Annotated in this window: 54 protein-coding genes and 3 tRNA genes (1 of these 57 running past the window's edge); 16 read left to right on the top strand and 41 right to left on the bottom strand. The window is 36.4% G+C overall.

Annotation, left to right across the window (positions count from 1 at the left end; all coding sequences use genetic code 11):
* Positions 1-158: 158 nt before the first annotated feature.
* The 12 genes from E2R67_RS10080 to E2R67_RS10130 form a co-directional block, all read right to left on the bottom strand.
* Complete coding sequence (locus E2R67_RS10080) at positions 159-1,124, bottom strand: PstS family phosphate ABC transporter substrate-binding protein (protein WP_134290831.1); 966 nt, start codon at positions 1,122-1,124, stop codon at positions 159-161.
* A 291-nt stretch (positions 1,125-1,415) separates the two neighbouring features.
* Positions 1,416-3,338 (bottom strand): ATP-binding cassette ATPase Uup, encoded by a 1,923-nt coding sequence (gene uup / locus E2R67_RS10085; RefSeq protein ID WP_134290832.1) that lies wholly within the window; start codon positions 3,336-3,338, stop codon positions 1,416-1,418.
* Positions 3,339-3,340: 2 nt separating this feature from the next.
* Positions 3,341-3,592: a glutaredoxin family protein gene (locus tag E2R67_RS10090; RefSeq protein WP_134290833.1), complete on the bottom strand. Its 252-nt coding sequence runs from the start codon at positions 3,590-3,592 to the stop codon at positions 3,341-3,343.
* A 45-nt stretch (positions 3,593-3,637) separates the two neighbouring features.
* Positions 3,638-5,899 (bottom strand): bifunctional 23S rRNA (guanine(2069)-N(7))-methyltransferase RlmK/23S rRNA (guanine(2445)-N(2))-methyltransferase RlmL, encoded by a 2,262-nt coding sequence (gene rlmKL, locus E2R67_RS10095; RefSeq protein WP_134290834.1) that lies wholly within the window; start codon positions 5,897-5,899, stop codon positions 3,638-3,640.
* Positions 5,900-6,048: 149 nt separating this feature from the next.
* Positions 6,049-6,687 (bottom strand): uridine kinase, encoded by a 639-nt coding sequence (udk, locus tag E2R67_RS10100; RefSeq protein WP_134290835.1) that lies wholly within the window; start codon positions 6,685-6,687, stop codon positions 6,049-6,051.
* Between the two features lie 85 nt (positions 6,688-6,772).
* Positions 6,773-7,123, bottom strand: coding sequence for a VanZ family protein (locus tag E2R67_RS10105; protein ID WP_134290836.1), 351 nt, complete (start codon positions 7,121-7,123; stop codon positions 6,773-6,775).
* 28 nt (positions 7,124-7,151) lie between these two features.
* Positions 7,152-8,015, bottom strand: a complete 864-nt coding sequence (locus tag E2R67_RS10110; protein WP_134290837.1) for a DnaJ C-terminal domain-containing protein — start codon at positions 8,013-8,015, stop codon at positions 7,152-7,154.
* Positions 8,016-8,309: 294 nt separating this feature from the next.
* Complete coding sequence (locus tag E2R67_RS10115; protein ID WP_134290838.1) at positions 8,310-9,626, bottom strand: dicarboxylate/amino acid:cation symporter; 1,317 nt, start codon at positions 9,624-9,626, stop codon at positions 8,310-8,312.
* 362 nt (positions 9,627-9,988) lie between these two features.
* Positions 9,989-10,147, bottom strand: coding sequence for a hypothetical protein (locus tag E2R67_RS16635; protein ID WP_166739364.1), 159 nt, complete (start codon positions 10,145-10,147; stop codon positions 9,989-9,991).
* 685 nt (positions 10,148-10,832) lie between these two features.
* On the bottom strand, positions 10,833-11,426 hold the full coding sequence (locus E2R67_RS10120) for a hypothetical protein (RefSeq protein ID WP_134290839.1): 594 nt from the start codon (positions 11,424-11,426) through the stop codon (positions 10,833-10,835).
* Positions 11,427-11,924: 498 nt separating this feature from the next.
* Entirely contained in the window at positions 11,925-12,164 is a 240-nt protein-coding gene (locus E2R67_RS10125) for a hypothetical protein (RefSeq protein WP_134290840.1), read from the bottom strand.
* A gap of 43 nt (positions 12,165-12,207) precedes the next feature.
* Positions 12,208-12,756: a hypothetical protein gene (locus tag E2R67_RS10130; protein WP_134290841.1), complete on the bottom strand. Its 549-nt coding sequence runs from the start codon at positions 12,754-12,756 to the stop codon at positions 12,208-12,210.
* 144 nt (positions 12,757-12,900) lie between these two features.
* Between E2R67_RS10130 and E2R67_RS10135 the strand changes: the two genes are divergently transcribed.
* Positions 12,901-13,542, top strand: coding sequence for a DsbA family protein (locus E2R67_RS10135; RefSeq protein WP_134290842.1), 642 nt, complete (start codon positions 12,901-12,903; stop codon positions 13,540-13,542).
* 75 nt (positions 13,543-13,617) lie between these two features.
* Here the strand turns inward: E2R67_RS10135 and E2R67_RS10140 are convergent, their stop codons facing one another.
* The gene (locus E2R67_RS10140; protein WP_134290843.1) at positions 13,618-13,971 is read right to left on the bottom strand and encodes a hypothetical protein; all 354 of its coding nucleotides are present in this window, start codon (positions 13,969-13,971) and stop codon (positions 13,618-13,620) included.
* A gap of 411 nt (positions 13,972-14,382) precedes the next feature.
* Here E2R67_RS10140 and E2R67_RS10145 point away from each other — a divergent pair, with 411 nt between their 5' ends.
* Together E2R67_RS10145 and E2R67_RS10150 are read left to right on the top strand one after the other, a co-directional pair.
* The gene (locus E2R67_RS10145; RefSeq protein ID WP_134290844.1) at positions 14,383-15,057 is read left to right on the top strand and encodes a glutathione S-transferase family protein; all 675 of its coding nucleotides are present in this window, start codon (positions 14,383-14,385) and stop codon (positions 15,055-15,057) included.
* A 29-nt stretch (positions 15,058-15,086) separates the two neighbouring features.
* Positions 15,087-16,214: a zinc-binding dehydrogenase gene (locus E2R67_RS10150; RefSeq protein ID WP_134290845.1), complete on the top strand. Its 1,128-nt coding sequence runs from the start codon at positions 15,087-15,089 to the stop codon at positions 16,212-16,214.
* Positions 16,215-16,361: 147 nt separating this feature from the next.
* Here the strand turns inward: E2R67_RS10150 and E2R67_RS10155 are convergent, their stop codons facing one another.
* Positions 16,362-18,335, bottom strand: a complete 1,974-nt coding sequence (locus tag E2R67_RS10155) for a RecQ family ATP-dependent DNA helicase (protein WP_134290846.1) — start codon at positions 18,333-18,335, stop codon at positions 16,362-16,364.
* A 59-nt stretch (positions 18,336-18,394) separates the two neighbouring features.
* A complete protein-coding gene (locus E2R67_RS10160; protein WP_243836997.1) occupies positions 18,395-18,892 on the bottom strand; it encodes a MarR family winged helix-turn-helix transcriptional regulator in 498 nt (165 codons plus the stop codon).
* A 142-nt stretch (positions 18,893-19,034) separates the two neighbouring features.
* Here E2R67_RS10160 and E2R67_RS10165 point away from each other — a divergent pair, with 142 nt between their 5' ends.
* Positions 19,035-20,348: a multidrug effflux MFS transporter gene (locus E2R67_RS10165; protein ID WP_134290847.1), complete on the top strand. Its 1,314-nt coding sequence runs from the start codon at positions 19,035-19,037 to the stop codon at positions 20,346-20,348.
* A gap of 155 nt (positions 20,349-20,503) precedes the next feature.
* Here the strand turns inward: E2R67_RS10165 and E2R67_RS10170 are convergent, their stop codons facing one another.
* The 4 genes from E2R67_RS10170 to E2R67_RS10185 form a co-directional block, all read right to left on the bottom strand.
* Positions 20,504-21,076 (bottom strand): NADPH-dependent FMN reductase, encoded by a 573-nt coding sequence (locus E2R67_RS10170; protein ID WP_134290848.1) that lies wholly within the window; start codon positions 21,074-21,076, stop codon positions 20,504-20,506.
* Positions 21,077-21,113: 37 nt separating this feature from the next.
* Positions 21,114-21,521, bottom strand: coding sequence for a GFA family protein (locus E2R67_RS10175; RefSeq protein ID WP_134290849.1), 408 nt, complete (start codon positions 21,519-21,521; stop codon positions 21,114-21,116).
* A 28-nt stretch (positions 21,522-21,549) separates the two neighbouring features.
* Entirely contained in the window at positions 21,550-22,026 is a 477-nt protein-coding gene (locus E2R67_RS10180) for an ABZJ_00895 family protein (protein ID WP_134290850.1), read from the bottom strand.
* Between the two features lie 142 nt (positions 22,027-22,168).
* On the bottom strand, positions 22,169-22,981 hold the full coding sequence (locus tag E2R67_RS10185) for a hypothetical protein (protein ID WP_134290851.1): 813 nt from the start codon (positions 22,979-22,981) through the stop codon (positions 22,169-22,171).
* A gap of 601 nt (positions 22,982-23,582) precedes the next feature.
* On the opposite strand from E2R67_RS10185, the gene E2R67_RS10190 reads away from it, so the two are divergent.
* Complete coding sequence (locus tag E2R67_RS10190) at positions 23,583-23,900, top strand: hypothetical protein (RefSeq protein ID WP_134290852.1); 318 nt, start codon at positions 23,583-23,585, stop codon at positions 23,898-23,900.
* Positions 23,901-24,196: 296 nt separating this feature from the next.
* Here E2R67_RS10190 and E2R67_RS10195 read toward each other — a convergent pair.
* Both E2R67_RS10195 and E2R67_RS10200 read right to left on the bottom strand, forming a co-directional pair.
* A tRNA-Ser gene (locus E2R67_RS10195) sits at positions 24,197-24,284 on the bottom strand.
* 111 nt (positions 24,285-24,395) lie between these two features.
* The gene (locus E2R67_RS10200; protein WP_279587494.1) at positions 24,396-25,403 is read right to left on the bottom strand and encodes a glucokinase; all 1,008 of its coding nucleotides are present in this window, start codon (positions 25,401-25,403) and stop codon (positions 24,396-24,398) included.
* Between the two features lie 185 nt (positions 25,404-25,588).
* Between E2R67_RS10200 and E2R67_RS10205 the strand changes: the two genes are divergently transcribed.
* Both E2R67_RS10205 and pyk read left to right on the top strand, forming a co-directional pair.
* Positions 25,589-26,440 (top strand): MurR/RpiR family transcriptional regulator, encoded by an 852-nt coding sequence (locus E2R67_RS10205; protein WP_134290854.1) that lies wholly within the window; start codon positions 25,589-25,591, stop codon positions 26,438-26,440.
* Between the two features lie 64 nt (positions 26,441-26,504).
* Positions 26,505-27,935 carry a pyruvate kinase gene (gene pyk / locus E2R67_RS10210; protein WP_134290855.1) on the top strand — a complete coding sequence of 477 codons (1,431 nt, stop codon included), beginning with the start codon at positions 26,505-26,507 and terminating at the stop codon, positions 27,933-27,935.
* 72 nt (positions 27,936-28,007) lie between these two features.
* On the opposite strand, the gene E2R67_RS10215 is transcribed toward pyk, so the two are convergent.
* Positions 28,008-29,027, bottom strand: coding sequence for a GGDEF domain-containing protein (locus E2R67_RS10215; RefSeq protein WP_134290856.1), 1,020 nt, complete (start codon positions 29,025-29,027; stop codon positions 28,008-28,010).
* 541 nt (positions 29,028-29,568) lie between these two features.
* Here E2R67_RS10215 and E2R67_RS10220 point away from each other — a divergent pair.
* Positions 29,569-30,165, top strand: a complete 597-nt coding sequence (locus E2R67_RS10220) for a MarC family protein (protein ID WP_134290857.1) — start codon at positions 29,569-29,571, stop codon at positions 30,163-30,165.
* Between the two features lie 21 nt (positions 30,166-30,186).
* Here the strand turns inward: E2R67_RS10220 and dinB are convergent, their stop codons facing one another.
* On the bottom strand, positions 30,187-31,296 hold the full coding sequence (gene dinB, locus E2R67_RS10225; RefSeq protein ID WP_134290858.1) for a DNA polymerase IV: 1,110 nt from the start codon (positions 31,294-31,296) through the stop codon (positions 30,187-30,189).
* 171 nt (positions 31,297-31,467) lie between these two features.
* On the opposite strand from dinB, the gene E2R67_RS10230 reads away from it, so the two are divergent.
* Together E2R67_RS10230 and E2R67_RS10235 are read left to right on the top strand one after the other, a co-directional pair.
* A complete protein-coding gene (locus E2R67_RS10230; protein WP_134290859.1) occupies positions 31,468-33,861 on the top strand; it encodes a heavy metal translocating P-type ATPase in 2,394 nt (797 codons plus the stop codon).
* Between the two features lie 213 nt (positions 33,862-34,074).
* Positions 34,075-34,467, top strand: a complete 393-nt coding sequence (locus E2R67_RS10235) for a MerR family DNA-binding protein (RefSeq protein WP_134290860.1) — start codon at positions 34,075-34,077, stop codon at positions 34,465-34,467.
* On the opposite strand, the gene E2R67_RS10240 is transcribed toward E2R67_RS10235, so the two are convergent.
* The 6 genes from E2R67_RS10240 to leuC form a co-directional block, all read right to left on the bottom strand.
* On the bottom strand, positions 34,464-34,691 hold the full coding sequence (locus E2R67_RS10240; RefSeq protein WP_134290861.1) for a cysteine-rich CWC family protein: 228 nt from the start codon (positions 34,689-34,691) through the stop codon (positions 34,464-34,466). The genes E2R67_RS10235 and E2R67_RS10240 overlap by 4 nt on opposite strands.
* A gap of 57 nt (positions 34,692-34,748) precedes the next feature.
* A complete protein-coding gene (locus E2R67_RS10245; RefSeq protein WP_134290862.1) occupies positions 34,749-35,288 on the bottom strand; it encodes a hypothetical protein in 540 nt (179 codons plus the stop codon).
* Between the two features lie 79 nt (positions 35,289-35,367).
* A complete protein-coding gene (locus E2R67_RS10250; protein WP_134290863.1) occupies positions 35,368-35,799 on the bottom strand; it encodes a DUF3010 family protein in 432 nt (143 codons plus the stop codon).
* A 198-nt stretch (positions 35,800-35,997) separates the two neighbouring features.
* Entirely contained in the window at positions 35,998-37,524 is a 1,527-nt protein-coding gene (locus E2R67_RS10255; RefSeq protein ID WP_134290864.1) for a hydroxymethylglutaryl-CoA lyase-like TIM-barrel protein, read from the bottom strand.
* Between the two features lie 138 nt (positions 37,525-37,662).
* On the bottom strand, positions 37,663-38,283 hold the full coding sequence (leuD, locus tag E2R67_RS10260) for a 3-isopropylmalate dehydratase small subunit (RefSeq protein WP_134290865.1): 621 nt from the start codon (positions 38,281-38,283) through the stop codon (positions 37,663-37,665).
* 10 nt (positions 38,284-38,293) lie between these two features.
* On the bottom strand, positions 38,294-39,691 hold the full coding sequence (gene leuC / locus E2R67_RS10265; RefSeq protein WP_134290866.1) for a 3-isopropylmalate dehydratase large subunit: 1,398 nt from the start codon (positions 39,689-39,691) through the stop codon (positions 38,294-38,296).
* A 302-nt stretch (positions 39,692-39,993) separates the two neighbouring features.
* Here leuC and rnd point away from each other — a divergent pair, with 302 nt between their 5' ends.
* Positions 39,994-41,103: a ribonuclease D gene (gene rnd, locus E2R67_RS10270; RefSeq protein WP_134290867.1), complete on the top strand. Its 1,110-nt coding sequence runs from the start codon at positions 39,994-39,996 to the stop codon at positions 41,101-41,103.
* Between the two features lie 67 nt (positions 41,104-41,170).
* Complete coding sequence (locus E2R67_RS10275) at positions 41,171-42,544, top strand: AmpG family muropeptide MFS transporter (protein WP_134290868.1); 1,374 nt, start codon at positions 41,171-41,173, stop codon at positions 42,542-42,544.
* Between the two features lie 387 nt (positions 42,545-42,931).
* Here E2R67_RS10275 and E2R67_RS10280 read toward each other — a convergent pair whose 3' ends face one another.
* Both E2R67_RS10280 and pomA read right to left on the bottom strand, forming a co-directional pair.
* Positions 42,932-43,957, bottom strand: coding sequence for a flagellar motor protein MotB (locus E2R67_RS10280; protein ID WP_208379510.1), 1,026 nt, complete (start codon positions 43,955-43,957; stop codon positions 42,932-42,934).
* A 5-nt stretch (positions 43,958-43,962) separates the two neighbouring features.
* Positions 43,963-44,736: a flagellar motor protein PomA gene (gene pomA, locus E2R67_RS10285; protein ID WP_134290870.1), complete on the bottom strand. Its 774-nt coding sequence runs from the start codon at positions 44,734-44,736 to the stop codon at positions 43,963-43,965.
* A gap of 215 nt (positions 44,737-44,951) precedes the next feature.
* Here pomA and xseB point away from each other — a divergent pair, with 215 nt between their 5' ends.
* From xseB to dxs, 3 genes are read left to right on the top strand one after another with little or no spacing between them, the layout of a single operon-like run.
* Positions 44,952-45,185 (top strand): exodeoxyribonuclease VII small subunit, encoded by a 234-nt coding sequence (xseB, locus tag E2R67_RS10290; protein ID WP_134290871.1) that lies wholly within the window; start codon positions 44,952-44,954, stop codon positions 45,183-45,185.
* Positions 45,186-45,218: 33 nt separating this feature from the next.
* The gene (gene ispA, locus E2R67_RS10295; RefSeq protein WP_134290872.1) at positions 45,219-46,109 is read left to right on the top strand and encodes a (2E,6E)-farnesyl diphosphate synthase; all 891 of its coding nucleotides are present in this window, start codon (positions 45,219-45,221) and stop codon (positions 46,107-46,109) included.
* Between the two features lie 2 nt (positions 46,110-46,111).
* Positions 46,112-47,977: a 1-deoxy-D-xylulose-5-phosphate synthase gene (dxs, locus tag E2R67_RS10300; RefSeq protein WP_134290873.1), complete on the top strand. Its 1,866-nt coding sequence runs from the start codon at positions 46,112-46,114 to the stop codon at positions 47,975-47,977.
* A gap of 247 nt (positions 47,978-48,224) precedes the next feature.
* Here dxs and E2R67_RS10305 read toward each other — a convergent pair whose 3' ends face one another.
* From E2R67_RS10305 to E2R67_RS10330, 6 genes are all read right to left on the bottom strand, one after another.
* Entirely contained in the window at positions 48,225-49,766 is a 1,542-nt protein-coding gene (locus tag E2R67_RS10305) for an ABC transporter substrate-binding protein (protein ID WP_134290874.1), read from the bottom strand.
* Positions 49,767-49,768: 2 nt separating this feature from the next.
* On the bottom strand, positions 49,769-50,287 hold the full coding sequence (locus E2R67_RS10310) for a phosphatidylglycerophosphatase A family protein (RefSeq protein WP_134290875.1): 519 nt from the start codon (positions 50,285-50,287) through the stop codon (positions 49,769-49,771).
* A gap of 10 nt (positions 50,288-50,297) precedes the next feature.
* Complete coding sequence (gene thiL, locus E2R67_RS10315) at positions 50,298-51,284, bottom strand: thiamine-phosphate kinase (RefSeq protein WP_134290876.1); 987 nt, start codon at positions 51,282-51,284, stop codon at positions 50,298-50,300.
* Entirely contained in the window at positions 51,281-52,279 is a 999-nt protein-coding gene (gene rluF, locus E2R67_RS10320) for a 23S rRNA pseudouridine(2604) synthase RluF (RefSeq protein ID WP_134290877.1), read from the bottom strand. Before rluF ends, thiL begins: the two co-directional genes overlap by 4 nt.
* Positions 52,280-52,368: 89 nt before the next feature.
* Positions 52,369-52,653 carry a hypothetical protein gene (locus E2R67_RS10325; protein ID WP_134290878.1) on the bottom strand — a complete coding sequence of 95 codons (285 nt, stop codon included), beginning with the start codon at positions 52,651-52,653 and terminating at the stop codon, positions 52,369-52,371.
* A 206-nt stretch (positions 52,654-52,859) separates the two neighbouring features.
* Positions 52,860-52,945 (bottom strand) — tRNA-Leu (locus tag E2R67_RS10330).
* Positions 52,946-53,212: 267 nt separating this feature from the next.
* Here E2R67_RS10330 and E2R67_RS10335 point away from each other — a divergent pair.
* Positions 53,213-53,288: transfer RNA gene (locus tag E2R67_RS10335), tRNA-Ala, on the top strand.
* A gap of 30 nt (positions 53,289-53,318) precedes the next feature.
* Here the strand turns inward: E2R67_RS10335 and tesB are convergent.
* The 4 genes from tesB to thrA form a co-directional block, all read right to left on the bottom strand.
* Positions 53,319-54,233, bottom strand: a complete 915-nt coding sequence (gene tesB / locus E2R67_RS10340; protein WP_134290879.1) for an acyl-CoA thioesterase II — start codon at positions 54,231-54,233, stop codon at positions 53,319-53,321.
* A gap of 64 nt (positions 54,234-54,297) precedes the next feature.
* Complete coding sequence (gene thrC, locus E2R67_RS10345) at positions 54,298-55,575, bottom strand: threonine synthase (protein WP_134290880.1); 1,278 nt, start codon at positions 55,573-55,575, stop codon at positions 54,298-54,300.
* Positions 55,572-56,528 (bottom strand): homoserine kinase, encoded by a 957-nt coding sequence (gene thrB / locus E2R67_RS10350; protein ID WP_134290881.1) that lies wholly within the window; start codon positions 56,526-56,528, stop codon positions 55,572-55,574. The genes thrC and thrB overlap by 4 nt, the downstream gene beginning before the upstream one ends.
* Before the next feature lie 2 nt (positions 56,529-56,530).
* Positions 56,531-57,671, bottom strand: partial view of a bifunctional aspartate kinase/homoserine dehydrogenase I gene (gene thrA / locus E2R67_RS10355; RefSeq protein ID WP_134290882.1) — the 3' end only. 1,322 nt of this gene lie beyond the right edge of the window; 1,141 of the gene's 2,463 nt are visible here — the last part of the coding sequence; the start codon falls outside the window, past its right edge; the stop codon is at positions 56,531-56,533.

The following is a 57,671-nucleotide window of genomic DNA, read 5'->3' on the forward strand; positions in this document are numbered from 1 at the left end:
ACAATTTAAGTTGGAGGGAAAACGTGAGCGAAGTTATCCGAGGTGTTTAAAAGCGTCTAAAAATCGATATCCAGTGGCGAAAAGTAAATATGCCGTTCACCTTAAGTGAACGGCATTACGCCTAAAGCGCTGTTTTTATTTGGGTTAATAAGGATTGATTACAAACCTAATTTAGCCATTTCTTTTTTAACTACTGCTACAGGTAGTGGAATGTAACCATCTTTTGCAACAATCGCTTGGCCTTCTTGAGATAACATTAATTTAATGAACTCAGCTTGTAATGGAGAAAGCGGCTTGTTTGGGTGCTTGTTTACGTAAACGTATAAGAAGCGAGATAATGGGTATTTACCGTTCACTGCATTATTCATTGTAGCTTCAACAAATGGACCACCTTTTTTAGATAGTGCAACTGCTTTAACACCAGCAACTTTGTAACCAATACCAGAGTAACCGATAGAGTTTAGAGAAGATGCTACAGATTGAACTACTGATGCAGAACCAGGCTGTTCATTTACAGAGTTTTTGTAATCGCCTTTACATAAAGCGTTTGATTTAAAGTAACCGTAAGTACCTGATACTGAGTTACGACCAAATAATTGGATATCTTTACCAGACCAGCTACCTGTTAAGCCAACATCAGCCCAACGTGTTGCATTTTTCTCGTAACCACATTTTTGAGTTGAAGAGAAAATCGCATCAACTTGTTTAATTGTTAAGCCTTTGATTGGGTTATCTTTATTTACAAATACCGCTAGTGCATCGATAGCAACACGAACTTCAGTTGGCTTGTAACCGTAATGTTTTTCAAATGCTTCGATTTCTTTAGACTTCATTTTACGGCTCATTGGACCGAACTGAGAAGTACCTTCAGTTAATGATGGTGGAGCAGTAGAAGATCCAGCCGCTTGAATTTGGATATTGATATTTGGGTATTGGCGTTTAAATTCTTCTGCCCAAAATGTCATCATATTCGCTAATGTATCAGAACCAACAGATGAAAGATTACCAGAGATACCACTTACTTTAGTGTAAGAAGGTAAAGCATTATCTGCTGCAAGAACAGGTGTCGAAATCAGTGATGCAGTACCTAAAGTAACCGCTGCTGCTAACATTTTAAGTTTCATTCAAAACTCCATTTTTCTACTAAGTTAATTTATATTATTTGTATTTTATTAATCATTTAACAAAATATTCATTACGCTCCGTAGCGATGTTGCTTAATATGAACCTTTAATGTGACACTTTAATTACATAAGAATTATTTTCTTCATAAAAACAAAAAAGCTTATCACACATAATGCAATAAGCTTTTTAAATCAATGCATTAGAAAAAACTTGTAATAGAAAATAATTAAAGACAATTTTAACCTCAGTTAAATAAAATATTAAAAATGCCGATAATCTATTTCATTTAGCTACTCTGCGTTTTGTAATTCTTCCAATTCTTCCCAACGCGCAAAGGCAACTTCTAGCTTTTCTTCAGTTTCAGCCAATAAAGCTAAAAACTCATCGGCTTCTTTTTTATCTTTGGTGAAAAATTCAGGCGTATTAATTGTTTCTTGTAATTCACCCACTTTTTCTTCTAATTGTTCCAACACTAAAGGTAAACCATCTAATTCAAGTTGTACTTTATATGACAGCTTCTTCTTTTTAGCTGGCTTAGCAACTTCTTTATCTACTTTAACCTCAGCTTTAGTTGTAGCTGGCTTTGTTTCCTTTGCTGTTGATACAGCAGGCTCACTTTGCGCTTTATGACGCAAAGCATCATTGTAACCGCCCACAAACTGCTGGATATTACCATTACCATCAAAGAACCAAGTATGCGTCACTGTGTTATCAACAAAGCTACGGTCATGACTTACTAATAATAAAGTACCTTGATAGTTAGCTAATAATTCTTCTAATAACTCCAATGTTTCAACATCAAGATCATTGGTAGGCTCATCCAGAATTAAAAAATTACTTGGTTTTAAAAATATTTTCGCTAATAACAGACGATTTTTTTCACCACCAGATAAAGCTTTAACTGGAGTACGAGCGCGATCAGGGTGGAATAAGAAATCTTGTAAATAACCTAAAACATGACGTTTATTACCATTAATTTCTACTTCTTGCTTACCTTCAGCAAGGTTGTCGAGTACCGTTTTTTCAGGATCTAACGCATCGCGGTATTGATCAAAATAAGCAACTTCTAATTTTGTTCCACACTTAACCGTTCCTTGATCTGGTTCGATATCACCTAGAAGTAGTTTAAGCAATGTACTTTTACCACAACCATTACGACCAATTAAGGCAATTTTATCGCCACGCATAATAGTACAAGAGAAATTTTGAACAATACGTAAATCATCGTAGCTATAGGCTAAATCTTCCGTTTCAAAAATAATTTTGCCAGAGCGAGCGGCTTCATCAACAACAATTTTAGCTTTGCCTTGCACATTAGTTCGCTCAGCACGTTCATTTCGTAATGATTTTAATGCTCGAACACGCCCTTCATTACGTGTTCTACGTGCTTTAATTCCTTGACGGATCCACTTTTCTTCAATGGCTAACTTACGATCAAATTCAGCGTTTTGTTCTTCTTCAACACGTAATGCTTCTTCTTTTGCGACTAAATATTCTTCGTAGCCACCAGGCCATGAGCTTAATTTACCACGGTCAATATCCACAATACGAGTTGCCAAACGACGAATAAATTCACGGTCATGACTGATAAAAACAATTGAACCTTGAAAAGACATTAAGAATTGCTCAAGCCATTCGATCGTACCAACATCTAAGTGGTTAGTCGGTTCATCAAGTAACAATAAATCTGGGTCATTAACTAGCGCTTTAGCGAGTGCAACTTTACGTAACCAACCACCGGATAACTGATCTAAAGTAATTTCAGGGTCAATTAACAAGCGCTCTAAAATTTGGTTAATTTTAGTATCTAACGTCCACGCATTTAAGGTATCAATCTGCTCTTGTAAACGTTGTAGTTTGTTTAACGCTTTTTCACTACAATCTTCAGCAACAACTTGTAATTGTTCATGGTATTGGCTTAATACTTTACCTGATTCGGCCATACCCGATGCAACATAATCATATGCACTCATAGTATTAGCTGTCGGTGGATCTTGCTCTAAACGCGCCACTTTAACGTCGTTATTAATTAATAATGAACCATCATCTAATTGAATTTGCCCATCCAATACTTTTAATAATGTCGATTTACCTGCACCATTTCTTCCCACCAAACAAACACGTTCGTTTGCTTCAATCACTAAGTTGGATTTATTTAATAGTGCACCACCGCCAAAGGCTAGTTCTGCGTTATGTAAGGTTAATAATGCCACGTTTACTCACTCTTGTTAGGTGATAAAAAGTTAGGAGATAAAAATTGTTTTATTTTAAGACTATCAAAAGGCCAATCTAAGTATTGGCCTTGTTGATTTTCTAACACCGGAATTCGAATACCAAATAGATCAACCAAACGCTGATCAAAAACAATATCAATTAATTGGTAATCAACTCGGCACTGCGTTAACAATGCCATTGCTTGATCACAAAGATGGCAACCATCAGTGTGATATAAAATAGGTAAACTCATTCTACTGCTATCATATTTAATTGGATTTACATTGCTTAATGTTGTTTAACTATGTTTTGTTAGCAACCAACATTGGTGTATTTTATCGTTCCCTTTAAAGTCTTCAGGAATAGACGCTTTACTAATGTCTTTGACATAAAAACCCAAGGCTTTTATTGCTTCCAAATCTAATTTAAAGCCACGTTTATTATTAGAGAAAATAATCTCACCATTTTCATTAACACGCTCGCTGGCAGACGTTAATAAAGCAACGTGGTCATCTTGTACATCAAACACATCCGACATACGTTTTGAATTTGAAAACGTCGGAGGGTCAATAAAGATAAGGTCATACATCTCGTGCGCATGTTGTAACCATTTAATACAATCCTGTTGTATAAATTCATGCTTACCTTGGATACCATTTTCAGTAAAGTTTTCTTGGCCCCAATTTAAATAAGTATTCGACATATCAACGCTGGTTGTTGATTTCGCGCCACCCAGTGCAGCATGAACAGAAGCGGTTGCGGTATAACAAAATAGATTCAAGAAGTCTTTACCTTCAGCCATTTTACCAATACGTAAACGCGTTGGACGATGATCTAAAAATAAACCTGTATCTAAATAATCTTGTAAGTTAACAATAATTTTTGCAGGTCCTTCTTGCACCACTAAACGTTGTTTTTTACTGTCTAATTTTTCGTACTGCTGGCGCCCTTTTTGACGTTCACGTACTTTAATGATCAGTTGATCATCGCTTAAATCTAATAAATAACGTGTTGTAGAAACAATATCTAGAAAACGACGACGTACTTTCTGTGCATCGATTTCTTTAGGAGCACGATACTCTTGAATAATTAAATATTCGTTATAACGGTCGATTGCTACATTATATTCAGGTAAATCAGCATCATATAAACGATAGCATTGAACATTTTCACGCTTAGCCCATTTGTCTAAACGTTTCATATTTTTCAATAAACGGTTAGCAAAGTCTTCTGCATAGATAGCAGGTTTAATCTGTTTAACTTCTTTAAATATAATATCCGCTTCAGCTTCGATAACAGGAGGTAATGTGCCCCACGGGTTATCTTCTGTTGATTCTACGAATTCTGCCGTTTCAAGTGTTTTTTGTTGAGTCGCTTTAGTTGGCTTTTCTTCAACAACCGCTGCCCCTTCAACTGTGCGTTTAGGTGAGATTCGGTAATTTTTAAGAATACATTCAATCGGACCATTAAAGAATTTATAACTTCTTGCTGCACGCATACCTAAACAGCTTAATAATTCAGTATCCATTGCAAACATGCTTAAGTTCCAGCCAGCAAAAGCTTCTTTAAAATGATGACCTAATTCTGTGTATAAGCTAATTGTATCGCTGAAACCACCAAGACGTTCGCCATATGGAGGGTTAGAAATCAACATACCTGTGCTTAATTCTTCAGGAGGCATTACCTTTTTAGCATCTTGCACACTGAATTCGATTAATTCAGCAACGCCTGCTCGTTGCGCATTTTGACGCGCAATACTGATCATATCTTTACTTAAATCAGAAGCATAAAAACGTGTATCACAATCGTTAACAGCTCGTTTAGCATAAACCTGAGCCGTTGTTTTTAAGGTTCTCCATGTTTCGCTATCATGTTTTTTCCATTGCTCAAAACCAAAAGTGTCTCGTAACGATCCCGGTGCAATATTCAGAGACATCATAGCCGCTTCAATAATTAACGTACCAGAGCCACACATTGGATCAAGTAAGGCTTCGCCTTTCCAACCACTACGTTTTACGATACCAGCTGCTAAGGTTTCACGTAATGGTGCTTCACCGGCAATAGTACGGTAACCACGAAGATGTAATGGGGAGCCAGAAAGATCAATATAGATAGACGCTTTATCTTTAAATAAACGACCATTAAAACGAATGTCAGCATCGCGCTTTTCTACGTTAGGGCGTTCATCGAATTTTTTACGGAAACGGTCAACAATCGCATCTTTAATTTTTAATGCGCCAAATTGTGTGTTACGGATTTCATCGTTACTACCGGAAAAGTCGATTGAGAATGTTTTATCAACGTCAAAATGTTCTTCCCAAGGAATGTTGCTACATCCTAGATATAAATCCATTGGGTCAATCACTTTAAATTCGCTTAATTTAAGTAAGACGCGGGAAGCAAAACGAGACCATAAACAAACTTGGTAACCTTGCTCTAATGAACCATCGAAGCTAACACCACCGGCAATTTGTTTGGTGTTTTCAATACCAAGTTCTTTAAGTTCAACCTCTAATAAAGGCGCAAGCCCTTTGGCTGTAGGAATAAAATAATTGAACATAGACGCTCTCATGCAGTGTGTGAATAAAAATAGCGCGTATTATACATTGCAAACGGCATTATCCCTATGGAATTTTAAGCTGTATTTAGAAACAAAAAACGCTTCAAAGTAGAAGCGTTTTTAGGACATAATTAAATTAAAAATAATTGTTATTTATTAAGCAGATATTTAATACGTGTTTTTAATATATCGATAGCAATACGATTTTTACCACCACGAGGCACAATAATATCAGCGTGTTGTTTTGATGGTTCAATAAATTGAAGGAACATAGGTCTTACTGTCTTTTTATATTGTTCCATAACCGATTCTAATGTTCTTCCACGCTCCATGATATCGCGTGTTAATCGACGCATTAAACAAATATCTAATGGTGTATCAACAAAAATACTTGCATCGACTTGCGCTCTTAAAGCTGGGTCTGTGAGCAATAAGATCCCTTCGATAATAATTATTTTTTTCGGTGTTAATTGGATGACATCGTCGAGGCGGGTATGTTCTGTATAACTATAAACTGGAATTTCAACGGCTTGGTTTTTCTTTAACTGCTTTAAATGTTCACATAACAATTCATGTTCAAAGGCTTTAGGGTGGTCATAGTTGGTTTGTATACGTTCATCCATAGGCATGTGCGATTGATCTTTATAATAAGCATCTTCAGAGATAATACCTATTTGATCCGTTCCTAGCTCTTGGCAAAGCTCATTAAAGATTGTATTTGCAATCAGACTTTTCCCAGAAGCAGAAGCACCTGCAATGGCGATAACAACACAGTGATTTTTATTCAAAACATTAACCTTTGTAAAATAAATTGAGAGAGTTTAAAACATCATTTTTTAAAGAGTAGCTCATCATTTAATCTTGCAATTGACTTTAATCAACCGTAACAAAATAATTGATGATAAAGGCCACTACTGAGCCACAAACCAGTCCACTAATATTTGCAAGTACATCCATCACATCCGTTCGGTGGTTTGCATAGGGTTGTAATAACTCAATCACTCCACTCGATAAAGCGTATATGATCAGTAACACAAACCAATACCTTGGTTTTCTTAATATAAGCGGTAAAACAAGTACAAAATAGGCAGTAAAATGTAATATTTTATCACAGCTTGCTAGTGCATTTAATAATGGGGTAAAAGAAAGGACGGTTATCGTTATCACTAAGAATAACGATATTAATATCCAGTATTTTCTCACCCATTGCACTAGCAAATTCATAAAACACTTCCTGTCTTTATCAATAAAGCTAATCAGCCATGGTCTCAGCTAATTCACTTAATAACTGTTGTTGGCGTTCTGTTAATTCAGTCGGTGTAGGAATAACGACGTTATAAATTAAATCGCCAACTTGATCGCTATTCATTGCTTTCACGCCACGACCTTTAATTCTAAATTTGCGATTAGCTTGCGTACCCGCAGGGATTTTCAAATTAATATAACCGCTAAAGGTAGAAGCTTTAGCTGTACCACCGATTGCAGCAACTGGAAACGCAACCATTAAGTCACAGTATAGATCATTACCTTTACGGGTAAAAAACTCATGCTCTAATAAAGCGACTTCAACAAACAAATCACCGCGCTCTGCTCCTAATGTGCCAGGATTACCTTTACCTGGAACATGAACACGTTGACCTTCATTAATACCAGCTAGAATTTCAACAGGAAGTGGATCTGGTGTATTCGGTAAACGTACTTCTTGAGTGCATCCTTCAACCGCATCTTCAAGTGTGATTTCCACACGTAAAATAATATCAGACCCTTTGGTAGGTTGTGGACGAGGTGGACGTTGTGGTTGCTGCTGTCGACGCTGGCCGAACATCTCTCCAAACATATCGTTGAAATCGCCGCCCTGCCCAAAACCACCATGACCACGTGCTTTACCGTTTTCAAAAGCGCTATGTCCGTAATCATCAAATTGCTGACGAGTATCTGGATCATTTAATACTTCATACGCCGCTTTAACTTCACGGAACTTTTCTTGAGCAACTGGGTTATCTGGGTTTCTATCTGGGTGATATTTCATTGCCAACTTTTTATAAGCTTTTTTAATATCTTTTTCAGAGGCTGATTTACTTACACCCAATACTTCATAAAAATCACGTTTTGACATTCTTTTCTCAATAATTCCAGTGTGATGAACTCATTAATCGAGTTTATTAATCAAATTTAATTACATAGTTTTGCTATCTAGCAAAGTGTGCCGATTATAACTCAACTAATCATAAATCTCACAAAAATTGATGTAAGAAATGTATTTAAACAGAAGCAAAATACATTTTCTCAGATTAGCAGCGTTAAATGCGATTTTACACTTTGAATAATAACGTATATGTAAAAAAGCCCAGTAATAACTGGGCTCTCATATCATGCTATCAATTAGATTACGCTATCAAAGCGAATTAATTTAGCTTTGTTCAACTCTTAATTTGTTAAGTCTTAAGCTTTCAGCTTCTTCTGCTGCATTAGGATTGTTAAATACATCAACGTCCATTTCACCTTCAGACTTAGCAACAATACAAGTCACAACACAATCACCCGTAATATTGACAGATGTTCGGATCATATCTAACAATCTATCAACACCAATGATCATTGCAATACCTTCAACAGGTAAACCAACTTGATTTAATACCATAGCAAGCATGATCAAACCAACACCAGGCACACCAGCAGTACCCACTGAGGCTAATGTTGCAGTCACAATCACAGCCGCATAATCAGCAATACTTAAATCAATATTAAAGGCTTGTGCAATAAATACAGTTGCAACACCTTGCATGATAGCCGTTCCATCCATATTGATGGTTGCACCTAATGGTACAGTGAAAGAAGCGACTTTGTTATTAACACCTAAGTGTTTAGTGGCTGTTTCTAAGGTAACAGGGATGGTTGCATTTGATGATGCTGTTGAAAATGCAAAAGTAATGGCAGTTTCCATTTTTTTGAAAAACTTAACAGGGCTTAAACCTGTAAAGATTTTGAAAAAGGCACTGTAAGTAATTAACGCATGCAGCACTAATGTTGCACTCAGTACTAAGAAATAGTTAATCAGATTGAAAATCGCATCTAATCCAATTTCACTAAATAACTTAGCCATTAAGAAGAATACACCATAAGGTGCGACTTTCATTAGCATCACAACTAACTTCATGATCACTTCATTCAAATCATAAAATACAGCAGAAATACGTTCACCTGCTTTATCTGATGCACTGATAGCAATACCAAATAAAATGGCAAACACAATAATTTGTAAAGTATTACCTTCAGCCATAGAGCTAATTGGATTCGTTGGGAACATGTTAATAATAACATCACCTAACGATGGCGCTTCTTTAGAAGCAAAGCTAGTTGCTTGTGCTAAATCAACCCCAACTCCAGGTTGGAAAATATTTGCCATTAAAATTGCAAATGAAATCGCTATTGCTGTTGTTGCAAGATAAAAAGAAATAGTTTTACCGCCTAAACGCCCTAGCGTAGACATATCTTTTAAATTACTTGTACCACAGACTAAAGAAACAAAGATAAGTGGAACCACTAACATTTTTAATGTAGCAATAAAGACTTTGCCACCGACATGGAATAAGCCGTTAACGATATAGTCCTGAATAAATGCGACGTCGGCAAATACACTACGAATCAGAAAACCAGTCAAAATACCAATAGCCATACCCAGTAAGACTTTTTTGGTTAATGACATACTCTTTTTTGTTGCTGTCATGATCATTCCTTATATTACATAACCGCCTTTTAAATTGTGTGAAACAATAATAATTCGTTAGTTTGTTATCTTTTTATGTACACAAAAAAGACCTTGAATAAGGTAAGCTATAAGCTTAAAAAAACGATAATTATTCACAAGATAAAAGGACAGAGCTTTAAAAAGACGTGTTTATAGCATAACTTTATGGCTTGAAGGAAATTTTAATTTATTAAAAATAAAGCCCGTTTCTGACATTTGTAGATCATTGATTAAAATAGCAACAGCATGCTTTCTTTCATAAAATTACCGAGTAGATATTTTTTAAAACCCAAGGAATTGTTAATAATTTCAGTTTTTTTATCAATAACTGATTCTATTATTTAAAAGGCTTTTCGAACTTGCTCGCCCTTCTTTTTCATCAACTCAGCAGCCAACTCAATACGTAATTTGTTCAATGAAAAAGCATTAACTTGCTTTAATTGAAGTAACAAATACAGCGCCTTAGCTAATAAAACCTGATACTCAAGGACAAAATCCATTACTTCCCTATCTTTTAGCGGTAAAAAGCTAAGGGGTCGGCTTTAGTTTGTTTTAATAAACAACGGAAAAAGTGTTTAACAAGGAGTTTAATCGTTATAACGTAAGTCTTCTGCAACCATTTTTTTGCTATATTAATGACAACTTCACAATGTTCTTTTGCAATATCGTTAAAATGATTTACTACCTTAGGATGCATATATTCGCAATTATCACTTTTTAATGCTTCTAAATTAGACAATATAAAATTTGAATCTTTTTTAAATCTAGCTACCCCTATTACTCAAGGTAAATAAGGACTACAACCTTCAAGTGCTAAACGTTGAACATGCTTATTATCACCTTTAGTCTAAGTTGATAGAATATTATGCATTGCTTCTAAAAGGTTTTTCGACAAATTTAAATAAAAATGCTTTTAAAATTAATGAAATTAAAGGCAATTTTTGGGATTAACTTTAATGAGTATTGCTAGTTTAATGTAGATGTAATTGTTGCGTGATATAGCAGTTGCTCTTGGAGCTGAAGGGATTGCCAATCTATATCAAAAACAAAAACACATTCTGTAAATTGGTTTTTCTTATTATAGGAATAATGAATTAAAAAGTATTAAAAGCAGAATAAACTTAAAGAAAAAATAAAAGCCTTATACAAATAAAATATCTATAAGGCCAATAAAAGAGTTACAGATTAAAACCAAATACCAGCGGCTATATTGCCATGCCAGACTTGAGCCATGGTTTCACCAGGATAACCTATAATTTGACGCTTCACTCCAAGCCCCAAAGAAAAACGATTACCAATAATAATGCCATATTCACCACCAATTTCCCCAACAGCTTTATATTCAGGCTCATCAAAACTAAAACGAGCGACACCGCCGCCCGCAAAAAGCCCAAAATAAGTGTCTAAAAATTGAGATTCAGTTGAAATAACACCTTGGAAGGCAAATCCAAAAGTAAATGATTGGTATCTATCACTGTGAGTTTTACCATCATCACTTTTAACATCAATAGTTGAATACTCTAAATAAAAAGGAAATCGTTGGTTGGCAGCCATGTCAGCACTTGAGTCAATATGAATCCAACGAGCCCCTTTAATTCTATCCGCGTCTAAACTGAGATAGCTATAATCATCATCATGATTAAGGTCCACTTCTTCTTCATCTCCAAACACTCCCACCAAAGAAGAGGTGTAAACAGTAAAAATATCAACACCTTCATAGGGAGCTGCAACTGCAGATGCACTAACAAGCATAACAAGAGAAGCAAAAAATCGTTTCATATAAACTCCAAAAATTTAAATCTTAATAACAAAACGATCTGTATAAGATAAAAAACACAAACTAGGTAAAGACTATAATATAAGGTTTTATTGCTTTTAATACCGATTGCGTTAAATATGTTATCTAAATTTTACGAAGAAAAAACAGTTCAATTCAAGGCATAAATAGACGTAAATGGTTGTTCCCTTTACGAAATTTATAACGAAGAAGTGGGCTGTTTTAGCCAGTAAAATAGATAAGCTATTTATCGTGATTGGTATAATTATGCACCTTTAAAAAAGTATAATCTATATATCAAAAAAATAATTGTATGCGCAATGAAACATTTATAAATCTTAAGGTCGTTTTATAACTAAAAATAAAGGTCACTAAAAATTAACAACATGGAGTTTTTATCGGCAGTTAAATCAAAAACATTAATTTATATCTTTTTAGAGCAATTCAATAGTAGACCATCACTAAATTGTATGTGTTTTTAAAAGAAGAAGGTGAGGGAGTTATTTAAACTTACACGCGAGGCATTCTGTTTGATCAATGGTTGAGTAATCAGCATACCAATAATGAGGATCATTAATTTGGTTATAGGTAAGCGTTGTTATTTTGTGATTTCTAATGAAACGATGCTTTAAAATAATTAGTTTCTTACATTTTGGTGGCCATGCTGATTCTTCTGCAATCTCATTACCTAGTGCAAGTTCATCCCTAAGAATGGCATTTAACTCATTAGATTCAAACAATGGCCTAATCCCTTAAAATAAATATTAACTATCCACCAGCAATTTAGAATTTAGTTAAAGTAACCGATGCTAGTTGATCACGATAAAAGTAAAGACTATAGGTGAAATCACCTTCTACATAAGTAGTAATTTTATCTGATTCGCGTTTAATCTTATAACGAGAAAAAACAGCTTTTGCCTCTTCTTTTGTATTACCAAAAGAAACACCATTAGAAAGCATTAATTTTTTAAGGTCCAAGTTAAATACTTTTATACCAACAACATCACCATCAAGGTTAACTTTGAAGTAAGAGCTTGCACCATAATTTAAGGTCACCCCTTCCACTTCATAGGATTTATTTGCATTAATACTTTGAGGCTTGCCAAATTTTTTAACAACAGTGTCAATATGGTCGCCAAATTCAACATTAAGTAAACCTTTCTTAATATCATATTCTGAATCACTTAAAGCCGTATCAAAAGAGAACGAATTATTACTTCGTATTATCAATTGGTTGAAGTCATTAAACCAACTGTCACCATAGGATGTCCGTTCTGTGTTAGCACACCCTAACAAGAAAAAGCACATTAATACTGAGGTTAAATATTTCATTTTATTTCCATTTCATTGTTATCATTTTAAAATTCCTTCCTGATATATTAACAAATTTTGTTAGCACGCTAAAAGGTTGATATTAATTATTGCCACTTTTAAATTTACTTTATACTCTAACAGACTTATTAAGGAGCTTTCTAAATGGATAACACACTGAGTATGTATATTATTGCAGGAGTTATAACACTCACTATCATTACGCTCCCACTTTTATACAAGCGTTATAGAAGCAAACAAAGCAGTGCAAAATATTCCCTTTATGTCAGATCCTATTCACCTATTATTGGCCCCCAAAAAGCCAAAGTCACTGTTAGTCTTTTTTTAGATCCAGCCTGCATTAACTCAAAGGTAGCCTATCAAGGAATTTCAGCCCGCATTAATAAATATGAAGGTAAGATAAAATTTGCTATACGATATGGAGCATTTTTTAGTAACTCCATGAAAGCAATTGCTATATTAGAAGCGGCAAAATCTCAAAAAATGCAGAAAAAAGTAATGGACATTGTATTTAAAGACCCTTCTGTCTGGGAAAATGGAAACTCCTCAGATTTAGAACTACTTTATGTTCAACTTGAAAAAAATGGAGTCGATATTAAACGCTTAAAACGAGATATGAACCACCCTAAAATATCAACAATATCTGTTCAAGAGCTTGTTGATGCAAACCATTTGAAAATAAAGCAGACTCCTACTTATTTTGTTAATGAACATGCTATCGGTTCATTTGGTCTTCATTTTCTTGAGGATCTTATAAAAAGAGAGATAAAGCTAAACTATGAATAAAAAGTTTGATTGAAGCCTAGATGGACAGGTTATTCATTAATAGATGAAAACCTGTCACTACGGTAAGTGATAAATTTAGTCAAACTCATTAATTTCGATCAATGACACAACTCCACCGTCATCAATCATGAGTTGAACAATGAAAGGAAAAGTGAAAGTAAGGTTAAACTCCTTAAGTGCTGCAAACCCATTTTTAGCAGCTTTCATTAAGCTTTCTTTTGAAATCATCCCTTCAGGCACATAGATTTCATCTTTATGAGCAGGTTTAGTGCAACAAGTCTCAAATGTATCCTCTAAAATAACTTTACCTTGATTAATACTCTCAAAACTAAAAGCTCTAATGCCGAGAGTGATAAACTCTAAATCTTCGAATTGATTGTCATCTTCATCTATAAAAGGATATTCAATAGAAACGGCATTCCAAGGCAAGACAACTGTTCCAATTGGCGGAGTTTATTCTACCCACATATTGTCAAATAGTTTAACGCCAGCAATAGATGCACACAAAGTACGAAACTGTTTTGCCCACACCAATTCTAGCTCTGTTAAATTTTCCACTTTACTTTCCTTTATAGCTCACCAATAAAATAAGCAACAAAATGAATGATACTTTAAGTCATTGAGTTTTAAAAACTTAAATTAGCAGTTTAGTAAACCTCTGATATTAAGAAACAAAAAGGCTAATCACGATGTATTAAACAATACATGAAACCCACTTTCATTATTGTCATAAAAGCAATAGTGATTCACATTTTACTTTCTATATAAGCAAGTAAAAATAAGTAATAATAATTGCATATTAAAACAATCACCTTCACGTTAAAAATGGAAAGCTGACTTATGATTATTTTGCACGGTTTTGCAGCTAGTAACTATTACAATCTAGTAAAGCATGTACTCCTATACAAAGAAGTCCCCTTCCAAGAAAATCTACTTTACGGTGGCAGTGACGAATTACTTGCAATTAGCCCTGTTGGCAAAGTACCAGCGATTACCACCTCTGAAGGACTTAACCTTTCTGAGTCGAGTGTTATTTGTGATTTTATCGAAGAAACTTACCCAGATATTCCGCTTTATCCTGACAATGCAGAAGAGCGAGCAGTCGTACGTCAAATCATGAAAATAGCAGAGCTGTATTTTGAATTACCAAGCAGACGACTGATACGTTATGCATTCTCTGGAACAGAAGCCCCAGAAACACTTAAAACTGAAGTTCAACAAGTATTAAATCGAGGGATCACAGCCCTAGCGAATTTGTGTCAATTTTCACCATGGATTGCAGGCGACAAATTCACCATGGCTGACATCTATATGCATTATGTTAATACCATTGTGACTTCAATAGGTTCAGTACAACTTGATTGGGATGTACTTGCTGAAATACCAGGAATGAAAGAGTGGAACAACACAATGAGTCAATCCGATATTGCATTAAATGTGGAAGCAGATCGCCAAAAAAATATGCCCGAATTTTTAGAGAAACTAAAAGCACAATTTAGTGCTGCTAAACAATAAACAATCATTATTCAAAAGGAACAATTAAAATGACAGATAAAAATATTCAGCTCACTTCAACAATCAATGAAGACAACAAATTAACATTGGCTTTACAAGAGATAGAGATGCCACAACCCGGTGCTGATGAGGTCGTTATCCGCATTGAAGCAGCCCCATTAAACCCATCTGACTTAGGTGTTTTATTCACTGCCGCCGATATGTCAACAGCAGTACAATCAGGCACTGAAGAAAGCCCAGTGATCACAGCCGATGTCCCAGTTCAAGCAATGCCTTCACTTAAAACACGTGTAGGTAAAGCGACACCAGTTGGTAATGAAGGTGCAGGAACGGTTATCGCAGCAGGTTCATCGCCAGCAGCACAAGCATTAATGGGTAAAACGGTTGCAGTGATTGGTGGTGGAACTTATCGCCAATATTTATGTGCTAATGTGCAAAGCTGTTTAGTATTAAAAGAAGGTACTACAGCGAAACAAGGTGCGTCTTCGTTTGTTAACCCACTTACTGCATTAGCGATGGTCGCAACAATGCGTGCTGAAGGCCACAAAGCAATTATTCACGCAGCAGCAGCGTCTAACCTTGGTCAAATGCTAAACCGTATTTGTATTGCAGATGGCGTTGATTTAATTAACATCGTACGTAAGCCAGAGCAAAAAAAGTTATTACGCGATATGGGTGCTAAATATGTAGTGAATTCAAGCAGTGAGTCTTTCCTTGCTGACTTAACAGAAGCAATTGTTGAAACCAGTGCAACCATTGCCTTTGATCCAATTGGTGGCGGTGAATTAACCAGTGATATTCTTAATTGTATGGAATTGGCTGCGGCGCGAGATATGAAAGAGCATACCATTTATGGATCTGATACTTTTAAACAAGTTTACATTTATGGCGCATTAAACCGTGGCCCGATTACATTAAATCGTAACTTCGGTTTTGCTTGGGCTGTTAATGGATTCCTATTATTCAATGCACTAGGTAAATTAGGTACAGAAACCGTAGTGGCGATGCGCAAACGTGTTGCAGAAGAAATCACAACGACCTTTGCAAGTAACTACACACATGAAGTGTCATTAGCTGAGGCATTACAATTAAAATCAATCGCAGCTTACGCTAAGCAAGCAACGGGTGAAAAATATTTAATTAAACCTCAAGCTTAATATATACGATTTTAGGGGCGTCGGATTCATCCGACTTGCATTAGCTTACTAAAAACAAGTGGCTTAAAAGCCACGTCCCAAAGACGCAAGTATTACTCTTTCTCTGTTTTTAGGGCCGTCGGATTCATCCGACCTGCATTAATAAAATCACTGAGTGCTATTAGTTAACCAGTTTACTACATCTGAAAAACGATAATTTTCTAACATCGCAAAGCCCGATAACTGACGTACTTTTAAGCGGGTAAAAATCGGAGTGGTTAACCCACAAAAGAAACGAGCTCTTAATATAGCGCTATCATGTTCACCTAACTTAGCTGCAATTTCCGCGCTTAATTGTGCCGCATTAAGTTGTGCTAATGACCTTAATTCAGCAACGGCTGGCATAACCGCGGGGTAACCCGCACAAACTGAACAATGACCACAAGCGCTTTGTAAATTTGAATCTGAAAAATACTGTGCAAGTTGTAGATTTAAACATTCTGTGCTGGCAAAAAAATCCAGTAGATGATGAATTCGTTGAATTTCACTGTGCTCTTTTTGTAAAAATCGTTGTGTTAATTCATCACGTAATTGAACTTGAGGTGTAAATTCAGGTGCCGCTTGAGGCGTCAATTGAACGGTAAGCTTATCTTTATAAACCTTGTAAACTTGCGTCATTTGTTTAGTTTGTAATTCTATTAATCCTTGTTGATCTAAATAATCAATGGCGGTTAATACGCGCGATCTGTCACTTTGATAGTTTTGCTGCATTTTTTCAAAATTCAACGTATGCCAAGTACGTGCTCTATCTGACGTTGCGAAAATGGTTTGTACAAACTGCGCGCGCTCTCCATGAAATTTTGCCACCAGCTCATTTTCAGGGATTAAAAATTTATATTTATATTCCGCGTAATAACTATAAGCAGGCTCAATGACGCCTTCTAATTCTAAATACACCAATAAGGTTTTCAGTGCTAACAAACGAATATTAGATTGGCTAGAAAGACTGTTCATCACCACTTCCCATTGCCCTTGTGTTTGATTGATTTCGTTAAGAATAAAATCAATCGCCGTCCCTTCTGGGGTATCGGCATAAACAAAGTTTTCTAACACATTAAGATTGTTTTTATTGGCTAAGACTAAACATTCAGATGTTTGCCCATCTCGCCCTGCACGTCCTATTTCCTGTGCATAATTCTCAATAGATTTGGGTAAATCGTAATGTACAACAAAGCGAATATCACTTTTATCAATGCCCATTCCAAAGGCAATAGTGGCAACAATTAACGGTAACTGTCCGCTCATAAATTGTTGTTGGATTGCTTGGCGTTGTTCGTTACCTAACCCCGCGTGATAAGCCGTTGCTTGAATTCCTTGCTGAGTTAATGCTTGAGCAACCTCTTCCGCTGTTTTTTGCAGCGTGACATAAATAATCCCAGCAGCTTGATAACCGCTTTGTGTTTGATTTAATCGCGCCGTTAGCCAAGGTACTAAAGTAGAAAGTTTATCTTGCTCAGTAACGCCAATCACAGAGAGATTTAAGTTACTTCGGTAAGATCCCGTTAAGGTGACATTGTTAAGATCAATACGGAATTTAGCTGCCATATCTTGAATGACTTTTTGTGTCGCTGTTGCCGTTAATAATAACACTTGGCTAATGGCAAACTCTTCACGGTAACTGGCGAGCTTTAAATAATCAGGTCTGAAATTATGTCCCCATTCACTAATACAATGTGCTTCATCAACCACTAATAATGAAATAGGTACTTTCTTTAAAAAGGCACGGAAACGTTCACTGTTTAATCGCTCGACTGAAATAAATAATATTTTTATTTCACCATCGGAAACGCTTTTATAAACCTGTGCGGATTCAGCAGGACTTTGCATCGATTGAATACTTGCTGCTGCAATTCCTTTACTTTGTAAAAAATCCAATTGATCTTGAATCAATGCTAATAAAGGCGACACAACCAAGGTTAAATGTGGAAGATGCAAAGCAGGTAATTGATAACAAAGCGACTTACCTGATCCCGTTGGAAAGATAGCCGCTGCGCTGTGACCATTCATCAAAGCTTGGATCACTTGCTCTTGTCCCGGCCTGAATTGATCGAATCCAAAATACTGCTTTAATAACGAATACATGGGAGAGCCTTTGATTAGAGTGTTAGCGTAAAAGTTATTTATACCATAATTAGCAGTAACTAAATGCTTTCATGGTGATCCAATGTTTTTTGTAACAAGGCTTCTAGTTGAGTTTGTTCTTGTTTAGTTAGCCCTTTTAATAAGGCCTTATCTTTTTTATGCAGTTCAGGCATTATTTTTTCAACCAGTTTTTTACCTTGTTCATTTAACTTCACTAATTTACTGCGCTTGTCTTGTGGATTTTCTAAACGCTCAATTAACCCAGCTTCCAGCAAGCGCCTTAATACCTTGGTTAATCCACCAGAGCTGAAAAACATACTTTTATATAAATCAGTGGGCGATAAACAATAAGGTTTAGCACTACGTCTTAATGTTGCTAGCACACTGAAGTCAGCATGTTGCAAATGATATTGTGTTACGCAGGCTTCAATTTCATTTTTAAAAAGCTCTTGTACACGCGTGATTTTGAGTAATGTTAACGATGAAGCGTCAACACATTCAGGCCAATTTTGATGCATTGCCAACTCTATTTCACGTAAGTTATTTTTCAATTTCATTCCTATTCCGATAATTCTAATACTTTAATTTCTTGTTTAAGCGGGTACTTAAAATATAGCTTAAAAAACGGTAATTAATATATCTTGCCAGAAAGCTAAACTCCACATATTATCTTTCCAGAAAGATAATAACGGGATCTACATGACACAAACAACAAACAGCAATGTTAACAATATGCCAGACTCAAATGTTAACAAAAAAGTAAGTAAAAAACTGATAGTCACTTTATCATCGATATTCGCCATTTCGCCTTTTGCTATCGACAGTTATTTGCCTGCGCTTCCTCAAATTGCCAGTGAAATGCAAGTAGATATTTCAATGCTATCTGTGACCGTTAGTCTTTATATTTTAGGACTTGGTATTGGGCAATTAATTGGTGGACCGTTATCAGATAAACATGGTCGTTTGCCTATCATGTTATTTGGTTTGAGTATTTTTGCGATATCAAGTTTATTACTCACCACCAGCACACATATTCATGTGCTATGGATGTGGCGTTTAATCGAAGCCATTGGCGGTGGTATTGCCATTGTTGGCGTACCTGCAACTATTCGAGATAATGCAGATGGAAAAGAAGCAGCTAAATTATTTTCTCTTGTTGCGTTAATAATGATGATCGCTCCTTCTATCGCGCCCACCATTGGTAACTTTATTTTATCTTTCCATACATGGCACTGGGTATTTTACTTTATTGCAATGATGTCTGTTTTTGCGATGTTGATGGCAATCAAATTTGTGCCTCATCAATCAGCAAGATCCAAACGCCAATTGCAATTAGATGCAGAAAAAGCAGGCACCAAAACTGAACCTGTTAAAGCGATTAGCTTCCTACAAGTACTCACGCATAAACAAGCTGTGGGCTATATGATTGCGCAAGGTTTTGCTTTTGCAGTCATGATTAGCTTTGTCACAAACTCAGCGATGATCTATATGGGTGTATTTGAAGTTAGCGCTAAAACCTTCTCTCAATTATTCGCGATTAACATTGTTAGCCTGGTCATTGTTAACCGTTTGAATACCTTTTTATTAAATCGTTTTGAACCTTCCACTTTATTACGTTTCTTTTTATCTATGCAGTTATTAGGAACTTTATTATTAACAAGTTCGTTATTTTTAGATATTCAAAATTTAACCTTCACTGTGATTGCCTTCGCTATTAGCATTGGCGCAAACGGTGGCATCGTTGCAAATTCAAGCACCTGTTTCTTAAAGTTCTTTGGTAAAAATGCAGGTAAAGCATCGGCGGTATTAGGTTCATTTCAATGTGCTACAGGCGCAGCCGTCAGCGCCTTTGCCGCCTTCATCAGCATGGGAAAGATACAACCTGTTTTGATCATAATGTTGGTGTCATCAAGCATCGCTTTAACCGCAGTCATTTACAGTAATAAACAAATGAAACTGTTGGAAGCTCAAGAAAGTGAAGCAAGACGATTAGAAGCGTTAGCGGTGGAGTAATTTTTACTCGTTATATCGGTTACGTTAAATATGTACTCTAAGTTTTACGAAAAAACAGTTCAACTCAAGACGTAAATTGTCACCTTTTAAGAGGTTAACTTCGTTAGCCTCTATCGGGAGTATTAAGTAAAACGCTTTACTACTCGCTATCGATGTTAAGTTACATCAACACCATGATTGCTAATCTCATCATAAAAAGCATTCAATGCGTTGGTTAACATTTCATAATGAACTTCATTTTCTGCAATATAAACTAATTCATTCGACGTTTTATCACATTTTGTATTTAGCACGGTCCCTAGCAAAGGAATTGCAACAGAAGCCTTATCGACAATGACACCAGACATAGTGATTAATACTTCTTTTAATGCATCTAAAGCATGTTGTGCTCTCGGTGATGTATTAATTAACATGATAGGTAAATCAACAAATTCACTACCACTAACCAACCAATCTAAAGCATTTTTCATCGGCCCACTAATGCCATGAGCGTATTCAGGGCTTGAAATAATTAAACCAGAGGCATGCTTAAGTGCCGCTTTAATATTCTCTAAAGCAGGAATCGACTCTGTTTCTCTATCTGGATTAAATAAAGGAAGTTCGCTGATATCGGCAATCATAATTTCAATATGCTCTGGCGATATTTCGGCTAACGTATTTAACACCGCAGTATTATAAGATGCTTTACGAAGACTGCCGGAGATAGCAAGGAGCTTAATTTTTTTCATTTAACACCATAGATTTAAATCACTAATGATAACTTCATTAACTTTTTCTTTCGTCACCAAAAGCAGGCAAGTCATTTTGTAATTCACACCAATTGGCTTTGTACTTTGTATAGATTTGCGCATCAATATTGACTGGAATATCTTCATCAAAACTCGCAATAGCTAATTCAATTTCTTCTATTGGCGCATCGGCGACACGAAAGCCTAAGCTCGAACCACAGGTGTTACAAAAAGTGCGAATCGTGCCGTTAGGAGCCACATAGTCTTTAAGTTGATCCACTCCAGACAACCACTTCAAACCGTTAACAGCAACTAAAGTACCAAAAGCGGCACCATGAAATTTACGACACATAGAACAATAACAGTGAGCTGCTTGTTCACTAAAGCCTTCAACTGAAAATGTAATGCTACCGCATAAACAGGTGCCTTTATATTTTGTCGTCATAATTGCTATTACCTTAATCTAAAAAGATTTATGAATTAGATTCTTGTTTTTCTGCTTTGGCTTTTTTCTGTAGAAAGGTTTTGATCCCTGTTTTTTCACCAAACTTAAAAGCAACATAAGAAATTAAGAAGGCAATAATTAACACGGCCAATATAATTAAATTAAACCAACCAAGTTCGCTTAACATATCAACAATGTCAGCGAATGAAAATTCGTAATAATAGAACACAGCAAAAGCATAAATAAAGCTAGCGGCAATCCAAATAGATAAGGCTAGCCATCTAGTTTTAGCTTGTATATATTCACCACTTTTAGAGCCAAAATATAATCCAGTTAACATAGCAGGCATAATGGTACTCAATGCGCCTACCCCTGAAATTTCACTACCGACTATATATTCTACGGTAAACAAAATAAGGCCAAAAATGATTGAAGTCAAACATAAAGTTAAGCCAACTTTAATAGCGGATGGTTGAGTTATTAATGGTTGAGTTAATGATGTCAAAATGATTCCTGATTTTAATGGTTATAAATAAATTGGCCTTTTAAAAAAAGAGGCCCATACATTGTTTTAATGTATTAAAGAAACAATGCAACAGGTAGAAACTACATTGTGTCGTCAAAGTCGTCTCTTATATCCAAGTCGACTATTGTGTATCGGGAAATTTTATTGGCCTACTAACTGCTGGCGTAGGGAAAAAAGTTGGATCATAACAGTTCAACACTTCAATCGTTGAATGCTTAACGTCAATCTTTAACTGGCAGTTATCTCGCAATTCATTGTAATGTTCAAGATCTGAACGTTTATAATCTAGTCCTGAAATAAATAGCTCATAGAGGTCTGTATTTTGAGTATCTTCAACTATGCTAATTTCATAATTATAAAGCAATTCGTAAATCCCTTGAGAAGTGAATGATGCGATCGACTGTCCTCTTGATAGTTTTGTTCGAAGACGAGAAGATTCAGATTGGCCTTTTTTTAATTCCAAAAGCCTCTCTTCTCTTGTTTTTACTGGCTCTTCTTTAAATTCAAGAAATACCTTATCTATTTTTTCTACAATATCATCATAATTTTTATGCGCAGCCACAGTAGAGTATGAATCATTGAGTCTGTAAAAAACTGGAATTAAATCTTCAACGTTAACTTTCTGAGCAAACTGGAACTCGACGCTTCCATCTTCATTATATACAGTCGTAGGTGAATCCCAATTAAGCCCTACATTTTCACTCGCAGAATATGGTTCCCCCTTACGATATACAGCTGGATTACTGTAAAAAGTAACCTCATTGTAAGCGTAATATTCATTCACGTTTTTAATCGTTTTTTGTAAGTCAACTCTTGTTAAGTTATCAAGAGGAAACCCATGACTCTCTAATTTTTTCGCAACGAAAGTAATATACTGTTGTTCTTTTTCAGAAAAGGTAGCTATTGCCGACTCTAAACCTTTTTCTATATTCATTGATGCTTCCTTTTTTGGTAGAACGCCACAAGAAAAGAGCGTTAACAAACTAGAAAATAATAGGATCATTACTATGTATTTTTTCATATTTTTCTTTATCTAAGTTAAACACTATTCAGTTTCAGACAAAAAGATCTATTTTGTAACGTAATACCACAGTCATCTTCACCGATTATCCTACAAGCACGCTCATTTCGTATCTATACAACACCTTTAGCGGTAGGCGTTAATACGCTGACGGTAAACTAACCAGATTGATTATTTTATTAGGCTGGATTTATATTAGCGGTAGAATATTGATTAAATAACTTATTTGCGTATAGCTAGAATAGGTAGGCATTATATTAATAAATAACAAAAAATCAAATAAATAACTTCCCACCTATTCACCACTTAAATCCATACAAGGCAAGCAACGTGACAACTTTAATTCTAAAAGTTCACTTTAAGTAGAAATTATTGGTAAAAAAATAAGAAAACTCTCGATAATTTTTAAACAGTCGTTAAACTACATAACGTTACATTAACTATGCATGGTTTTAATAAAATAAATTTAATAACTAAATGCACTAATTAAACACAACCCAACGAGGAAATCATTATGATTACATTAAACAAAACATTGTTCGTTTCTGCATGTTTATTTGCTGGAATGTCTACTTCAGCAATGGCAATAGAAAACATCACAACAGTGTGTTCGCACGGCAGTAACATCCGTATCGTAGAAGTGGTTTACTCAGGTGAAAACAACGTACCTTGTGAAGTTCAATACACAAAAGAAGAAGGTACTAAAACACTTTGGAGCGCAGCAAACTCAGCAGGTTACTGTGAAAGCAAAGCAGCTGCTTTTGTTGAAAAACAAAAAGGCTGGGGTTGGTCATGTGATACAGCTTCTGTAGCAACAAAAGAAGCAGAATAAGCCTTAGCTTATTATTATAAAAAGTGGCTTCGAGTAGCCACTTTTTAATTTCTACTTCTGCAATTAAAACAACAACCCTTTCTTATACTAAAACTCAATTTATCCCATCACTAAACGCTTCCACTTATTTAATAACTTATTTCCCATTGCACCTTAAAGCTAATTTCAGGTATTACTTTTTGTAGTGCTTTCAGTTGTAGTTTTTGACAATGTTATTTATTAAAGACATAAAAAACCCGCAAGCCTTACATTACAAGGCGTTGCGGGTTCTTATAGTACCTTCTCGGTACAGGATATGGCGGTGACGGAGAGATTCGAACTCTCGAAAGGTTGCCCTTTACACGCTTTCCAGGCGTGCTCCTTCAGCCACTCGGACACGTCACCTAAAATTGGCGTTCATTTATTACACAAAATAGTAGATGTAACAACGAAGCGGTGCGCATGATAGTTAACTAAGCCCTTTAAATCAACCATTAACCATCATATTACGCGGATTTATGCTAATTCTTGTCGTAAATAAACACTTGCACCCAATAAACCAGGATTACTATGCGTGATCAGGTAAGTAGGAACGGTTTGTAAATAACTTTTAAGACGCCCTTTTGCTTCAAAGAATTCTCGGAATTCACTATTTTCAAAGAATTCTACAAATCTTGGAACAATGCCTCCTGCAATATAAACACCGCCACCACATTGTAAATTTAACGCTAAGTTACCTGCAAAACCGCCCATTGCTTGGCAAAACAAGTTAAGTGCTTGTAATGCTATCTCACATTCATTCGCTAACGCCGCTTTGGAGATTTCAGATGGTTGTGCATACACTGTTGATTTGCTTGCAATACGACAGAGTGCATTATAAATGTTAACTAAGCCTTGGCCTGACAATAATCGCTCTGCTGATACATGACCAAATTGCTCTTGCAATAACAAAAACACATCTGCTTGTTGCGAAGTATTAGGCGCAAAGCTTGCGTGACCACCTTCGCCATCTAAACTAATCCATTTCTCATCTTGTTTAATTAAATGCGAAACACCTAACCCAGTGCCAGGACCAAAAATAGCTTTGACGCCATTTTCAATTTCTTTACCGCCACCGATTTGAATTTTATCTTTGTCATCGACGTAAGGCACCGCCAATGAAATAGCAGTGTAATCATTAATCACATAAAGCGTGGTTAAAGATAGTTTGTCTTTTAATGCAGTTTTTGAAAACTCCCAGTTGTTGTTAGTCATTTTAACGAAATCGTCTTCAACGGGACACGCAATACCAATGCATAAGTGGCTAACAGGCTCTGTTAAGGAGGTAAAGTATTGAACAAAAGCAGCCTCTAGTGAAGAAAATGTTGCACAGGGGTATTCCTCTACCTGACTCATTTCTCCTGTAGCAAGTGTTAACACTGCTAAACGTATATTAGTTCCGCCAATATCTGCAACGACTGATAACATGCTTTTTCTCCTAGTTTGTTTAAGATTTGATCTTGTAAGTTTAGATCGGTCTCTCAATTTCGTTCTTTTTATTCGTATTTTTTGATCTAAAACATTTTTAAGATGTAATAAAATGACATCAAAACTTACCTAACTTATAATTAATTGTATTATAAATGGCATTTCTGTAGTTTTATTTCATTTTTAGTTACAAACTTCCTGTACTAAATGCTAATTACTTCATGAACACGAGTGAATAAATAATGAACACTTTAGAATTAATTAAAAAAAATCTTGATACTTTTAGTAAGTCAGAGCGTAAAGTTGCCGAAGCTATCCTTGCTTCACCAGAAACTGCAATTCACTCTAGCATTGCAAACTTGGCTAAAAATGCCCAAGTCAGTGAGCCTACGGTTAACCGTTTTTGTCGTCGCTTAGATACAAAAGGGTTCCCAGATTTTAAACTAAGATTAGCGCAAAGCTTAGCGAATGGAACGCCTTATGTGAACCGTAACGTAAATGAAAACGATGGTCCTGAAGCTTATACCTCTAAGATTTTTGAATCTACTATGGCTTGTTTAAATGTTGCTAAAAATGGCCTAGATACCAATTTAATCAATCGTGCCGTTGATATATTGACCCAAGCCAATAAAATATCATTCTTCGGTTTAGGGGCTTCCTCTTCTGTGGCCCATGACGCATTTAATAAATTTTTCCGCTTTAATATTCCTGTTTCTTGCTTCGACGATATCGTTATGCAAAGAATGAGCTGTATTAATAGCAGTGAAGGCGATGTGATTGTATTGATTTCACATACAGGCCGAACTAAACCCTTAGTAGAAATTGCACAACTTGCACGTGAAAACGATGCTTTTGTGATTGCTTTAACGGCCTATAATTCTCCGCTCGCCGAACAAAGTAATTTAGTGCTATCTTTAGGTGTGCCTGAAGATACAGATATTTATATGCCAATGTCATCTCGTATCGCACAACTCGTATTAATTGATGTGTTAACAACAGGCTTCACGCTTCGTCGTGGCGCAAAATTTAGAGATAATTTAAAACGAGTGAAAGCTGGAATTAAAGATTCTCGCTTTGAAAAGAACAATGAATAACCGACTGATCCTCATATGAAGACATATTAATTGCTTCATATTTAATATTTGACAGGGAGTGAACATGACAAGACGTACCAAAATTGTAACTACATTAGGTCCAGCAACGGATCGTGATAATAATTTAGAAGACATCATTGCAGCTGGTGCAAATATGGTTCGTATGAACTTCTCTCATGGTGATGCAGCTGATCATATAAAACGAGCACAACAAGTAAGAGACATTGCCGTCAAATTAGGTAAAGAAGTTGCGATAATGGGCGATTTACAAGGTCCTAAAATTCGTGTTTCCACTTTTGCTAATAATAAAATTCAGTTAGCCGTTGGTGATAAATTTACGCTTGATAGTGATATTGAGAAAGGCCAAGGTGATCAGCAGCAAGTGGGTTTAGACTACAAAACATTACCACAGGAAGTTGATGCTGGAGATATTCTGCTATTAGACGATGGTCGTGTACAACTTAAAGTTGAATCTGTTGAAGGTAATAAAGTTCGTACTGTTGTTATTATTGGAGGTCCACTCTCTAACAACAAAGGTATCAACAAGAAAGGCGGTGGTTTATCTGCGGCGGCATTAACTGAAAAAGACAAAAAAGATATTATAACTGCCGCTGAAATTGGTTGTGATTATCTTGCGGTTTCATTTCCACGCAATGGAGCAGATTTACATTACGCACGTAAGCTAGCTCAAGAGGCTGGTTGTTTTGCTAAAATAGTTGCTAAAGTTGAACGTGCTGAAGCCGTTGAAACAGTTGAAGCATTGGAAGATATCATTCTTGCTTCCGATGTGGTGATGGTAGCGCGTGGTGATTTGGGTGTTGAAATCGGTGATGCGCGTTTAGTGGGCGTGCAAAAAGATATGATCCGCACCGCACGTCGTTTAAACCGTGTTGTGATCACCGCAACGCAAATGATGGAATCCATGATCAACGCGCCAATGCCAACGCGTGCAGAAGTAATGGATGTTGCCAATGCCGTATTAGATGGTACCGATGCAGTAATGTTATCGGGTGAAACGGCTGCGGGTGATTATCCTGTTGAAACCGTTAAAGCAATGAGTGATGTTTGTATCGGAGCCGAGAAATACCCAAGCGTTAATGTGTCTAATCACCGTATGGATTACACCTTTGATAATACAGGTGAAGCATTAGCAATGACGGCTATGTATGCAGCAAATCATACTAATGGTATTAAAGCGATTGTTGCCTTAACTGAATCGGGTTCAACTCCTTTATTAATGTCACGTTTAAGCTCTGGCTTACCTATTTATGCTTTATCAAGTAATCAACAAACACTGAATTATTGTGCTTTATATCGTGGTGTTACACCGGTTAAATTTGCATCGACGACAACTGATAGCACAAAGTTTATTGCTAATGCATTAACAACGCTTAAAGAAGCCAACTTAATTGAAACGGGTGATTTGATATTGTTAACACATGGTGATGATATTGACCAAGGTTCAACCAATACTTGTAAGATACTTAAAGCTTAATTAGCGAGAAAAATTGCCATAAAAAAGTCGCTCTTCGTAGCGACTTTTTTATGGCTGGAAATAATATAAAAATTATATCGGCAGTACTCTGTTGCGGCCTAGTTTTTTAGCTTTATACATATAATCATCGGCTCGGGCGACAAAGTCCGCCATGGTTTCATTAGGTTTACCTTCAACCACACCAAATGAAGCCGTGATATTATTAATTTGTTGGCCTGAACGTTTATCTTTTAATGAAATCTTTTCAAACTGTTTACGTAATGTTTCCGCAAAATGACGGGCAATACGAATATTAGTCTGAGGAATCAAGATGGTGAATTCTTCTCCACCAAAACGATAGGCTGTACTGCCATTACGCATATTATCATTAATTTTTCGACCTACCGCTTTTAGTACTTGGTCACCTAATAAGTGTCCCCAAGTATCATTAAAGCTTTTGAAATGGTCTATATCACATAGAATAAGACATAAACCTTTAGTGCCTTTATTTAAATATGCCGTTAATTCAGTATCAAAAGCGTGACGATTAAATAACCCAGTCAAAGAGTCAAACATAGCCGCGTTGTTACTTTTAACCAACTGCTCTTTTAAGCTGTCTATTTCATTTTTTGCAACGGCTAAACTATTACCAAAAAAGCTAGTTGCGTTACGCATTAATTTTGCGTCTCTTTCCAAGTTTTTTAATAAACTAACGACTTCATCAATTGACCAACCTTCTTCTTCTACTTTACTTATATTCGCAAAGGTTTTTTCACACGATTGTTGGAACTGATTGGTATCTGTTCGTGTATCAATGATCGACTTATCTAATTGAGTCATCATTTTTTCGATGGTGGTGCGCAATTCCCAAGTTTCACTTTCTTGCTCGGGCATAACATGCTCTCGATAGATTGATTCAGCTTGAATTGGTGGGCAAATTTCGCAAGAAGCCAGCAGCTTATCCATAGCTTCTTTTAATGGCGTATTGGTTTCAGCCACATAATGGTACCAAAGCGCATAGTTATTTGGGGTTGTTGGCACTGAATACTTCATCATCAGTGGCAGTGCTTTTTTTAAGTTTTGTGCAGATTCAACAATTAGTTCTTTGCTCATTGGGACCTTTTAAAACATTTAAATTAATAGAATTAACATATAAAAGTATAGTTATATTAAATTATTAGTACACATTATGTTAGCCAAATAGTTCACAACTTTATTTTTTATAAAGAAAGAATACCAATTACATTAAATAAGTGTTCTAAATTTTGCGTAGGATAAATGACTTAGTTCAAGGCATAAGTCGAGGTCTTTCGAGAGGTTAACTGCGTTAACCCTCTATCGACAGTATTAAGTAAAACACCTTAATACTTTAAGGGTTATTTCCTTTATGAAACTTATAACGAAGAAATAAGTTATTTTAACAAGTAAAATAGATCAGTTAATTAGTGTGATTGGTACAACCCCTTTAGAATGAAATAGACACTTTTTTGTTTGTTTTTTAGTCTATTCATTTAAATAAAACAGCTATTTACACTGCTTTATAAAGTCAGTAACCTAGCGCGATTAACATAGTTAAGCTTAGCGTATTAATAACGATAAATGCCCTGCTTGATTATATATTGAGTTACTTTCTTATTTAAATATTGAGACAAACATGGATATCGCATTATTTCTTCACGCCTTAACGGGTTTATTAGTAATTATCGACCCTATTGGTGCAGCCCTCATTTTCAACTCTTTAACATCAGGTAGCGATCAAAAACACCGTAATGCTATGGCAATGAAGTCGGTGATCATAAGTGGTGTCACGCTTATTTTATTTGGTAATTACGGTGAAGCCTTGTTTTATCATTTAGGTATTAATATTAATTCACTACGCATTTCTGGTGGCTTATTATTATTTTACACCGCCTTTATGATGATCACACAAGAGTTAAAATATACAAGTACAGAAAAGAATGTTGATATTTCTGTATTTCCTATGTCAATTCCACTATTAGCAGGCCCAGGCACGTTAACACTGGCGATATTATTATTCTCTCAAAATGAAACGAGCACGGCTCTTATTTCAGTTGGCTCTGCTATCGTTTGCATATTATTACTAACACTCGTTGCGATGATCACTTCAAAGTATTTAAAGAAGATTATTGGTAAAACAGGTGATGAAATTTTACGCCGTTTTTTAGGCGTTATTCTTGCGGCATTAGCTATTCAATTTATTTACGAAGGTATACGCAATATCTCGATGTAATTTTTATATTAACCACAAAATTTATTCGTCAATCAAGCTTAACTGAATCGGATGCTCATTCGCTTTGTCGGCTAAACCTACACTTAACCCTAATAACCGAATCGGCTTATTAGGGTTTGCTTCTATTAATTGATGTAATAATTGCTCAAATATCGATTCATTTAATTGCGTGTATTTACGTTCGGTACTTTTGATCACAAAGTCACTAAATTTAACCTTCACCCCTAATTTAGTGATGCGTTTTTTATCCAAATGTTTTTCTACGCGTAATAATAGTTCTTGGTAATACTGTTGCAGATAACTTACACATTGCGCTTCACTTAAAAGGTTATGTTCAAAGGTATGTTCAACGGCAACCGACTTTCGTTCACGGTTAGGTTGTACTTGCCGATTATCAATCCCTTTACTATAAGCTAATAACGACTGACCTAACTTACCAAACTCGGCGAGCAGTTTTTGCTCAGGGTACTGCGCAATATCATGACAATTGAATAAGCCTTTTTCTGCTAAATTTTGTTGCCCTACTTTACCGACACCCGGTATTTTTTTAAGCGGTAATTGTGAAATAAATTCCATTGCTTGCTCTGGGCTAATCACACATTGACCGTTAGGCTTATTTTCATCGGATGCGATCTTAGCCAAAAATTTACAGTAAGACACGCCAGCCGAAGCGGTTAGATTCAACTCTTCTTCAATGGCACGTCTAATATCTTGTGCTATAAAAGTAGCAGAGCCTTGAAACAGTTCACAATCAGTGACATCTAAAAAGGCTTCATCTAAAGAGAGTGGTTCAACGAGATGAGTGTAACGATTAAATATTTCGCGGAGTTTTTTCGAGACTTCAACATAAACTGACATGCGCCCAGGCACAATCACTAATTCAGGGCATAATTGCTTTGCTTTAAAAACAGGCATTGCCGAATGTAAACCATATTCACGTGCAATGTAATTACAAGTTGATAACACGCCTCTATGCTGGCTTTTACCACCAATTGCTAAAGGCACTGTGGCATAAGCTGGATTATCTCGAATTTCAACGGATGCAAAAAAAGAATCCATATCAATATGAATGATTTTGCGTTGTGTATGTGAAGAATCCACAGCAGTTTCTCGAAGTGCATCTAGATTCATATTTTGATGCCCCCTGCTTAAAGCGAATAGCAAAAACTGTTTTTATATACAGCTATATTATTGAAATCATTATAAATTACAAGAGGTAATGTCATTACACTATTGACATTACCCTAAGGGGAAAGGTTATTCTCTAATGATTGCTAACCTTTAACTAAGACGAGTGATTCAATGAATAATTTACAACAAGTTACATTCCCTGTTTATGGGATGAATTGTGCGTCATGCGCAAGTAAACTTTCGGCTGTTTTTAATGAAATAGACGGTATTGAAGCCAATGTAAATATCACCTTAGAAAAAGCAACGCTGGCCATAGATTCAACAATAGTCACTACTAACATCGCGTCTAAAATTGATACTATTTTGCAGCAAAAAGGTTATCAAACTGACTATCAAAATATCACTTTTGATACAGATTGGTCATGTGCAAGCTGTGTTGAAGCAACGCTTAAAGGCATCAGAAAACACCCTTTAGTATTAGATGCTAAAGCTAACTTAGCAACACAAACTTTGTATGTTGAAACGCTCGCCAGCTTTGTTAATGAGCAGATGATCGATGAATTGATTGCGCTTAGTCCTAAAAAATTAGTTCAGAAATTAGCCATTACATCACAGCAACAGTTGGCGGAAAAGCAACAAGCAGAACAACAAAAACAGCAAAAAGAAAAACGTCAGCTAATGATTGCATTAACGCTTAGCATTCCTTTTTGGTTAGCCATGTTAAGTATGTTATTTAGCGAAACACACTTACTTAACCCTTGGTTGCAATTCGCCCTAGCCACTCCTTTACAGTTTATTATTGGCGCTCGCTTTTATGTTGGCGCATGGAAAAGCATTAAAGGCCGTTCGGCAAATATGGATCTATTAGTTGTATTAGGCACATCTGCGGCTTATTTATTTAGCCTTTACATGTTATTTAAAGGCGACTTTCAACATTTGTATTTTGAAAGTAGTAGCTTAGTTATTGTATTAATTAGACTTGGTAAATATTTAGAATTTAGAGCCAAACAAGCAAGTAGTAAGGCGATCAGTGCTTTAAGTAAATTACAAGCAACGGAAGCGTTAGTTAAAAAGGGTAAAGTTTTTCAAAAGGTTTCCATTGAACAAGTTCAAGTCAACGATCTCGTACAAATTGCAGTGGGCGATAAAGTGCCTGTTGATGGCGTTGTAATTGAAGGAACAAGTTATATTGATGAGGCTTTATTAACAGGTGAAAGTAAACCACTTAATAAGCAAAAAAATGACCTAGTTTTTGCAGGTAGCATTAACGGTGATGGTGTTTTGCTAATTAAAACAACAGCGGTTAATGAACAAACCAAGTTGCATAGCATTATCCAACTCGTTGAATCTGCACAAATGAGTAAAGCGCCCATTTTAGAATTGGTAGATAAAGTCAGTGCTATTTTTGTCCCTATCGTGTTAGCAATTGCATTGCTTACTTTTATAGCTTGGTTCTCTATTACACAGGATTTTGAACAAGCTTTGATTTACAGCGTTGCCGTTTTAGTGATTGCTTGCCCTTGTGCGCTAGGATTAGCAACACCAACAGCCATGGTAGTTGGTACGGGTTTAGCCGCGCAAAAAGGGATTTTGATAAAAGATATTAATACGCTACAACTCGCACACAAACTTGACTGTATTGCCTTTGATAAAACAGGCACTTTAACCAAAGGCCAAGTCAGTTTAAAAAATGTCATTTCGCTAGACGAAAACTTTCTGCCTTTATTACTAGGTTTACAACAATCAAGTAAGCATCCTATCGCTAAAGCGATCATTGATTACTGTGAAAAAACACAAAAAAGTAAACCTTTCCAAGCTTGTGAAGTCACTGCTATTAACACGATTCACGGACAAGGCATACATGGTATATATGAAGACTCTGCAATTATCGCTGGCAATGAGCAGCTGCTAATTCACTTTGATATTGATTTACAAGATAGAATAAACCAACAATCACTTAATATCGATCAAGCGGATAATACGATTTATGTTGCTTACCAAGGAAAGTTAGTGGGTTATTTTTCTATTGAAGATCAATGCCGCGTTGAGAGTAAACAAGCAATTGAAAATCTACATCAATTAGGCTTATCAACTGTATTAATCAGTGGTGATAAACAGAGTGTTGTGGAAGCGATGAGTAAACAATTAGGTATTAATACTTTTTATGCGCAACAAACACCTGAGCAAAAATTACAAGTGCTAGCTAAGCAACAACAAAGTGGCATGATTGCTATGGTAGGTGATGGGGTGAATGATGCTCCTGCTTTGGCTGCCGCTGATGTAAGTATCGCAATGGGAAGTGGCAGTGATGCAGCGAAAAAAACAGCAGCTATGACCTTGATGCGCGATGATCCTCGTTTGATTGCTGTTGCGATTAAACTGTCACGCGCAACATGGAAAACCATTCAACAAAATCTATTCTGGGCTTTCATTTTTAATAGTTTAGCGATTCCATCTGCTGCTTTAGGTTATTTAACACCTACGATTGCAGCACTCGCGATGACAGCTTCAAGCTTAATTGTATTAAGTAATTCATTATTGCTTAAAAATACAAAGTTAAAATGAAAGTGGTCGATTAAGTTATACCAATTACATTAAATAAGCGATCTAAATTTTGCGCAGAAAAAATGGCTGATTTCAAAGCGTAATTTAAGTTAAATAGTTGTTCTATTTGCGAAAATTACAACGAAAAAATAAATTATTTTAACAAGTAAAATAGATTAGTTAATTATCGTGATTGGTATTATCTATTCAATCAATATTAAGTGGTAAAGTATAATGAAATTATCAATCAGCCAAGTAGCAACAGAAACCGGCCTCTCTATAAAATCGATTCGACACTATGAATCTATTGGTTTGATAGGCTCACCACCAAGAGATAAAAATGACTATCGCTTTTACCCTGAAGAGATGGTGAAACAGCTTCATTTTATCCATAAAACAAAACTCGCAGGATTTAATCTCAAAGAGTGTAAAGCGTTATTATTGTTATGTGAAGATGAGCATAGAAGCAGTGCAGATGTTAAGAAAATTGCATTACAAAAAATACAAGAAATTGAATTACGTATTCAACAGCAGCAAGCTATTGTGAATCAATTGAAAAAGATAACGGAACAATGTCCGGGGGACGATCAAGCAAACTGCTCTATTATTGATGCTTTTAGTGCTTAGCCTTCATATTTGATATATGTACTAAAACCTTGAGGATCGTGATTAAAACGGTTTATACAAGCGTTACAGATACAGGATTTACCAATTAAAGCTTTAGGGATAAGTTTAATAAGTTCAGTTGGGACTTCTACTTTATTACACCAACAACCATGTTGATTAGTCACTGCACATTGATTATCTTGCTTGCAGAATGGACAAGCATTTGGATTTATCTTCTCTGACATAACATAACCGGTAAATGGGGTTATAACCCTATTCAATCGAATAGGGTTTATTAAGCTTTAATGTTTATGCGTTGAACAACCACTATCATTGCAGCAAGCTTCAGAATGTTCATGGTCATCTTCGCTATGCGCTTCAGAATAACAACCTAATATTTCACTGCTTGGACTATAATCGTCATCATTACCCGCGATATAACGTAAATGTTCCCACGTTAACATATAAGCAAAATAGAGGCGGTGCTGACGTTTTGCATTGATATTCTTGGCTTCAAACAATTGGCTACCATTGTAACCTTGTAAAGACTCAATAATATTTACGTAGCGTAACCATGGTAATGCATTTTTATTACTTGGATTAAAAGTCACTTTATTAAAAGCTAACAAGGCATTCCAAAAATGCTTATTTGTATCAACATTATTTGTTTTTTTAGCTTCTTCAATTAATGAAAAAAAGCTTCTATCTTGCGACTGTTGTATTTTTAAGTAGTCTTTTAATTGAGTAATTAAATGCAGTTCAGCTTGATAAAAAAAAGCAGCTAATGAGACTGATTGCTCAGACTTAAATTGTTTAACAAAATGTTCAAAATTAGCTTCCACAAATTTCTCCCGTTAATTAGCAAAAAGGAGTGACTATCGACTCCTTTTTCAAATATATGTTTATTTAAGGTAAGTATGACTACCCTACTTTATTTTCTAAATAACCAAAAGCGGTTAGCATTGCTTGCTCTTGGAATTTTTTAAGGCCTAACTCAACTGCTGTTGGAGTGTTTTGTGCTTTTTTCAAACCTTGTTTAATATATTCAGAAGAAATTACTTGAACATCAACACCTTGCATTAACTGTAAAACACCTTCTATTTTAAAGCTTAAGGTATGACCAGCAAATTTACCTTTTAATGCACGCTCACGAATAATCACTTTATCGATTTGGTAGTCTTTCATTAATTGTGCAAAATCAAACTGAAATTTCTTTAATGGCTCAGTATTGATTGGATCGTTTAATGTTAGCTTCGTTGTGCGTACAGGCGGTACGTCATATAAACCGTTTTTATGTTGCATAATAGCGATAACCGCTTCATTACCTGTTAATTCAACACCACATACTCTCATTGTTTTTCCTTTTTCATTATTTGTTTCGATATTCAATTTATATTCGTTATGGCTCACTCACATGGTGTGAACAATAATGGATATAATGGCGCTAGTATATTCGCCAAAACATAAAAGCCCTAATCAAAGATTAAGGCTTTTATCATTTTATAGCTTAATGCTTACTTTTATCGCTGAGCATTAAGTATAAATAAATGATTATTTATGCATACGTAAATTAATCATTCTAATCGTTGCGCCTATGCCAGCTAATACCTGATTGGCATTAACACCACGCGTTGTAAATTGCTCATCCCCTTCTTCCCAAGTCACGATACATTCAGTAAAGGCACTAGTTTGGCCGCCTGGTGGAATACGTAATTCAAAATCGACTAATTCAGGGAAAACAAAGGTATCCTCATCGAGCACTTTTTTCATCGCACTGATAAAGGCATCAAAACCACCGTTTCCGCTACCGCTAGTTTTATAAATTTGATCATTGATACGAACACGGATGCTCACCGTTGATTCTAGATCTAAACCAGAGTTAATTGAGCAATTTAATAGTTCAACATAGTTGTAATCATTGCGCTCTAATAAGTCAGCAATAATAAAAGGTAAATCATCGGCGGTAATACTCGCTTTTTGATCACCTAAACGCACAATGCGCTTTAATAATTTTTTCTGTTGTTCGGCATCAAGTTCAATATCCATGGCTTCTAAATTTTTAGCCAATGAAGCTTTACCGCTCATTTTACCTAATGCATAGCTACGAGAGCGCGCAAAACGTTCAGGCGTTAAGGCTGAAATATATAAGCCGCCTTTTTTATCACCATCTGCATGAATTCCACTGGTTTGGGTAAATACATCAGCACCAACAATCGGTGTATTATCTGCAATACGTTTGCCAGAGAAGTTCTCAACTAATTTACTTAAATTATGAATTTCAGATTCATCGATATTAACGTGTTTACCTAATTTATCTTTTAATACAATAGCGACTTCAGTTAATGAGGCATTACCTGCACGTTCACCTAAACAATTCATCGTACAATGAATAGAAGATACCCCTGCTTTAACGGCATACAACGCATTGGCAGTCGCTAATCCATAATCATTATGTGGATGAAAATCAAATTTAAGAGTAGGAAAACGAGTGATCATATCGCTCAAGCTTTCAAACACTTCATCGGGAGACATCACGCCTAATGTATCAGGCAACATAAAGTGAGTAATGCCTGCATCAGAAAGTTTAGAAAGCATATCGTAGACATATTGTGGGCTATCTTTATAACCGTTAGACCAATCTTCTAAATAAATATTAACCTTTAAACCTTGTTGAAGCGCGTAATCTATAGTTTGTTTCACATCGCTGACATGCTCATCTAAAGATTTTTTCAATTGCTCAGTGCAATGTTTTAAACTGCCCTTAGCTAATAGGTTTAATACTTTACCGCCAGTGTCAGTGATCCAATCAACGCTTAAAGTATGATCAACAAAACCCAATACTTCGATACGCTCCACTAAACCTTCTTGTGTCGCCCAGTTATTCAGTTTAGTTACCGCTTCTTTTTCGCCTTCGGAAACACGTGCAGAGGCCACTTCAATACGGTCAATTTTCAGTTTCTGTAATAACGCTTTAGCTAGACTGACTTTCTCTGCTGGAGAAAACGATACGGCTTGAGTTTGTTCTCCATCGCGTAATGTTGTATCCATCAACTGTACAGTGACATTATCTGTTGTCATTGTGTTCTCCGTTTGTATTCTTAAGATAAAAGCTTATTGCACTGATAATAATTGTTATTCACTGCAATAAGTTTTCGATAAAAAAGGCGCAACAGGTGCGCCTTTTATTAATAACCAGTTAATTCGTTATTAAACGAATTAAGCGCTAGGCCATAACCATGGTAAGCGTTTTTTCTGTGCAGCTTCATACGCAGAAATTTGCTCTTCATGTTTTAATGTCCAAGCGATATCATCAAGTCCATCAAGTAATGATTCTTTACGGAATGCATCAACTTCAAAAGAGATAGAAAGACCACCCGGAGTCGTTACTTTTTGATTTTCTAAATCAACAGTAAACTCAACACCTTCATTAGCAGCAATTTCAGCCATTAATGCAGCTAATTGCTCTTCAGTTACTACGATTGGTAAGATGCTATTTTTAAAACAGTTACTGAAGAAGATATCAGCAAAGCTAGTTGAAATAATAGTATTAAAACCGTAATCCGCGATTGCCCATGGAGCATGCTCACGTGAAGAACCACAACCGAAGTTTTCGCCAGCAACTAAAATTTTAGCGCCTTGGAAAGCTGGTTTGTTTAATTCAAACTCAGGGTTTGGTGTTACGTTATCCGCAAGGTAACGCCAGTTATGGAATAAGTTAATACCAAAACCAGTACGTTCAACTTTTTTCATAAAGTTTTTTGGGATAATTTGGTCTGTATCTACGTTACTACGATCCATTAACGCTGCGATACTTGTATGTTTAATATATGGTTGCATTATCTAGTCCCTATTTCCAATCTCGGATATCTACAAAGTGACCTGCAACTGATGCTGCAGCAGCCATTGCTGGTGATACAAGGTGAGTACGTCCACCTTTACCTTGACGACCTTCGAAATTACGGTTTGAAGTAGATGCACTACGTTGACCATCTTTTAACTCATCGCCATTCATTGCTAGACACATTGAACAACCTGGATCACGCCATTCCCAACCTGCTTCAACAAAGATCTTATCAAGACCTTCTTTTTCTGCTTGTACTTTAACAGGGAAAGAACCTGGTACAGCGAAAGCTTGAACACCATCAGCTACTTTTTTACCTTTCAGTAATTCAGCTGCGGCACGGAAATCTTCAATACGACCATTTGTACAAGAACCAATAAATACGACATCGATATGAATATCAGTAATATTTTGGCCTGCTTTAAGATCCATGTATTTAAGTGCGCTTGCACATGCTTGAGATTTAACTTCATTAGTAAAATCAGATGGAGAAGGAACAACACCTGTTACAGAGATTACTTGCTCTGGAGATGTACCCCAAGAAACTTGTGGTGCGATATCTTCTGCTTTTAATTCGATAACGGCATCAAACTCAGCGCCTTCATCAGATACTAGAGATTTCCAGTATTCAACAGCAGCAGCCCAGTCATCACCTTTTGGTGCAAATTCTTTGCCTTCAAGGTAATCGAATGTAACTTGATCTGGTGCAACAAGGCCGGCACGAGCACCTGCTTCGATTGCCATGTTACATAACGTCATACGAGCTTCCATAGATAGCTCTGTAATAGTGTTACCAGCAAATTCCATTACATAACCTGTACCGCCAGCAGTACCTGTTTTAGCAATAATAGCTAATGCAATATCTTTCGCCGTTGAACATGCAGGAAGTTTACCTTCAACTTTCACTTGCATTGTTTTTGCTTTCTTCTGTTGTAACGTTTGTGTTGCCATAACGTGTTCAACTTCAGATGTACCGATACCAAATGCTAGTGCACCGAATGCACCATGTGTTGCTGTATGGCTATCACCACAACAAACAACCATACCTGGATGAACAAAACCATGCTCAGGTACAACGATATGAATAACACCATTTTGATTACTGTTCATGCCGTAAAGATTGATTTCATTCTCTTCACAGTTAGCAGTCATGGTTTCAACTTGTTTCTTAGCAATAGCATCAACAATGTTAAAACGATCTTTAGTTGGAACACAATGGTCAATGGTGCCTAGAATACTGTGCACGTTACGTACTTTACGGTTTTGTAGACGAAGACCTTCAAAAGCCTGTGGGCTTGTTACTTCGTGCATAAGATGTCTGTCAACAAACAAAAGCGGAGAGCCTGCTTCTGGCTCATGAACTAAGTTCGCGTCCCAGATCTTTTCATACATTGTTCTAGTCATTATTTCCCTTACCATACTATTACTTAAAATCTTTTCCATCGCTAAAACACTTCGTTAATACGAGTGATTATCAATAAGCGAATAACGGGGTATTTGTGGGGGGTATTCTAATTGATCAGCGTCAAACGTACAATATAAGGACCTAAATTTGTTCATAAGAATTGGGTATTTATGCAATAAATGACAATTTTTATGCATTTTCCAAATAGACAATGAAATATCTAGTCAATATTTAAATGGAAAAAATACCATAATTTCCGTAAGATACTGATTCATGAAATTTCAATTTAGGCTACCAGTTGATGCAATTTGATATCATCTCTACACAAGCTCAATTATCTGCATACGTTTTAACACTAGATAACTCCCCTATCGCTTTGGATACTGAATTTGTTCGCACACGCACTTTCTTTGCAAACCTTGGTTTATTACAAGTTTCTCAAAATGAAAAAATTGTATTAATTGACCCAATTGCAATCCCTGATTTAAGTGAATTCTGGCAAGCTATAGATAATAAAAACTGTATATTGCATGCAAGTAGTGAGGATTTAGAAATCATCAGGCAGCATAAAGGTGATTTAAATATTAAGTTATTTGATACTCAGGTAGCCTGTGCTTTTTTAAACCACGGAGGTTCATTAGGCTACGCTAAAATGGTAGAACTTATTGAAGGTGTGGTATTGGATAAAGGTGAATCAAGAACCGACTGGTGTGCTCGCCCTTTAACTGATAAACAGAAACATTATGCGGCAGCCGATGTATTATATCTGCAACCTAGTTTAGAAGTATTACAAACACAACTTGCAGAAAAGAAAATGACTACTTTTTTTGAGCAAGAATGTCAGATGATACTTGATCAAAAAATGAAGCCTGTTGATCCCGATAAGGCCTATAAATCATTAGATAATTTATTCCAATTAGATAGATATAGCTTGGCAATTATACAAGCATTAGCAAAATGGCGTTTAGAAACTGCACAAGCACGTAATTTAGCACTTAACTTTGTCGTTAAAGCCGAGCATTTATGGTTATTGGCTTATTATCGTCCTAGTACAATGGCAGACTTGAAACGCTTAAATTTATTGCCTAACGAAATCAGAATTCACGGCGCTAATATTTTATCAGTTATTGCTGGGATATCAGAAAAAGATCCAGAAACTTTCCCACCGTTAGTTTCTCGTTTAATCGACTTTCCTGAGTATAAGAAAACATTAAAATCGATACGCGAAACCATCAAAGAATGTGCAACTAAATATCAACTCCCTATTGAATTAATTGCTTCAAAACGTATTATTAATGAATATTTAAGTTGGTCTTGGAAATTAAATGATCAACAGCGACTCACGGCTCCTAAACCAAAATTGTTAACAGGCTGGCGCTTTGAGTTGATCGGGCATCAATTTAAGCATTAATATCAATATCGTTTTTAATGGTATTGATGACATTCATTAATATCTCTATTTTAAAAAGGAAGACTTGATGAGTTCAACCATGACTTGGTCAGAAACGGTACGTAGTTATTTAGATAAACGATTACTATGGGTATTCATGCTTGGTTGTGCAAGTGGTTTCCCGTGGGTACTGATCGGCTCAAATATGTCAGGCTGGTTAAAAGATGCGGGGTTAACACGCGCAGCGATTGGTTACTTTGGCTCAGTATTTACGGTGTACGCATTTAACTTCCTATGGGCGCCGCTTGTAGATCGAGTCAAACTACCTATTCTTCATACATTATTAGGCCAACGACGCAGTTGGATCTTTTTCTGTCAGACAATCATATTGATCCTAACTTTATTTATTGCAGGTGTAGATCCTGCCATGAACATTATATTGGCATCCATGCTTGCTTTAGGTGTAGCGATTTCTTCTGCGACACAAGATATTGCCATCGATGCTTATCGTATTGACACCTTTCCTAAATCACAATCAAGTAAGCTACCACAAGCAGCTGCAATGTCAGTAATTGGTTGGTGGACAGGTTATTCATTACCAGGATATCTGGCTTTTATTAATGCTGACAGTATTGGTTGGAATGGCGTTTATTATGGAATGGCTGGCGTTGTTGCAATCTTAATGTTGTTTACGATTTTTACTGGCGAACCAACCACTGAACGCGACCAGCTACAAGAGAAAGCAGAACAAAAATATAATCAAATAACAGGATCTCGTTTCTTAAGTTGGATGAGCGTAACCGTTATTGAACCTTTCTGGGACTTCTTTAAACGCAATGGAGTGAAAGTTGCGCTTACCATTTTACTGTTTGTCTTTTTATTTAAAATTGGTGAAGCATTTCTTGGGCGTATGTCGATTGTTTTCTATAAAGAAATCGGTTTTAGTAACGAACAAATAGGTTACTACTCTAAGTTAATTGGTTGGGGTGCAACTATATTCTTTACCTTATTAGGTAGCGTATTTAATGTTAAATTTGGTTTAGTACGAGGTTTAATGATTGGTGGTATAGCCATGGCAGCAAGTAACTTGATGTTTGCTTGGATTGCTAAAACTGGTCCTAATGAATACCTTTTCTTAGCAACTATTTTAGTTGATAACTTTACAACAGCCTTTTCAACCGTTGCCTTTGTTTCTTTCTTAACTATGCTCACTGGTACCGCTTTTTCTGCCACTCAATATGCGCTATTAGCATCATTGGGTAACTTAGGTAGAACAACCTTAGCTTCGTTTAGTGGGGAATTAGTCGACTTCTTAAATGATTGGTCCACTTTCTTCATTATTACCGCATTAATGGTCGTACCAAGCTTAATTATGCTTTATTCATTACGCCACTTTTTTGATGGTGTTTCAGACAACCACAATGGCAATAAAAAGAAAGCTGACGCAGCAAAAAACAACTAAGCTTTAAACACATTAAAGCCAATAGGTAACTTCTATCTATTGGCTTTAATCCCCTATAGACTTAACTTATCCTACCTTTGCTTGTAATCTGCTTCTTCTGTTCACAATATTCAAAACTTAACTATGTTGAAGTGTTTAAGTAAGTCAGATAATGCTGACAGTTATCATTAAATATGTAGATGGCTAAGCCAAATGCTATTATTTTTGAGAGTAATACCAATCATAGTAAGTAACTGATCTTTTTTACTTGTTAAAATAGCTTAGTTATTTAATACAATTGGTATAAATCGAGAGTACAAAAAAAGGTGAACAAAACTCAATCGTTTTATTCACCTTTTTATTACTAACAATAAATTTATTGATAACACAAAAACTAATCAGAATGATTTAATTACCTTCGCTGTAATCAGTACCTACTTCACCACTTTCAGCAGCTTCACCTTGCATAATACTAATTTCAACACGACGATTACGACGACGCTCTACATCGCTTTTACCATCGCTAAGAGGTTTGGTATCTGCGTAACCCACAATCGACATTTGTTTATCTGTAATGCCTTTTACTTTAATCATTTCATGGGCAACAGAAGCGGCACGCTGAGCAGATAAATCCCAATTAGAGCGATATAACTCTGATTGAACAGGTTCGTTATCAGTATGACCAGAAACAGTTATCACACCAGGAATATCTACTAATATAGTCGCAATTTTAGTGATCACAGGTCTAAAGCGAGGTTGTAAGAAAGCTGAACCAGAAGGAAAGGCGCCTTTTTCTCTCACTCGAATAATTAATTGTTGTCCTAAAGCTTCAATTTCAATAGCACCATCTTCGATTTCATCGCGCAATTCTTTAGCTATTTTCTGAGCTAAACCTTGTTGAGCAGAAACACCCGGAGAAGGAGTTTGGTCAGTGACAGCAGATTGCGTGTCAGATTCATCTTGCTCTTGTATCGGAGCTTCATCTTTTTCAGAATCTGCAGAGGCTTCTAAGTCTGAAGTTTCTGTAGGTAGATCTTGACTCGCTTCTTCTTCTATTTTGCGATCCGTCTTACGAATTTTAACGTCTTCTTGACCGCCCACTTTGCTGCTTTCACCATCTTGAAAATCTAATTTCGCTTTAGTTATTTCAATGGTTTGTTGCATAACCACTTCGATAGGCGTTGGCTCTGGCTTACCAGGGCTAAATTCTTGAGCAATAACCGACGTCCCTTTTGGGATATCTTCTACTTTTACTTGGTTTTGTACACCAAAAGCAAACTTCATAGAGCCTGCTATCTGCTTAAACTTCAATACATCCATTTCTGAAAATGAAAGAAGTAAAACAAAGAAGCACATTAGCAAAGACATTAAGTCTGCAAAAGTCGACATCCACCCGGGGGCACCTGGAGGTGGACATTTACATTCTTCTTCCATGTCCACTAAGCCTCGCCTTCACTTGTTGTGCCATTAGCACGTTTAGATTCAGGTAAATAATTACGTAACACGCCTTCAATAACACGTGGATTTTGTCCATCTTGAATCCCTAAAACACCATCTAGAATAAGATTACGATTTAGTTTTTCTTCTGCCGATCTTAATTTTAATTTATCTGCAATTGGAATGGCTGCCATATTCGCTAGCACAGCACCATATAGTGTAGTTAACAGGGCAACGGCCATCGCAGGTCCAATGGATTTTGGATCATCCATGTTAGAAAGCATGGCAACCAAACCGACTAATGTACCAATCATTCCCATCGCAGGAGCAACATCGCCAAAGTTAGTAAAAATAGCGGCACCAGTGTCATGGCGCTCGGCGGTTAATCGAATATCATTTTGTAATGTATTACGCACCACTTCCGCATCATGCCCGTCCACGAGCATATCAATGCCCTTTTGCATAAAGGTGTTAGTGATCTCGGCTTCTTCAAGCGCGAGAAAACCGCCTTTACGAGCTGCATCAGCCATTTCAACGATTTTTTCGATTAGTAAATCAGAAGCTTCTATTTTAAATAGAAACGCTTTCATTGCGATTTTGATTGCACCAAAAAACTGCCCCATGTTGTATTTCATCATAACAACAAAGGTTGTTCCTCCGAATACAATAAGAATAGAAGTGACATCAACAAACATTTCCAGTGTGCCACCCAACAGCATTGCCATGATTACAAAAGCAAAAGCGCCTATAAGTCCGATGAGAGTTGCTAAATCCACAAAAACATCCTTACAATTTAAGAGTTAAGCCATTTAAATAAACAGTATAGCTATATATCAATAGAATGCAGCCAAACACATATTATTTAAAGGGAAATTTTGTACAGCTTACTAAATAGTTCACAACTTCACTAGTTAGAAATTATTTTTCTCTGTTAATTTGACATATTAACCAGTAACGGTAACCTTGCATCAAATCTAAAAGAGAGAATCCCATGGCCCTGAAAAAACCTGAAAATATGCAATACGAAGAAGCAATCGTTGAACTTGAAGAAATTGTTCAACATTTAGAGCAAGGTGAATTACCACTAGAAGATGCATTAAAGCAATTTGAACGTGGTATTTCATTAGCACGTAGTAATGGTCAAAAGTTACAACATGCACAACAACAAGTTAGCATTTTAATGCAAAATGATGCCCAAGCACCTTTAGAAGATTTTAAAGAGTAGCTTCTTTTATATTTCAAATAGTAAGTAGTTTACATGACCGAACTAATCTCAACTATGCAACAATACCAAGCTCGTGTAAATCAACAGCTTGAAAAATATATCAATCATCAGACACCAATTGCAGAAACATTAAATGAAGCAATGGTTTACGGTGCACTATTAGGTGGAAAACGAGTACGTCCTTTTCTTGTTTATGCCGTTGGTGAGATGCTTGATAGCAAGCTGGAAACATTGGATCCTATTGCAGCATCAATTGAATGTGTCCATGCCTATTCATTAATCCATGACGATTTACCCGCCATGGACGATGATGCATTACGCCGAGGCAATCCAACCTGTCATGTGAAATACGATGATGCTACAGCCATTCTCGCTGGTGATGCATTACAAACTTTAGCCTTTGAGGTACTGTCTACTGAAATCCCAGCTTTATCAGCCAAAGCCCAATTGAAAATACTCAATACGCTAGCGAAAGCATCTGGTGAAAAAGGAATGTGCGCGGGGCAAGTATTAGATATTGCGGCGGAAAACCAAGCTATCTCATTAGCTCAATTAGAAACTATTCACAACGCAAAGACAGGCGCATTAATATTAGCAGCAGTGCAAATGGGCGCATTAACAAAAGAAGATATCGCCCCAAAAGAGTTTGAGCTTTTGACTCAATTTGCGGTAGCCATCGGTTTAGCTTTCCAAGTACAAGATGATATTTTAGACATTATTAGCGACACAGAAACATTAGGAAAACCACAGGGTTCAGATCAAGCATTAAATAAATCAACTTACCCTGCTCTGTTAGGTTTGCAAGGTGCGCAACAAAAAGCGCAGTGTTTATATCAAGAAGCACTACATGCTTTATCACAATTGCCTTATAATACGCAGTTACTCGAATCGTTTGCCCATTACATAATTAAACGTGATAAATAAATATGCCATTGGATTTAAAAAATTACCCATTACTCGCGAATATCAATTATCCAGAAGATCTGCGTTTATTAAAAAAACACCAATTACCTGCTTTATGTGATGAATTAAGACAGTTTCTATTAACAAGTGTTAGCCAAACTAGTGGTCACCTTGCTTCAGGATTGGGCGTGGTAGAATTAACCGTTGCCTTGCATTATGTTTACAACACACCTTTTGACCATCTACTTTGGGATGTTGGGCATCAAGCTTATCCCCATAAAATATTAACGGGCCGTCGTAATCAAATGTCTAGTATTAGACAGTTTAAAGGTTTACATCCTTTCCCATGGCGCGAAGAAAGTGAATACGATGTATTAAGTGTTGGTCATTCATCAACGTCTATCGGAGCAGCGTTAGGACTTGCTATCGCAGCAGAAAAAGAAAATAAAAACCGTAAAGTTGCAGCGGTTATTGGTGATGGTGCGATCACCGCTGGCATGGCATTTGAAGCATTAAATCATGCCGGTGATTTACAAAGTAATATGTTAGTCATTTTAAATGATAACGAAATGTCGATTTCAGAAAATGTAGGCGCATTAAATAATCATCTTGCTAAAATATTATCGGGTGATTTATATACGCGATTACGAGAAAGCAGTAAAAAAGTATTATCAACGATTCCACCTATTAAAGAATTAGCTAAAAAAACTGAAGAACATTTAAAGGGCATGGTGTCACCTGCGACTATTTTTGAAGAATTTGGCTTTAATTATATTGGTCCAATGGACGGACATAATGTATTAGATTTAGTTGAAACACTCAGTAATATGCGTTCGCATTCAGGCCCACAATTTCTTCATATCATGACCAAAAAAGGCAAGGGTTACAAACAAGCAGAGTTAGATCCAATTGGTTATCACGCCGTTCCCAAATTTACCCCCGATCAAGACTTACCTAAACCTAAGCCATCGGCCCCTACTTTCTCTACAATATTTGGAGATTGGTTAAATGATATGGCAGATAAAGATCCTAAGCTGAATGCGATAACCCCAGCAATGCGTGAAGGCTCTGGCATGGTTAAGTTCTCTAAACGTCACCCAGATAAATATTATGATGTTGCCATTGCTGAACAACATGCAGTGACCTTAGCGGCAGGCATGGCGATTGCCGATTTACATCCTATTGTTGCTATCTACTCCAGTTTTTTACAGCGCGCCTATGATCAAGTTATTCATGATGTTGCTATTCAAAATTTAGGTGTGTTATTTGCTATCGACAGAGCTGGTATTGTAGGAGCAGATGGTCCAACCCATCAAGGAGCTTATGATTTAAGCTTTTTACGTTGTGTACCAAACATGGTGGTCATGACACCGTCAGATGAACAAGAATGTCGCGATATGTTATACACAGGACATTTATTAAATAGCCCTGCCGCCGTTCGTTACCCAAGAGGAAGTGGAACAGGGATTACTGTTAACAAACAAATGACACAATTAGCAATAGGTAAAGCCAACCTCATTGCAGAAGGTAATACATTACTTATTTTATGTTTTGGTACTTTTTTACAAGCAGCTAAGCCTGTGGCAGAAAAATTAAACGCAACCTTAGTGGATATGCGCTTTGTAAAACCTCTAGATCAATCATTATTAACAACGCTTTCGGCAACACATTCGCAAATCGTGACTATTGAAGAAAACAGTATCGCAGGTGGCGCAGGTTCAGCTGTGAGCGAGTTTTTAATGACACAGCAATACAGTGGCAAAATATTACATTTAGGCTTACCTGACAGCTTTATAGAGCAGGGAACGCAACAAGAAATTTATACCATGTTAAAACTAGATAGTGCAGGCATAGAAGAGCAAATAACAAACTTCTTTTCTGACAAATAAAAAAACTTAAAAAATAGAAAAGGGCTAAAAGGTTAACATTAATAATGACCTTTTAGCCCTTACAAAAATAAATACTCTGTTAAGCGATTATTGATCTAATAATACCAATTGCGTTAAATATGTTATCTAAATTTTACGAAGAAAAAACAGTTCAATTCAAGGCATAAATTGACGTAAATGGTTGTTCCCTTTGCGAAATTTATAACGAAGAAGTGGGCTGTTTTAGCCAGTAAAATAGATAAGCTATTTATCGTGATTGGTATAATACTTCTTTATCTTGATGTTCATTTTTTAATAACGACCAATATGGAATACCGTTACTTGAAAAAATGTCTTTAAGATTATAATTCCCGGACTCAGCCCAGATTGTTGCTTGAGAAAATAAAGGTACAATCCAATCTTCTTGCTGCAATAATTCAAAATATTCAAACTTTGAATTAAAGCTATTAGTCACAGCACCTTGCTCAGATTTATCACGTAAATAATCGCTTAAAAAACTATTAATAAACAAGTCATCATACACATTATCTCGGCTTAATAATGTCGTCTGCCAAGTTGATAAAGTGAGATCGTAATATAAATTAGTTTTGTTCCACACTTCCTTTGAAGTCACTTTTTGTATGGTGACTTCAATACCGATCCGTTTAAGCATATTGGCTATAGTTAAGGCAACCTTCTCCATATCAATTTGCTCATCTAACATCACCAAAAGCGATAATTGTTTAGGAAGCGTTAATGTTTTTAACATCGCCTTTGATTTATTTAAATCATAGCTCGGTGAAGCTACTGAAACGTCCATTTTCTGATTTGGAAGTTGCTTTTCTGTGAGTGAAATAATAGAAGCATTAACATGTCCTGCACCATTTAAAATATGCTTTAACATACCTTCTTGATCAATCGCTAAATGTAGTGCTTTTCGCGTTTTTGCATTTTTTAACGCAGGAGTTAATTTATCATTAATAGCCAGAAAAACAGCATTAGGCGAATCCACTTGCAGTAAACGTTTCATTCCATTTTCAGATGCATCTTTAATACTTTCATTAGGAGTTGCATAACTGATTTGAACATCATCAGAGAGCAAAGCAAATAGACGAGATTGCGCGTTGTTCACTTGCATAAAACGAAAATATTTAATGTTGGAATAGCCATCCCAGTAACTTGAGTTAGAGACAAGCTCAATGCCTAACAAAGGGTTATATTGATTCACAATATAAGGGCCAGTACCAGAAACAGGGAGCTTTTTTACTGACGCTGAAATTAATGTAGGCGCTTTTGTTAATAGCGTATGGTTTTTATTATAAAAAGACGAATCAAGAATAAAGATCGCAGTGAGATAATCAAAAAGTTGAATGCTTGATAAGCGAGAAGTCATATCGAAAGTGTATCTATCAATGATTGTAACTTTATCTAAACTATTAAAAAAAACATTACTAGGTTGTTTTTTTGCTTCTTCAATAGACCAAATAACATCTTTAGATGTAAGAAGATTTCCCGAATGAAAACGAACGTTTTTACGTAAATAAAAGCGTATTGTTTTATCATTAATACGTTTCCAGCTTTTTACCAATCTATTTTCTATTTCATGGTTTTTATCCCAGCGAAATAATGGGTCAAACAACAAGTGCTTAAATTGAGGAGCCATTTCACCTTTATCTGTGAGTGGATTAAAAGAAGTAGGCGTTTGCTCGATGGCTATGGTGACTATTGGATTTGTAAATGTGAGTTGCTCTTGAGAAAAGCAAGCAAATGAATAACACATTGAAAAAACAAAACACCAACGCAACCACATAATTAGCCCCAATAATGGAGCATGGCGGCCAGTACTAACGCAGCAAAAATACCAGCAACGATATCATCAATCATGATCCCAAAACCACCTGCGACTTTCTTGTCTAACCAACTAATTGGAAAAGGTTTTAATACATCAAAGAAACGAAATAAAGCAAAACCCACGGCAACCCAAATAAAAGGAATAGCAGCACCATTTTGAATGCTAGGATATATAATGAGTACGGGTAACATGGTGATCCAATAACCGACAAACTCATCCCATACGATAGATTTATGATCGTGAACTCCCATCGCCTCACTGGTTACATGGCAAAACCAAAACCCAGCAACACTGGTCACTATTAACACCGCAACATACCATTCAATAGAGAGTAGTGCTAAAAAGTAAAAAAACGGAATAGCAGCAAGCGTACCAAAAGTACCTGGAGCAACGGGCGCTAAACCACTGCCAAATCCAACAGCAGCTAAATGCATTGGGTTTGAAAGTTTTAGTCCATCTAAATCATCGCGGTTTAACATGTTTTGTACCTTATTTAAAATGATCCCAACCTGACAGAGTTAATGCTATCGGTTGCTGTTTAAGTGTGAATAATAATGATTGAGTATTATCAACAGGCGCTTTAATTTCACCTATTTGGAAACAAGTTAATCCCAATTTGTCTAGTTCAGGTTTTAGTAATGCTAGTTTTTGCTTAGTAATAGTAAACAATAACTCATAATCGTCACCGCCAGTAAGTGCAAATTGCCAAGCTTGTGACTGAGTTATATTTCCGTGTTTTATTTCTGCTTGCATCGCAGTTGATAGCGGTAGAGATTCTAATTCTATTTCCGCTCGACATTGGGATTGGCTTAAAATATGGGAAAGGTCTTGAGTTAGCCCATCGGAAATATCAATACAGCTTGATGCCTGATCGACTAATAACGAAGCTAAGGTTAAACGAGGCTCTGTTATTTCTAATGCATCAATAAAGGGGTGTGAATTTGCAAGTTGCAGTTCTGCAACTTTACTGGCTAACCCGACTCCGCCGTCGCCAAGCGGCCCGCTACAACAAAGAATGTCTCCAACGTTTGCATTACTACGCGTTAACGCTTTACCTTTTTTGACAATCCCCTTTGCTGACACAGTAATAGACAAAGGACCTTTTGTGGTATCACCACCAACTAAAGTAACGTTATATTTATCCGCTAATGTAAAAAAGCCTCTGCAAAATTCCGCTAACCAAGTTTCATTTATATCAGGTAAAGTGATCGCTAAAGAGACCCACTTTGCCGTTGCTCCCATCGCAGCTAAGTCACTTAAATTGACTGCCAAAGATTTATAACCTAAACGGTAAGCATCAACATCCTCAAAAAAATGAATGCCTGACACTAAACTATCCGTAGTAACAGCAAGTTGATGCCCTTCTGGAAGATCCAAAATTGCACAATCATCACCAATACCAAGGGTCACACCTTGAGACGGCTTAGATGTTCTTTGAAAATAGCGTTTGATAATATCAAACTCACCTTGACTCATTTGCGTTTAAGAGAAAGTTTAGGTTTCAATGAAAGCGGTGATTTACCCTTATTACTAGTACTAGTTTTAGCGTTTTTATTCACAAAAACTTTCTTTGCTTTAGGTGTCGATTTTTCACCCGCTTTACCATAATACGGACTAGCATCGGCCGCTTGTTTTTGACGAGATAATTTAGCGTTATTTTTATTGCTATGATTGTTTGTTTGATGGCTAATACTGTTGTTTGCAGTTTGTTGCGCTTTAGGTTGTGCGGTATTAACGGCTGTTTTTGAAGATCCTGCAACGGCGGTATTGATTTCCAGCATCTCTTTATCAGACAGGTTACGCCATTGTCCTGCTTTTAAATTATCTAAAGTTACGTTCATAATGCGTGTACGTTGTAAACGCGTTACTTCATAACCTAAATATTCACACATGCGGCGAATTTGGCGATTTAACCCTTGAGTTAAAATGATCGTAAATACAAATCGGCTTTCTACTTTAACGATACAAGGTTTAGTGATTGTATCTAAAATAGGTACGCCGCGTTGCATTCTATCAACAAAACGTTCACTTAAAGGTTGATCTACCGATACACGGTATTCTTTATCATGAGCATTTTCAGCACGTAATATTTTATTAACAATATCGCCATCACTGGTTAAAAAGATCAAACCTTCTGAAGGTTTATCCAAGCGACCAATAGGAAAAATTCGCTCTTTATGCTTGATAGCATCAATAATATTACCGTAAACATTACGCTCAGTTGTACAAGTAATACCTGTCGGTTTGTTGTAAGCAATATAAATACGATCAGACTTATTTGCCGCGATTTTGTTGATACGTTTACCATCAACAAATACTTCATCGCCGGGCTGAACTTTGGTACCAAGTTCAGGAACTTGTCCATTAATTTTAACGCGACTTTGCTCAATTAATTTATCCGCTTCGCGTCGAGAACAATACCCCGAATCACTGATAAATTTATTAAGACGTTTCTCGGACTCTTGACTCACAGCAAACCCCAATGTTATTTATTTAACCACTCTTTAAGGCCCGTATTAAAGCATAATCAGGGGGTTAACGGAAATGAAATGAGGTGGATTTATCGTTCACTGCGCCACAAAATAACTCGGCACTGATCACATGAATGATAAAACTTAGTTTGCTTTGGATTTTCTGTTTTATCCTGTAGTTGTTTTTGCGTGATCGAGTTCGATCCACAATGTATACAAACAGCTTTATTTGTTTGGTCTTTAAGCTTCTTATTTTTCTTATAACGCTCAAAATCGGGTAATGTTTCCCAATCACTTTGAGGGGCTGGCTTATTGCGTACCACCACAAAATAGAGAATTAACATGGTTGCAATAATGATGATGTAATCTATCACTTTTCATTCCTACTATTTAGTAAACTTAACATAAGTATAAATGTTTTAGACTTTAAGTTTTAAGTAAAAAAGCTTAGTAAATATGATGTAGGGATTTTAGTATCAATAAAGATGAAATAGATTCGATAAGCACCCAAAAAATAAATCCAGAAACTCAAATTTTAGGTAAAAAAAAGCTTCGCAAATGCGAAGCTTTTTCTTGAAATTGGTGCCCGGAGACGGACTTGAACCGTCACGACCATAAGTCGAGGGATTTTAAATCCCTTGTGTCTACCGATTTCACCACCCGGGCGATTGCTTAAAGCGTTCTCAAGCAAGTGAGGCGTATTATAGAGAAGTTAATGCTAACCACAAGCCCTAATATTGAATAAAATTGAAATTATCAACTGACTGCCGATAATTTCAACACTTTGATAATTAACGAGCAATTATTGTTTAAAATATAAACCCAACATTTATAAAAAGCACAGTTGTTTATCCACTCACTATAAAATAAACACAATTGACAACAAAAAATAATAGAAATACAATCACTTACGTTTAATCGATATAGTTTAGTGGGGCTATAGCTCAGCTGGGAGAGCGCGACGCTGGCAGCGTTGAGGTCTGCGGTTCGATCCCGCATAGCTCCACCACTACCATTTCATGTCTTTGTTAGCTAAGTGTTATAACCTAATGTGCTTAGGGTCATTGTCTTCGGCAGATTCTGCAGGCGTCATCTTTTTACGCTGACGGATCAAACCTTCCTGAATCGTTGACGCGACTAATGTTCCATCACGAGTAAAGAATTGACCTCGAACCAATGCACGACCATCAGAAGCCACAGGGCTTTCAACAGAATATAATAACCACTCATCGAGTCTAAAGTCTTGGTGGAACCACATAGAATGATCAACGGTTACCACTTGCATACCTTCACTTAAGAAAGAAACACCGTGCGGCTGTAATGCGGTAGGTAAAAAGTTAAAGTCTGACGCATAGGCTAATAAATAACGATGAACACGTAAATCGTTAGGCATCTTCCCATTTGCTCTAAACCATACCAAACGCTTTGGCGCTTCAACATCAGGTTCAACAGGGTTAACAAAACTAACAGGTCTCATTTCAATTGGTTTCTCGCCCACCAGCTTATCGCGAATAAATTCGGGTAAAATATCAGTATGAATTAAGGCCATTTCTTGTTCTGAAATAAGCGATTCAGGATCCGGTGCATTAGGCATTTTATCCTGATGCTCAAAGCCTTTTTCAGGTGCTTTAAATGATGCTGTCATATAAAAAATAGCTTCACCATTTTGCACTGCTTTAATTCGTCTAGCTGATAGCGACTTACCATCTCGGATCCGCTCTACATCATAAACAATAGGTTGATCTGTTTTACCTGCACGTAAAAAATAAGAGTGAAAAGAATGCACCTTAAGATCTGGCTTCACTGTTTCTTTTGCGGCAGAAATGGCTTGTCCCATTACCTGTCCACCAAAAACAATACCTAATCCTAAATCTTGGCTTTGCCCTCTGAATAAGTTTTCTTCTAACTTTTCCAAACTTAATTGATGTAAAAGATCGTTTAATACCTTACCCATTTCTGACTCCAAAAAAAGGGCGTGATAGACGCCCTTATAGTGTATTTAATTAGTCACAAGCGAATTATAGAGACATTAATAATTCACGTACTTTTGCAAAATCTACAGGAAACTCTTTTGATAATAAAGGTAACGCTGCACGTGAAGCTAATTCTTCAGGAATGAAAATGTCACGCCCTAAAATCTCTTCAACGCTTTCTTTAAATTTAGCTGGATGTGCAGTACACAAGAATAGACCTGTTTCGTTATCTTTTAACTGTTTAGCTAATTCATGGTAAGCAATTGCGCCATGTGGTTCACATAGGTAACCTAGTTTATCCATTTTAATTAACGTATCTTTCGTTTCTTGGTCAGATAATTTACCGTAACCTAACTCACTTAATGACCACCCTTTTACTTTGAATAATTCTTCAATACGTGGCCAGTTATTTGGAGCACTTACGTCCATTGCATTTGATAAGGTTGCCACTGTTTTCTTAGGCGCCCAAGTTCCTTCTTGCAGATAACGAGGAACCGTATCATTTTCATTGGTTGCAGCAATAAAACGTTTAATCGGTAAACCTAGCGCTTTAGCTAATAAACCAGCTGTTAAGTCACCAAAGTTACCACTTGGTACAGACACCACTAAATTTTCACGTTGTTTTGCATCTAATTGAGCAAAGGCTTCAAAGTAGTAACAAATTTGTGCAACTAAACGACTAATATTAATCGAGTTCGCAGAGTTTAAGCCAACAGCTTGTTTTAACTCTTGATCATCAAATGCTTGTTTAACCATTGCCTGACAATCATCAAAGTCACCTTCAACAGCAACCGTTGTAATATTGCCGCCTAATGTACAAAACAGTTTTTCTTGTAATGGGCTAATTTTGCCTTTCGGATAAAGGATCACTACATTGATGTTTTCCATACCGTAAAAAGCATGTGCAACAGCAGCACCAGTATCACCAGAAGTCGCTGTTAAAATAGTAATTTTGCCATCGTCTTTAAATTGCGCTAAACATTGCGCCATAAAACGGCCACCAAAATCTTTAAAGGCTAACGTTGGACCATGGAAAAGTTCTAATGCATTAATCGTTTCTGTTACTTTTTTCACAGGCGCTGGGAAAGTAAATGCTTTTGATACGATCTCGAATACAGCTTCTTTACTTAATTCATCACCAATTAGATGCGATAAGATTTCAGTTGAACGGTCAACTAAATTCATTTCAAGTAATGCATCAACATTCTCTAACGGTTTGATTGTTTCAGGAAAAAACAAGCCTTGGCCACGTCCTAATCCTTGCTTAACAGCTTGTTGAAAGTTTACTTGTTCGCTGTTGTGTGTGATGTTGTATAAATTCATAGTTCTTTTCCTAACACGCGTGCACCTTGTTCATCAAGGTGACAAATATGACAAAAACCTTCTTCATTTTGAAGGAAGTTTTCTGTTAACCAGTTTTTCAATAATTCAGCTTGTGATAAATCGTTCATCACAGCAAATACAGTTGGACCCGATCCTGAAATACCCATCGCTAATGCACCACTTTGTTGTGCAAATAAACGCGCTTCATTAAATCCAGGAATCAACTGTGAACGGTACGGCTCTGCAATCACATCCTTCATCATCTCTGCTGCTAAAGCAGGTTGATTACTATGACATGCATGTACAAATGCCCCGAGGCGACGACCATAAGTTAACGCATCGGCTAATCTGTATTGTGATGGTAAAATATCACGCGCTGCCGCCGTTGAAATGGTAATACCAGGATAAGCAACGACCCAGTACCATTCTTTAAATGAAGGAATTGTTTGGCTAATTTCACCGCCTTCATTAACCATTAATTGCATGCCGCCAAGATAACAAGGTGCGACATTATCGTAATGTACACTACCGCTGATTTTCCCTTCCATTTCCCCCATAATGGTGAGCATTGCATGTTCATCTAAAAGATAATCATGCCATGCATTTAAGGCTTCTAATGCCGCTACAATAGAGCTCGAACTTGAGCCTAATCCACTGCCTACAGGAAGATTTTTTTCTAGCGTCATTTCAACAGGTAGAATTTCTTTGTTTAGTTTTAAAATAGCAGCTTGATAAGCTAAGTAACAATCGTAAACAATATTACTTTCAAAATCAGCAGGCAACTTATGTGAATAAGGCCCTGTACACTGTAATGAAAAGCCGTAATCACCTTTAGTAATTTTAACGCGGTCACCTAATGGTGAACCATCAATAGGAGTTAATGCCCCACCTAATACGTCAAACCCTACACTCACATTAGCCGTTGAGGCTGGAGCGTAAACAACAATAGACATACTTAAAACTCCTGTTTCCAGTTGAGAGTACGAAGTACGTCAGCAAATACACCTGCTGCTGTCACTTCTGTACCAGCACCATATCCACGTAATACTAACGGGATTGGTTGATAATACTGGCTATAAAATGCTAATGCATTCTCGCCATCTTTTACTTTATTTAACGGATCATTTGCATCAACCGCCATAATACTACATTTACATTTACCATCTTCAATACTACCGATGTAACGTAACACTTTGCCTTCTTCATCTGCTTTATCTTGTAACTCTTTAAAATAAGCATCGGCTTGTGGTAAACGTTCCATAAATTCATCTGCAGTGCCTGAGTCATCAAAACCCGGTGGTAAAGCTTGTTCAATTTCAATATCGTCTAATGACAATTCCATACCTGCTTCACGCGCTAGAATTAATAATTTACGTGCTACATCAGTCCCACTTAAATCATCACGAGGGTCTGGCTCTGTAAAACCAATACCACGCGCTTCAGCGGTTACAGCAGAGAAAGACTGCCCTTCATCTAACTTACCAAAGATGAAAGATAATGAACCAGATAAGATACCATTAAACTTAATTAATTGGTCACCTGCGTTAAATAAGTTTTGTATATTTTCAATAACAGGTAAACCCGCACCAACGTTTGTATCGTAAAGGAATTTACGACGTTTCATTAATGCAGTTAAACGTAATTGGCGGTAGTAATCCATGCTACTTGTATTCGCTTTTTTATTTGCAGTTACAACATGGAAGCCAGCCCCTAAGAAATCAACATAACGAGCAGCAATCGCATCATTACTTGTACAATCTACGATCACAGGATTAATGATATGCGACCCATTCACCAAGTTTTTCATATTAACTAATGAAAGCTCTTCGGTGGCATCTTTTAATAAATCACGCCAATTATTTAAATCTACACCTTGCGTATCTAATAACATGGCACGACTATTCGCCACACCACAAACACGAATAGTAATATTACGTTCAGCTAAATAGCTTTGTTGACGATAAATTTGATCAATCAATGCACCACCAACACCACCACAGCCAATGACAAATAAATCGATAAACTGAGTACTGCTAAAGAAACTATGATGACAAGCCATCACAGCTTCATTGGCTTTTTTCTCTGAAATCACAGCA

Source organism: Psychromonas algicola (assembly GCF_004378355.1).
Lineage (GTDB): Bacteria > Pseudomonadota > Gammaproteobacteria > Enterobacterales > Psychromonadaceae > Psychromonas.

Excerpts from the sequence above, each read along its gene's own strand:
- E2R67_RS10110 (WP_134290837.1), bottom strand. The coding sequence starts at position 8,015 with ATGTCAAAACGTGATTTTTATGAAGTATTGGGTGTAAGTAAATCAGCC.
- E2R67_RS10190 (WP_134290852.1), top strand. The coding sequence starts at position 23,583 with ATGATTACATTAAACAAAACATTGTTCGTTTCTGCATGTTTATTTGCT.
- E2R67_RS10185 (WP_134290851.1), bottom strand. The coding sequence starts at position 22,981 with ATGAATATAGAAAAAGGTTTAGAGTCGGCAATAGCTACCTTTTCTGAA.
- E2R67_RS10080 (WP_134290831.1), bottom strand. The coding sequence starts at position 1,124 with ATGAAACTTAAAATGTTAGCAGCAGCGGTTACTTTAGGTACTGCATCA.
- E2R67_RS10115 (WP_134290838.1), bottom strand. The coding sequence starts at position 9,626 with ATGACAGCAACAAAAAAGAGTATGTCATTAACCAAAAAAGTCTTACTG.
- E2R67_RS10235 (WP_134290860.1), top strand. The coding sequence starts at position 34,075 with ATGAAATTATCAATCAGCCAAGTAGCAACAGAAACCGGCCTCTCTATA.
- E2R67_RS10170 (WP_134290848.1), bottom strand. The coding sequence starts at position 21,076 with ATGAAAAAAATTAAGCTCCTTGCTATCTCCGGCAGTCTTCGTAAAGCA.
- E2R67_RS10280 (WP_208379510.1), bottom strand. The coding sequence starts at position 43,957 with ATGGAAGAAGAATGTAAATGTCCACCTCCAGGTGCCCCCGGGTGGATG.
- E2R67_RS10090 (WP_134290833.1), bottom strand. The coding sequence starts at position 3,592 with ATGAGTTTACCTATTTTATATCACACTGATGGTTGCCATCTTTGTGAT.
- E2R67_RS10305 (WP_134290874.1), bottom strand. The coding sequence starts at position 49,766 with ATGTGGTTGCGTTGGTGTTTTGTTTTTTCAATGTGTTATTCATTTGCT.
- xseB (WP_134290871.1), top strand. The coding sequence starts at position 44,952 with ATGGCCCTGAAAAAACCTGAAAATATGCAATACGAAGAAGCAATCGTT.
- E2R67_RS10255 (WP_134290864.1), bottom strand. The coding sequence starts at position 37,524 with ATGACAACAGATAATGTCACTGTACAGTTGATGGATACAACATTACGC.
- E2R67_RS10250 (WP_134290863.1), bottom strand. The coding sequence starts at position 35,799 with ATGAGAGTATGTGGTGTTGAATTAACAGGTAATGAAGCGGTTATCGCT.
- E2R67_RS10175 (WP_134290849.1), bottom strand. The coding sequence starts at position 21,521 with ATGACGACAAAATATAAAGGCACCTGTTTATGCGGTAGCATTACATTT.
- E2R67_RS10215 (WP_134290856.1), bottom strand. The coding sequence starts at position 29,027 with ATGAGCAAAGAACTAATTGTTGAATCTGCACAAAACTTAAAAAAAGCA.
- dxs (WP_134290873.1), top strand. The coding sequence starts at position 46,112 with ATGCCATTGGATTTAAAAAATTACCCATTACTCGCGAATATCAATTAT.
- ispA (WP_134290872.1), top strand. The coding sequence starts at position 45,219 with ATGACCGAACTAATCTCAACTATGCAACAATACCAAGCTCGTGTAAAT.
- E2R67_RS10240 (WP_134290861.1), bottom strand. The coding sequence starts at position 34,691 with ATGTCAGAGAAGATAAATCCAAATGCTTGTCCATTCTGCAAGCAAGAT.
- E2R67_RS10220 (WP_134290857.1), top strand. The coding sequence starts at position 29,569 with ATGGATATCGCATTATTTCTTCACGCCTTAACGGGTTTATTAGTAATT.
- thrB (WP_134290881.1), bottom strand. The coding sequence starts at position 56,528 with ATGTCTATTGTTGTTTACGCTCCAGCCTCAACGGCTAATGTGAGTGTA.
- E2R67_RS10130 (WP_134290841.1), bottom strand. The coding sequence starts at position 12,756 with ATGAAATATTTAACCTCAGTATTAATGTGCTTTTTCTTGTTAGGGTGT.
- E2R67_RS10205 (WP_134290854.1), top strand. The coding sequence starts at position 25,589 with ATGAACACTTTAGAATTAATTAAAAAAAATCTTGATACTTTTAGTAAG.
- E2R67_RS10275 (WP_134290868.1), top strand. The coding sequence starts at position 41,171 with ATGAGTTCAACCATGACTTGGTCAGAAACGGTACGTAGTTATTTAGAT.
- tesB (WP_134290879.1), bottom strand. The coding sequence starts at position 54,233 with ATGGGTAAGGTATTAAACGATCTTTTACATCAATTAAGTTTGGAAAAG.
- E2R67_RS10160 (WP_243836997.1), bottom strand. The coding sequence starts at position 18,892 with ATGAAATTGAAAAATAACTTACGTGAAATAGAGTTGGCAATGCATCAA.
- E2R67_RS10145 (WP_134290844.1), top strand. The coding sequence starts at position 14,383 with ATGATTATTTTGCACGGTTTTGCAGCTAGTAACTATTACAATCTAGTA.
- E2R67_RS10165 (WP_134290847.1), top strand. The coding sequence starts at position 19,035 with ATGACACAAACAACAAACAGCAATGTTAACAATATGCCAGACTCAAAT.
- E2R67_RS10150 (WP_134290845.1), top strand. The coding sequence starts at position 15,087 with ATGACAGATAAAAATATTCAGCTCACTTCAACAATCAATGAAGACAAC.
- rnd (WP_134290867.1), top strand. The coding sequence starts at position 39,994 with ATGCAATTTGATATCATCTCTACACAAGCTCAATTATCTGCATACGTT.
- E2R67_RS10230 (WP_134290859.1), top strand. The coding sequence starts at position 31,468 with ATGAATAATTTACAACAAGTTACATTCCCTGTTTATGGGATGAATTGT.
- E2R67_RS10310 (WP_134290875.1), bottom strand. The coding sequence starts at position 50,287 with ATGTTAAACCGCGATGATTTAGATGGACTAAAACTTTCAAACCCAATG.
- E2R67_RS10120 (WP_134290839.1), bottom strand. The coding sequence starts at position 11,426 with ATGAAACGATTTTTTGCTTCTCTTGTTATGCTTGTTAGTGCATCTGCA.
- pyk (WP_134290855.1), top strand. The coding sequence starts at position 26,505 with ATGACAAGACGTACCAAAATTGTAACTACATTAGGTCCAGCAACGGAT.
- leuD (WP_134290865.1), bottom strand. The coding sequence starts at position 38,283 with ATGCAACCATATATTAAACATACAAGTATCGCAGCGTTAATGGATCGT.
- E2R67_RS10155 (WP_134290846.1), bottom strand. The coding sequence starts at position 18,335 with ATGTATTCGTTATTAAAGCAGTATTTTGGATTCGATCAATTCAGGCCG.
- E2R67_RS10135 (WP_134290842.1), top strand. The coding sequence starts at position 12,901 with ATGGATAACACACTGAGTATGTATATTATTGCAGGAGTTATAACACTC.
- thrC (WP_134290880.1), bottom strand. The coding sequence starts at position 55,575 with ATGAATTTATACAACATCACACACAACAGCGAACAAGTAAACTTTCAA.
- leuC (WP_134290866.1), bottom strand. The coding sequence starts at position 39,691 with ATGACTAGAACAATGTATGAAAAGATCTGGGACGCGAACTTAGTTCAT.
- rlmKL (WP_134290834.1), bottom strand. The coding sequence starts at position 5,899 with ATGTTCAATTATTTTATTCCTACAGCCAAAGGGCTTGCGCCTTTATTA.
- E2R67_RS10105 (WP_134290836.1), bottom strand. The coding sequence starts at position 7,123 with ATGAATTTGCTAGTGCAATGGGTGAGAAAATACTGGATATTAATATCG.
- thiL (WP_134290876.1), bottom strand. The coding sequence starts at position 51,284 with ATGAGTCAAGGTGAGTTTGATATTATCAAACGCTATTTTCAAAGAACA.
- dinB (WP_134290858.1), bottom strand. The coding sequence starts at position 31,296 with ATGAATCTAGATGCACTTCGAGAAACTGCTGTGGATTCTTCACATACA.
- E2R67_RS16635 (WP_166739364.1), bottom strand. The coding sequence starts at position 10,147 with ATGGATTTTGTCCTTGAGTATCAGGTTTTATTAGCTAAGGCGCTGTAT.